Annotated in this window: 56 protein-coding genes, 2 tRNA genes and 4 pseudogenes (1 of these 62 running past the window's edge); 33 read left to right on the forward strand and 29 right to left on the reverse strand. The window is 71.4% G+C overall.

Annotated features, from left to right (window positions below):
• Positions 1-168: 168 nt before the first annotated feature.
• The 3 genes from AB0F62_RS28920 to AB0F62_RS28930 all read left to right on the forward strand — a co-directional run bounded on the left by AB0F62_RS28920 (position 169) and on the right by AB0F62_RS28930 (position 2,590).
• Positions 169-660: a MarR family transcriptional regulator gene (locus tag AB0F62_RS28920; protein WP_361805441.1), complete on the forward strand. Its 492-nt coding sequence runs from the start codon at positions 169-171 to the stop codon at positions 658-660.
• 221 nt (positions 661-881) lie between these two features.
• Positions 882-1,535 (forward strand): RNA polymerase sigma factor, encoded by a 654-nt coding sequence (locus AB0F62_RS28925; protein ID WP_361805444.1) that lies wholly within the window; start codon positions 882-884, stop codon positions 1,533-1,535.
• Positions 1,532-2,590 carry a CU044_5270 family protein gene (locus tag AB0F62_RS28930; protein WP_361805447.1) on the forward strand — a complete coding sequence of 353 codons (1,059 nt, stop codon included), beginning with the start codon at positions 1,532-1,534 and terminating at the stop codon, positions 2,588-2,590. Before AB0F62_RS28925 ends, AB0F62_RS28930 begins: the two co-directional genes overlap by 4 nt.
• Before the next feature lie 691 nt (positions 2,591-3,281).
• Here AB0F62_RS28930 and AB0F62_RS28935 read toward each other — a convergent pair.
• The 7 genes from AB0F62_RS28935 to AB0F62_RS28965 all read right to left on the reverse strand — a co-directional run bounded on the left by AB0F62_RS28935 (position 3,282) and on the right by AB0F62_RS28965 (position 8,307).
• Positions 3,282-3,355 (reverse strand) — tRNA-Ala (locus AB0F62_RS28935).
• Positions 3,356-3,419: 64 nt separating this feature from the next.
• Entirely contained in the window at positions 3,420-4,274 is an 855-nt protein-coding gene (locus AB0F62_RS28940; RefSeq protein ID WP_361805450.1) for a hypothetical protein, read from the reverse strand.
• 140 nt (positions 4,275-4,414) lie between these two features.
• Positions 4,415-5,035, reverse strand: coding sequence for a GNAT family protein (locus tag AB0F62_RS28945; protein ID WP_361805615.1), 621 nt, complete (start codon positions 5,033-5,035; stop codon positions 4,415-4,417).
• Positions 5,032-5,520 (reverse strand): MogA/MoaB family molybdenum cofactor biosynthesis protein, encoded by a 489-nt coding sequence (locus AB0F62_RS28950; RefSeq protein WP_361805453.1) that lies wholly within the window; start codon positions 5,518-5,520, stop codon positions 5,032-5,034. The genes AB0F62_RS28945 and AB0F62_RS28950 overlap by 4 nt, the downstream gene beginning before the upstream one ends.
• Complete coding sequence (gene moaC / locus AB0F62_RS28955) at positions 5,517-5,999, reverse strand: cyclic pyranopterin monophosphate synthase MoaC (RefSeq protein ID WP_361805456.1); 483 nt, start codon at positions 5,997-5,999, stop codon at positions 5,517-5,519. The genes AB0F62_RS28950 and moaC overlap by 4 nt, the downstream gene beginning before the upstream one ends.
• Positions 6,000-6,055: 56 nt before the next feature.
• Positions 6,056-7,402 (reverse strand): gephyrin-like molybdotransferase Glp, encoded by a 1,347-nt coding sequence (gene glp, locus AB0F62_RS28960; RefSeq protein WP_361805459.1) that lies wholly within the window; start codon positions 7,400-7,402, stop codon positions 6,056-6,058.
• Positions 7,399-8,307: a UTP--glucose-1-phosphate uridylyltransferase gene (locus AB0F62_RS28965; RefSeq protein WP_361805462.1), complete on the reverse strand. Its 909-nt coding sequence runs from the start codon at positions 8,305-8,307 to the stop codon at positions 7,399-7,401. Before AB0F62_RS28965 ends, glp begins: the two co-directional genes overlap by 4 nt.
• Positions 8,308-8,387: 80 nt before the next feature.
• On the opposite strand from AB0F62_RS28965, the gene AB0F62_RS28970 reads away from it, so the two are divergent.
• Complete coding sequence (locus tag AB0F62_RS28970; protein ID WP_361805465.1) at positions 8,388-9,026, forward strand: 5-formyltetrahydrofolate cyclo-ligase; 639 nt, start codon at positions 8,388-8,390, stop codon at positions 9,024-9,026.
• Between the two features lie 69 nt (positions 9,027-9,095).
• Here AB0F62_RS28970 and AB0F62_RS28975 read toward each other — a convergent pair whose 3' ends face one another.
• A complete protein-coding gene (locus AB0F62_RS28975; RefSeq protein WP_361805468.1) occupies positions 9,096-11,951 on the reverse strand; it encodes a penicillin acylase family protein in 2,856 nt (951 codons plus the stop codon).
• A 126-nt stretch (positions 11,952-12,077) separates the two neighbouring features.
• Between AB0F62_RS28975 and AB0F62_RS28980 the strand changes: the two genes are divergently transcribed.
• The 5 genes from AB0F62_RS28980 (at position 12,078) to AB0F62_RS29000 (ending at position 17,749) form a co-directional block, all read left to right on the forward strand.
• On the forward strand, positions 12,078-13,616 hold the full coding sequence (locus AB0F62_RS28980; RefSeq protein ID WP_361805618.1) for a potassium/proton antiporter: 1,539 nt from the start codon (positions 12,078-12,080) through the stop codon (positions 13,614-13,616).
• Positions 13,617-13,891: 275 nt separating this feature from the next.
• Entirely contained in the window at positions 13,892-15,145 is a 1,254-nt protein-coding gene (locus tag AB0F62_RS28985; protein ID WP_361805621.1) for an MFS transporter, read from the forward strand.
• Positions 15,146-15,211: 66 nt separating this feature from the next.
• A complete protein-coding gene (locus AB0F62_RS28990) occupies positions 15,212-15,535 on the forward strand; it encodes an FmdB family zinc ribbon protein (RefSeq protein WP_361805471.1) in 324 nt (107 codons plus the stop codon).
• A gap of 180 nt (positions 15,536-15,715) precedes the next feature.
• A complete protein-coding gene (locus tag AB0F62_RS28995; protein ID WP_361805474.1) occupies positions 15,716-16,729 on the forward strand; it encodes a zinc-dependent alcohol dehydrogenase family protein in 1,014 nt (337 codons plus the stop codon).
• Positions 16,730-16,888: 159 nt separating this feature from the next.
• A complete protein-coding gene (locus AB0F62_RS29000) occupies positions 16,889-17,749 on the forward strand; it encodes a universal stress protein (RefSeq protein WP_361805477.1) in 861 nt (286 codons plus the stop codon).
• Positions 17,750-17,773: 24 nt separating this feature from the next.
• Here the strand turns inward: AB0F62_RS29000 and AB0F62_RS29005 are convergent, their stop codons facing one another.
• On the reverse strand, positions 17,774-18,463 hold the full coding sequence (locus AB0F62_RS29005) for a pyridoxamine 5'-phosphate oxidase family protein (RefSeq protein WP_361805480.1): 690 nt from the start codon (positions 18,461-18,463) through the stop codon (positions 17,774-17,776).
• 203 nt (positions 18,464-18,666) lie between these two features.
• Between AB0F62_RS29005 and AB0F62_RS29010 the strand changes: the two genes are divergently transcribed.
• Positions 18,667-19,290, forward strand: coding sequence for a hypothetical protein (locus AB0F62_RS29010; RefSeq protein ID WP_361805483.1), 624 nt, complete (start codon positions 18,667-18,669; stop codon positions 19,288-19,290).
• 186 nt (positions 19,291-19,476) lie between these two features.
• Positions 19,477-19,956 (forward strand): large conductance mechanosensitive channel protein MscL, encoded by a 480-nt coding sequence (mscL, locus tag AB0F62_RS29015; protein ID WP_361805486.1) that lies wholly within the window; start codon positions 19,477-19,479, stop codon positions 19,954-19,956.
• A 13-nt stretch (positions 19,957-19,969) separates the two neighbouring features.
• Here mscL and AB0F62_RS29020 read toward each other — a convergent pair whose 3' ends face one another.
• On the reverse strand, positions 19,970-20,179 hold the full coding sequence (locus tag AB0F62_RS29020) for a hypothetical protein (protein ID WP_361805489.1): 210 nt from the start codon (positions 20,177-20,179) through the stop codon (positions 19,970-19,972).
• A 279-nt stretch (positions 20,180-20,458) separates the two neighbouring features.
• Positions 20,459-21,445, reverse strand: a complete 987-nt coding sequence (locus AB0F62_RS29025) for a sigma-70 family RNA polymerase sigma factor (RefSeq protein ID WP_361805492.1) — start codon at positions 21,443-21,445, stop codon at positions 20,459-20,461.
• A 189-nt stretch (positions 21,446-21,634) separates the two neighbouring features.
• Between AB0F62_RS29025 and AB0F62_RS29030 the strand changes: the two genes are divergently transcribed.
• Positions 21,635-22,228, forward strand: coding sequence for an N-acetyltransferase family protein (locus tag AB0F62_RS29030; RefSeq protein ID WP_361805495.1), 594 nt, complete (start codon positions 21,635-21,637; stop codon positions 22,226-22,228).
• Here AB0F62_RS29030 and AB0F62_RS29035 read toward each other — a convergent pair.
• Positions 22,167-22,670, reverse strand: coding sequence for a MarR family transcriptional regulator (locus AB0F62_RS29035; RefSeq protein WP_361805498.1), 504 nt, complete (start codon positions 22,668-22,670; stop codon positions 22,167-22,169). The two genes, AB0F62_RS29030 and AB0F62_RS29035, sit on opposite strands and share 62 nt — an antisense overlap.
• Before the next feature lie 103 nt (positions 22,671-22,773).
• Here AB0F62_RS29035 and ribA point away from each other — a divergent pair, with 103 nt between their 5' ends.
• Positions 22,774-23,424, forward strand: a complete 651-nt coding sequence (gene ribA, locus AB0F62_RS29040; protein WP_361805501.1) for a GTP cyclohydrolase II — start codon at positions 22,774-22,776, stop codon at positions 23,422-23,424.
• Positions 23,425-23,434: 10 nt separating this feature from the next.
• Positions 23,435-24,202, forward strand: a complete 768-nt coding sequence (locus AB0F62_RS29045) for a class III extradiol ring-cleavage dioxygenase (RefSeq protein ID WP_361805504.1) — start codon at positions 23,435-23,437, stop codon at positions 24,200-24,202.
• 93 nt (positions 24,203-24,295) lie between these two features.
• Here the strand turns inward: AB0F62_RS29045 and AB0F62_RS29050 are convergent, their stop codons facing one another.
• From AB0F62_RS29050 to AB0F62_RS29060, 3 genes are all read right to left on the reverse strand, one after another.
• On the reverse strand, positions 24,296-25,813 hold the full coding sequence (locus AB0F62_RS29050) for an MFS transporter (protein ID WP_361805507.1): 1,518 nt from the start codon (positions 25,811-25,813) through the stop codon (positions 24,296-24,298).
• 121 nt (positions 25,814-25,934) lie between these two features.
• Positions 25,935-26,564 carry a TetR/AcrR family transcriptional regulator gene (locus tag AB0F62_RS29055; protein ID WP_361805510.1) on the reverse strand — a complete coding sequence of 210 codons (630 nt, stop codon included), beginning with the start codon at positions 26,562-26,564 and terminating at the stop codon, positions 25,935-25,937.
• 382 nt (positions 26,565-26,946) lie between these two features.
• Positions 26,947-27,357 (reverse strand): organic hydroperoxide resistance protein, encoded by a 411-nt coding sequence (locus AB0F62_RS29060; RefSeq protein ID WP_361805513.1) that lies wholly within the window; start codon positions 27,355-27,357, stop codon positions 26,947-26,949.
• 104 nt (positions 27,358-27,461) lie between these two features.
• On the opposite strand from AB0F62_RS29060, the gene AB0F62_RS29065 reads away from it, so the two are divergent.
• Complete coding sequence (locus tag AB0F62_RS29065) at positions 27,462-27,944, forward strand: MarR family transcriptional regulator (protein WP_361805516.1); 483 nt, start codon at positions 27,462-27,464, stop codon at positions 27,942-27,944.
• Positions 27,945-28,244: 300 nt separating this feature from the next.
• Positions 28,245-28,317 (forward strand) — tRNA-Arg (locus AB0F62_RS29070).
• A gap of 91 nt (positions 28,318-28,408) precedes the next feature.
• Here the strand turns inward: AB0F62_RS29070 and AB0F62_RS29075 are convergent.
• On the reverse strand, positions 28,409-28,993 hold the full coding sequence (locus tag AB0F62_RS29075) for a site-specific integrase (protein WP_361805519.1): 585 nt from the start codon (positions 28,991-28,993) through the stop codon (positions 28,409-28,411).
• A gap of 239 nt (positions 28,994-29,232) precedes the next feature.
• On the opposite strand from AB0F62_RS29075, the gene AB0F62_RS29080 reads away from it, so the two are divergent.
• Positions 29,233-29,802: a DUF3592 domain-containing protein gene (locus AB0F62_RS29080; protein WP_361805522.1), complete on the forward strand. Its 570-nt coding sequence runs from the start codon at positions 29,233-29,235 to the stop codon at positions 29,800-29,802.
• 570 nt (positions 29,803-30,372) lie between these two features.
• On the forward strand, positions 30,373-30,663 hold the full coding sequence (locus AB0F62_RS29085) for a hypothetical protein (RefSeq protein WP_361805525.1): 291 nt from the start codon (positions 30,373-30,375) through the stop codon (positions 30,661-30,663).
• Positions 30,664-30,961: 298 nt separating this feature from the next.
• Here AB0F62_RS29085 and AB0F62_RS29090 read toward each other — a convergent pair.
• Positions 30,962-31,150 (reverse strand): annotated as a pseudogene (locus AB0F62_RS29090) (tyrosine-type recombinase/integrase); the annotation flags it as partial.
• A gap of 276 nt (positions 31,151-31,426) precedes the next feature.
• Between AB0F62_RS29090 and AB0F62_RS29095 the strand changes: the two are divergent.
• The 4 genes and pseudogenes from AB0F62_RS29095 to AB0F62_RS29110 all read left to right on the forward strand — a co-directional run bounded on the left by AB0F62_RS29095 (position 31,427) and on the right by AB0F62_RS29110 (position 33,594).
• Positions 31,427-32,029 (forward strand): hypothetical protein, encoded by a 603-nt coding sequence (locus AB0F62_RS29095; protein ID WP_361805528.1) that lies wholly within the window; start codon positions 31,427-31,429, stop codon positions 32,027-32,029.
• A gap of 323 nt (positions 32,030-32,352) precedes the next feature.
• A pseudogene (locus AB0F62_RS29100) lies at positions 32,353-32,478 on the forward strand (NUDIX hydrolase); the annotation flags it as partial.
• Positions 32,475-32,849 carry a hypothetical protein gene (locus tag AB0F62_RS29105; RefSeq protein WP_361805531.1) on the forward strand — a complete coding sequence of 125 codons (375 nt, stop codon included), beginning with the start codon at positions 32,475-32,477 and terminating at the stop codon, positions 32,847-32,849. The pseudogene AB0F62_RS29100 and the gene AB0F62_RS29105, both read left to right, overlap by 4 nt.
• A gap of 301 nt (positions 32,850-33,150) precedes the next feature.
• Positions 33,151-33,594 carry a hypothetical protein gene (locus AB0F62_RS29110; protein WP_361805534.1) on the forward strand — a complete coding sequence of 148 codons (444 nt, stop codon included), beginning with the start codon at positions 33,151-33,153 and terminating at the stop codon, positions 33,592-33,594.
• A 114-nt stretch (positions 33,595-33,708) separates the two neighbouring features.
• On the opposite strand, the gene AB0F62_RS29115 is transcribed toward AB0F62_RS29110, so the two are convergent.
• Positions 33,709-34,686 (reverse strand): helix-turn-helix transcriptional regulator, encoded by a 978-nt coding sequence (locus AB0F62_RS29115; protein WP_361805537.1) that lies wholly within the window; start codon positions 34,684-34,686, stop codon positions 33,709-33,711.
• 201 nt (positions 34,687-34,887) lie between these two features.
• Here AB0F62_RS29115 and AB0F62_RS29120 point away from each other — a divergent pair, with 201 nt between their 5' ends.
• Positions 34,888-35,193, forward strand: coding sequence for a hypothetical protein (locus AB0F62_RS29120; protein WP_361805540.1), 306 nt, complete (start codon positions 34,888-34,890; stop codon positions 35,191-35,193).
• 709 nt (positions 35,194-35,902) lie between these two features.
• A complete protein-coding gene (locus AB0F62_RS29125) occupies positions 35,903-36,160 on the forward strand; it encodes a LuxR C-terminal-related transcriptional regulator (protein WP_361805543.1) in 258 nt (85 codons plus the stop codon).
• Between the two features lie 364 nt (positions 36,161-36,524).
• On the opposite strand, the gene AB0F62_RS29130 is transcribed toward AB0F62_RS29125, so the two are convergent.
• Both AB0F62_RS29130 and AB0F62_RS29135 read right to left on the reverse strand, forming a co-directional pair.
• Positions 36,525-36,677 (reverse strand): hypothetical protein, encoded by a 153-nt coding sequence (locus AB0F62_RS29130; RefSeq protein WP_361805546.1) that lies wholly within the window; start codon positions 36,675-36,677, stop codon positions 36,525-36,527.
• A 235-nt stretch (positions 36,678-36,912) separates the two neighbouring features.
• Positions 36,913-37,353: a VOC family protein gene (locus tag AB0F62_RS29135; RefSeq protein ID WP_361805549.1), complete on the reverse strand. Its 441-nt coding sequence runs from the start codon at positions 37,351-37,353 to the stop codon at positions 36,913-36,915.
• Positions 37,354-37,603: 250 nt separating this feature from the next.
• Between AB0F62_RS29135 and AB0F62_RS29140 the strand changes: the two genes are divergently transcribed.
• Both AB0F62_RS29140 and AB0F62_RS29145 read left to right on the forward strand, forming a co-directional pair.
• Complete coding sequence (locus AB0F62_RS29140) at positions 37,604-38,215, forward strand: hypothetical protein (RefSeq protein ID WP_361805552.1); 612 nt, start codon at positions 37,604-37,606, stop codon at positions 38,213-38,215.
• 345 nt (positions 38,216-38,560) lie between these two features.
• Positions 38,561-39,301, forward strand: a pseudogene (locus AB0F62_RS29145) (class I SAM-dependent methyltransferase); the annotation flags it as partial.
• A gap of 26 nt (positions 39,302-39,327) precedes the next feature.
• Here AB0F62_RS29145 and AB0F62_RS29150 read toward each other — a convergent pair.
• Positions 39,328-39,516: pseudogene (locus AB0F62_RS29150) on the reverse strand (aldo/keto reductase); the annotation flags it as partial.
• A gap of 127 nt (positions 39,517-39,643) precedes the next feature.
• Positions 39,644-41,707, reverse strand: a complete 2,064-nt coding sequence (locus tag AB0F62_RS29155; RefSeq protein ID WP_361805555.1) for a cell wall-binding repeat-containing protein — start codon at positions 41,705-41,707, stop codon at positions 39,644-39,646.
• Positions 41,708-42,340: 633 nt separating this feature from the next.
• Between AB0F62_RS29155 and AB0F62_RS29160 the strand changes: the two genes are divergently transcribed.
• Positions 42,341-42,658 carry a hypothetical protein gene (locus AB0F62_RS29160; protein WP_361805558.1) on the forward strand — a complete coding sequence of 106 codons (318 nt, stop codon included), beginning with the start codon at positions 42,341-42,343 and terminating at the stop codon, positions 42,656-42,658.
• 60 nt (positions 42,659-42,718) lie between these two features.
• On the opposite strand, the gene AB0F62_RS29165 is transcribed toward AB0F62_RS29160, so the two are convergent.
• The 3 genes from AB0F62_RS29165 to AB0F62_RS29175 all read right to left on the reverse strand — a co-directional run bounded on the left by AB0F62_RS29165 (position 42,719) and on the right by AB0F62_RS29175 (position 44,523).
• Positions 42,719-43,453 (reverse strand): hypothetical protein, encoded by a 735-nt coding sequence (locus tag AB0F62_RS29165; protein ID WP_361805561.1) that lies wholly within the window; start codon positions 43,451-43,453, stop codon positions 42,719-42,721.
• Between the two features lie 3 nt (positions 43,454-43,456).
• Complete coding sequence (locus AB0F62_RS29170) at positions 43,457-44,008, reverse strand: sigma-70 family RNA polymerase sigma factor (RefSeq protein ID WP_361805624.1); 552 nt, start codon at positions 44,006-44,008, stop codon at positions 43,457-43,459.
• A 95-nt stretch (positions 44,009-44,103) separates the two neighbouring features.
• Positions 44,104-44,523 carry a hypothetical protein gene (locus AB0F62_RS29175; protein WP_361805564.1) on the reverse strand — a complete coding sequence of 140 codons (420 nt, stop codon included), beginning with the start codon at positions 44,521-44,523 and terminating at the stop codon, positions 44,104-44,106.
• A gap of 136 nt (positions 44,524-44,659) precedes the next feature.
• Here AB0F62_RS29175 and AB0F62_RS29180 point away from each other — a divergent pair, with 136 nt between their 5' ends.
• On the forward strand, positions 44,660-44,881 hold the full coding sequence (locus AB0F62_RS29180) for a cold shock domain-containing protein (protein WP_361805567.1): 222 nt from the start codon (positions 44,660-44,662) through the stop codon (positions 44,879-44,881).
• 13 nt (positions 44,882-44,894) lie between these two features.
• On the opposite strand, the gene AB0F62_RS29185 is transcribed toward AB0F62_RS29180, so the two are convergent.
• Together AB0F62_RS29185 and AB0F62_RS29190 are read right to left on the reverse strand one after the other, a co-directional pair.
• Complete coding sequence (locus tag AB0F62_RS29185) at positions 44,895-45,335, reverse strand: Lrp/AsnC family transcriptional regulator (RefSeq protein WP_361805570.1); 441 nt, start codon at positions 45,333-45,335, stop codon at positions 44,895-44,897.
• Between the two features lie 5 nt (positions 45,336-45,340).
• The gene (locus AB0F62_RS29190; protein WP_361805573.1) at positions 45,341-46,699 is read right to left on the reverse strand and encodes a transaminase; all 1,359 of its coding nucleotides are present in this window, start codon (positions 46,697-46,699) and stop codon (positions 45,341-45,343) included.
• 240 nt (positions 46,700-46,939) lie between these two features.
• On the opposite strand from AB0F62_RS29190, the gene AB0F62_RS29195 reads away from it, so the two are divergent.
• From AB0F62_RS29195 to AB0F62_RS29210, 4 genes are all read left to right on the forward strand, one after another.
• Positions 46,940-47,335: a nuclear transport factor 2 family protein gene (locus AB0F62_RS29195; protein ID WP_361805627.1), complete on the forward strand. Its 396-nt coding sequence runs from the start codon at positions 46,940-46,942 to the stop codon at positions 47,333-47,335.
• Positions 47,336-47,410: 75 nt separating this feature from the next.
• A complete protein-coding gene (locus AB0F62_RS29200) occupies positions 47,411-47,566 on the forward strand; it encodes a hypothetical protein (protein ID WP_361805576.1) in 156 nt (51 codons plus the stop codon).
• A gap of 397 nt (positions 47,567-47,963) precedes the next feature.
• Positions 47,964-48,173: a heavy metal-associated domain-containing protein gene (locus AB0F62_RS29205; RefSeq protein WP_361805579.1), complete on the forward strand. Its 210-nt coding sequence runs from the start codon at positions 47,964-47,966 to the stop codon at positions 48,171-48,173.
• Entirely contained in the window at positions 48,170-50,461 is a 2,292-nt protein-coding gene (locus tag AB0F62_RS29210; RefSeq protein WP_361805582.1) for a heavy metal translocating P-type ATPase, read from the forward strand. The genes AB0F62_RS29205 and AB0F62_RS29210 overlap by 4 nt, the downstream gene beginning before the upstream one ends.
• 64 nt (positions 50,462-50,525) lie before the next feature.
• Here AB0F62_RS29210 and AB0F62_RS29215 read toward each other — a convergent pair whose 3' ends face one another.
• A complete protein-coding gene (locus AB0F62_RS29215) occupies positions 50,526-50,948 on the reverse strand; it encodes an SsgA family sporulation/cell division regulator (protein ID WP_361805585.1) in 423 nt (140 codons plus the stop codon).
• Positions 50,949-51,278: 330 nt separating this feature from the next.
• Between AB0F62_RS29215 and AB0F62_RS29220 the strand changes: the two genes are divergently transcribed.
• Positions 51,279-51,467 carry a hypothetical protein gene (locus AB0F62_RS29220; protein ID WP_361805588.1) on the forward strand — a complete coding sequence of 63 codons (189 nt, stop codon included), beginning with the start codon at positions 51,279-51,281 and terminating at the stop codon, positions 51,465-51,467.
• 57 nt (positions 51,468-51,524) lie between these two features.
• Here AB0F62_RS29220 and AB0F62_RS29225 read toward each other — a convergent pair whose 3' ends face one another.
• Positions 51,525-53,690: the 3' portion of a D-alanyl-D-alanine carboxypeptidase gene (locus tag AB0F62_RS29225; RefSeq protein WP_361805591.1), read on the reverse strand. 273 nt of this gene lie beyond the right edge of the window; 2,166 of the gene's 2,439 nt are visible here — the last part of the coding sequence; its start codon lies off the right edge, out of view; the stop codon is at positions 51,525-51,527.

Consider the following 53,690-nt stretch of genomic DNA (forward strand, 5'->3'; position numbering starts at 1 on the left):
GACCTTCTCGCCGTTCCGGCCGGGGCGGGTGCTACCGAGGATGATGCCGATCCTGGTCATGAGGCGTGATTCCCGATCTGTGCGGTGCGGGGGGGGTATGGATTGAAGCTTCAAGTGAAGATTAGCAGATTGACTTGAAGCTTCAACCCTTCCTCTAGGCTGAGCCCCATGACGAGGAACGTGGCACGACTGGCGGCGACCACGCCCGAGCCGCGCTGGCTGAGCAACGAAGAGCTCGCGGCGTGGATGTCGATGGCGCGAGTACTGGCCCTGCTCCCCTCCGAGCTGGAACGACAGCTTCGGGGCACTTGCCTGAACTGGATGGGCTACCACGTCCTGGCCAGCCTCTCCGAGCAGGATCGGCACACGATGAGGATGAGCACGCTGGCCGACTCCGCGAACTCGTCGCTGTCGCGGCTGTCGCACGTGGTGCGGCGCCTCGAGGACCAGGGTTTCGTCCGCCGCAAGCCCGACCCCGGGGACCCCCGCTACACCCTGGCGATCCTCACGCCCGACGGCCACGACAAGTTGGCGGCCACCGCGCCCGCGCACGTCGAGGCGGTGCGCCGGATGGTCCTGGACCCGCTGGACCCGGGCGAGCTCGAGAGCCTCAGATCCGTCTTCGACCGCATCTACGTCGCCCTCGGCCGTGGCCGCTGACGGGAGAGGCGGCACGGCGGACGTCTTCCCGGGGAGGAGTCGCGGCCTTCGAGGGGACTGCCGGCTTCCCGGCGGCGCGCGGCACATGCCTCGCGGCCCGGAGGCGGCCTGCGGCCCGGAGGCCGGATCCGCCCGCCGGCGTGTGCTTCCATGACCTTCGCGCCTCCCCGACAGCTGTGTGACAGCGGACACAGGAACTCGACCGGGGCGGCGGAGGGTTAATGAATGTGACGCAAAGAGAACCAGCAGAGCCGTCGCGCGGGCGTATACGTGCAGGAGACCGCTCCGCGTTCGCCGACCTGTACGAGCAGAACGCGCGAGCGGTCTACAGCCACGCACTGCGGTTGACCGGGAGCTGGTCGGAGGCCGAGGACGTCATGTCCGAGACGTTCCTCGCCGCCTGGCGCTCGCGGGAGTCCGTGGAGCCCGAGGGCGGCTCCCTCACCCCGTGGCTGCTGGGCATCGCCACGTACAAGGCTCACAACGCCAACCGCGGACTGCGGCGCAAGCTCGCCTTCCTGGCACGCAGCCCGGAGCCCCGTCCCGTCGAGGACTTCGCGGACGAGACGGCCGGCCGGGTCGACGACGCCCGCCGCCTGGCGGCCGTCCACGACACACTGCGCCGGCTGCGCCGTCAGGACAGGGAAGTGATCGCCCTGTGCGTGGCGGCCGGGCTCGACTACCAGCAGGCCGCCGAAGCCCTGAACATCCCGGTCGGCACCGTGCGCTCGCGGCTCTCGCGCGCCCGGAACCGACTGGCCGAACTGAGTGCCGCACCAGCGCGCGACACGAGGGTGGAACCGGACGACGCTCGCGGAGGGATAGAGGGTGAGGCCGCGTTCGCGGCGCTCTTTCTGCAGGAGGAAACCCCATGAACGCCGACGATCCGCACGGCCCCGACGCCGCCCGGAGTGACGCGGAAGAACTGCTGGCGGGCTCGCCCGCCTGGGACCTCTCGCCGAGCCGTCATCTCCACCACAAGGAAGTCCTGATGCGTCAGATCGACCGCGACACCATCTCCGACACCCGGAAGCCGACGGCGCGGCCCCGCCGTCGACTGCTCCGCCCGGCGATGGCGCTGCCCGTGGCAGCCGCGCTGACCGGCGTGCTGGTGGTCACCGCTTCCGGCGGCGACCACACCTCCGCTCCGCGTCGGTCCTCCGCCGCCGAGCCGGCGAAGGCCCACGTCGCGTCCGTCACCCTCGACCGGATCGCCGCCGCCGCCATGTCACGGGACGTGAAGCCGGTGAGGGACGACCAGTTCGTGTATGTCGCGTCCCTGGGCCGCGAGAACAAGGGCGCCCTGGGCGGCCCGGTCCGGCTCGGGGCGCTGGGCAAGCACGAGGTGTGGACCGCCCAGGGCTCCGGCCCCACCACCAGGACGGGCTGGATCCGCGACACGGGCAAGGACGCGGCCATGCCCGGCGAACTGGGCCCCATCGTCACCACCTCGCCCGTGCGCGCCGGCCTGGACCACCCCACCTACAAGTGGCTGGCCACGCTGCCCACGGACCCCGAGGCCCTGCGCACACTGCTCTACGCCCAGACCAAGCCGTGGGGCGACCTGTCGCAGGACGAGACCGTCTTCAGGAACATCGGTGAGCTGCTGCGCTCGACGATCATGCCGCCCGCCACCGCCTCCGCGCTGTACAAGGTCGTCGAGGGGATCCCCGGAGTCACCGTGGTACCCGACGCCGTCGACGCGGCAGGCCGTCACGGCATCGGCATCACGCGCAAGGACCCCTCGTCCGCCACCCGTGACGAGTGGATCTTCAACAAGAAGACCCTTGCCTATCTCGGCTCGCGGTCCTACATGACCGCGGACAAGGGCACCGGCGGCCCCGCCGACACGCTGTACGGCATCGACGCCGTCATGGTGAGCGGCGTCGTCGACAGCCCCGGTGAGGTTACCGCCGACACGGAGGGCTGACCCCCCGGCAGTGCCCGGCAGACTCCCCGCTCTCCTGAGCGGGGAGTCCGGCCAGGAGTCGGCGTTCCCCGGTTGGACAGGGTGACCCGCCGAACGGACCTCGCCGCGGTGCAGCGCCGCCGGCCGCCTCTGCCGACAAGTCCCGGCCCACCGAACCGTCCGCGACGCTCGCGACGTGTTGTGGTCGGCGCCGACCAACCGCCATGGCGGAGGAGCTGATCTCGAAGCACGTGGCTGCCCTGGTCAAGGTCCGGTCGGGTCGGGTCGGGTCGGGTCGGGTCGGAAGACATGGCGTGATCCGTGTGCTTCCGGCGTGGCGAAGTCCTGGGCCCCACACGGGAGAACGTGAACCTGGATACCGGGGAGATCGCGGTGCGGCTCCAACTCCAGGACATCCGGCGCCGCTTGGCGCACGCCGAGGTCAAGCCCGAGGCGTCCGGCGCATCCGTCCCCACGACACGCGCCACACCTGCGGGTCACTCCCCCGAATCGCCACGCAGATCCTCCGGCACAGCAAGATCGCGGTGACGACGGAGATCTACACGCATGCCCCGTCCGAGGCGACACGCAAGGCCCTGCGCAGGCTCGGCAGGCGCCTCGACAAGCAAGATCGACCGCAGTTGCCGGACTTCACTGCCGTACGGCACGACAAAGCCCCTGGCGGATTTCCCCGCCAGGGGCTGTGCTGTTGTGGACCTGAGGGGATTCGAACCCCTGACCCCCTCGATGCGAACGAGGTGCGCTACCGGACTGCGCCACAGGCCCTTGCAACGAGGAAAACTCTAGCATCCCGACGGGGGTGCTCCGCTCACCGCGGTGAGCGGACGGTTCACTCGTTGGCGGCCCGGGGGCGGTCGCGGTCGGCGTTCTGGTCGAACAGGGGGGTGCGGGAGCGGTCGCGGGAGCGGCGCGGGGTGACGGGGGCGGTGGAGAAGCTGGGCCGCGGGGCCGGGACTTCCCACGTGTCCTCGACGGCGATGCGCTGCTGGTCGACCCATTCGGCGTGGTCGGTCTGCTCGACGAGGGCGCGCCGGTCGGCCGTGGCCGGCTCCTCGGCGGGCGGTGTGGGCTCGGCCACGTCGGGCACCTCGGGCGCGGGCTCGCGGGTCGTACGGGCCTCGCGCAGGCGCTTGGCGGCGTCGGCCGCGCGACGCTGGTCCAGCTTGACCACGAAGCGGCGGCGCTCCTGGACGCGCAGATAGGCGATGTAGAAGGTGAGCAGCAACGCGGGGGCGGCAGGGGCCCAGAGGAAGCCGAGACCGCCGACGGCGGCGACGATCATGCCCGCGGTGAAGGCCAGGAAGAGCAGCGTGATGGTCCGGCGGCGGGCGGCGAGCACCTTGGCCCGCGGATTGGGCTTCTTCGACTTCCCCGGAGCGCTCTGGACTCCCCGGCCGCCCGGCTTCCCCTTCTGGGGGGCCTTCGGCTTCACCTCCGTCGCGGGTACGGCGAGGGCCCGGACGTCGACCGCGGGCTCCGCCTCGGCCTCCGCTTCCGGGTCGTCCGCCGTCTTGGCGTACCTGCGCTCCAGTGCCGCGCGTCCGGACAGCAGCCGGATGGCGGTGCTGAAGCGTTCCGTCGGGCGCGCTTCGTTGAGCTCGTCCTGCCTACGGAGCCACATCGGCACCAAGTAGGCAGCCCAGGCCCCGACGATGACTGCGTAGATGAGGCCGCTGCTGCTCACGCATCACACGGTAGGGGGGTTCACGACAGGGCATACGCAATTTGGCGCGGTGTGTCGCACGATCTGGCTGATACTCCGAAATTTTTTTCTGATTGCGTTCATGTCGGAGTCGGATCGAGGATCTTTTTCGAACAGATATTTTATTTGTGAGCCGTACCAGGTCGGGCCTGGTGCCAGCGGTGCAGCATTCCCTCCGGCACCTCCTCCGCCGTCAACGCGAAGACCAGATGGTCACGCCAGGCTCCGTCGATATGGAGATAGCGGGGGCGCAGCCCTTCCTCGCGGAAGCCGAGTTTCTCCACCACCCGCCGGCTCGGCATGTTCTCCGGCCGGATGCAGATCTCGACGCGGTGCAGTCCCACCGCGCGGAAGCAGTGGTCGACGGAGAGCGCGACGGCGGTCGGCATGACCCCGCGGCCGGCGACGGCCTCGTCCACCCAGTAGCCGATGTGGGCGCTGCACATGGAGCCCCAGGTGATGCCGGCGACGGTGAGCTGTCCGGCGAGCCTCCCCTGGTACTCGACGACGAACGGCATCATGCGGCCGGCCGCGGCCTCGTGGCGCAGATGGCGGACCATCTGCCGGTAGGTGGGCCGCTGGGTGAGGTGCCCCGGTGGCGCGGGGGGCACGGTGGCCTCCCACGGCCGCAGCCATTCGCGGTTGCGCCGGTTCACCTCGCGCCAGGCACGCTGGTCGCGCATCCTTATCGGGCGGAGGAGGACGTCCCCGTCCGCCAGCTCGGCCGGCCAGGACCCGTTCAGCTCGGTCTCCCAGACGTGGGGTGGTCGCCGCCGCGGATCTGTTCGACGGCATGGACGAGGATCGGGGCCAGCACGGCCAGGCCGTCCTTGACGCCGCCGGTGGACCCGGGGAGGTTCACCACCAGGGTGCGCCCGGCGACCCCGCAGACGCCACGGGAGAGCGCCGCCGTGGGCACCTTCTCGCGGCCCGCCGCCCGGATGGCCTCGGCGACGCCGGGGACCTCGTAGTCCAGGACGGCGCGGGTGACCTCCGGGGTGCGGTCGGTGGGCGAGATGCCGGTGCCTCCGGTGGTGACGACGACGTCGTACCCCTCGGCGACCGCCTCCCGCAGCGCGCCGCCGACGGGCTCGCCGTCCGGGACGACGCGCGGGCCGTCGACCGTGAAGCCCATGTCGCGCAGCCCGGCGACGATCAGCGGGCCGCCCCGGTCCTCGTAGACCCCGGCGGCCGCGCGGTTGGACGCGGTGATCGCGAGTGCCCTCATCGGCCGCGGCTCCAGTCCCCGGACTTCCCGCCGGTCTTCTGCTCGACCCGTACGTCCGTGATGACCGCGCCCTTGTCGACGGCCTTGACCATGTCGACGACCGTGAGCGCGGCGACGGTGACCGCCGTGAGGGCCTCCATCTCGACGCCCGTGCGGTCGGTCGTCTTCACCGTGGCGGTGATGTCCACGGAGGAGTCGCCCACGGCGAGGTCGACCTTCACCCCGGAGACCGCCAGCGGGTGGCAGAGCGGGATGAGGTCGGGCGTGCGCTTGGCGCCCATGATCCCGGCGATACGCGCGGTGGCGAGGGCGTCGCCCTTGGGCACGCCCTCACCCCGCAGCAGCTCGATGACGCGCGGCGACACCAGGACCCGGCCGGTGGCACGGGCGGTGCGGGCGGTGACGTCCTTCTCCGAGACGTCGACCATGCGGGCCGCCCCCGCGTCGTCGATGTGCGTCAGATGCTGCTGTTCTGTCATCGGTACGGCACTCCCACTGCTCGCCGCGTGCTCGCGTGGGCAGTAACGGTACCCGCTCAGTCGAGCAGCACGACGTCGACCTCCGAGCCCGCCGCGACCTCCGTCGTGTCCTCGGGCACCACGATCAGCGCGTTCGCGTGTGCGAGCGCCTTGACCAGGTGCGATCCGGCGCCGCCCACAGGGGTGACCCGGCCGGAGGAGGGGTCGAAGCGGCCGCGCAGAAACTGCCGCCGGCCCTTGGGCGAGGAGACCACCTCGCTCTCGCACACGGCCCGCAGAGTGGTCCGGAAGACCGGCTCCACTCCCATGAGGGTGCGGATCGCGGGCCGTACGAACAGCTCGAAGGAGACATAGGCGCTGACCGGGTTGCCGGGCAGGGCGACCAGCGGGGTGCGCTCGGGCTCCGGCGGGGCCGTCTCTCCGTCCTCGCCGCCCTCCGTCTCGCCGACCCGGGCGCCCGCGTCGATGAAACCGAAGCCCTGCGGCTTGCCGGGCTGCATGGCCAGCTTGCGGAACTCGATCTCGTCGCCGAGGGCTTCCTTCACCACGTCGTACGCGCCGACGCTGACGCCGCCGCTGGTGACCACGAGGTCCGCTCGGATCAGCTGGTCCTCGACGGTGGCCCGGAAGGTCTCCGCGTCGTCCGCGACCGCGCCCACCCGGTACGACTGGGCGCCGGCGTCGCGGGCGGCGGCGGTGAGCATGTAGCTGTTGGAGTCGTGGATGCGGCCGGGGCCCAGTTCCTCTCCGGGCGGGACCAGCTCGCTGCCGGTGGACACCACGACCACCCGCGGCCGCGGGCGCACCCGTACGGCGGCCCGGCCGACCGCGGCGAGAAGGGCGATCTGCGGCGGGCCCAGCACCGTGCCGGCGCTCAGCGCCAGCTCGCCCGCGGCGACGTCGCTGCCCCGGGCGCGGACATGGGCGCCCGGCTCGACGTGCCGGTAGACCCGGACCTCGCCGCCCGCCGCGTCGGGGCTCCGACTCGCGGCGGGCATGCCGACGACCGGTGCGCTGCCGCCGGTGCCGCCGTCCGTCCACTCGACGGGGACGACGGCCTCGGCACCGGGCGGCAGCGGGGCACCTGTCATGATCCGGGCGGCCTGCCCGGGGCCCACGGTGGGCAGTTCGCCGCTGCCGGCCGCCACGTCACCGATGACGGTGAGCACGGCCGGATGCGATTCCTCGGCGCCCCGGGTGTCGGTGGTGCGTACCGCGTAGCCGTCCATCGAGCTGTTCTCGAAGGGCGGCAGCGCCACGGGCACCATGACGTCCTCGACGAGGACGCACCCCTGTGCGTCGAGGAGTTGCAGCTCGATCGGTTCCAGCGGCTTCAGCTGCCGCAGGATGTTGTCGAGATGCTCCGAGACGGACCAGACGCGGTCGGCCGTGCCACTGCTCAATCTTGCATCTCCTCGCTGACATACGTGCGCAGCCAGGACCGGAAGTCCGGCCCCAGGTCTTCACGTTCGCATGCCAGTCGGACAATCGCACGCAGGTAGTCGCCACGGTCTCCGGTGTCGTAGCGCCGGCCGGTGAAGATGACGCCGTGCACGGGCCCGTCCGGACCGTCCTCCCGGGCCAGTTCGCGCAGCGCGTCGGTCAGCTGGATCTCTCCGCCGCGGCCGGGCTGGGTCTTGCCCAGCACCGCGAAGATCGACGGGTCCAGCACATAGCGCCCGATGACCGCGTACGTGGACGGGGCCTCGCCCGCGGCGGGCTTCTCGACGAGATCGGTCACGCGGACCACGTCGTCCTCGCCGGTGGGGACTATGGCGGCGCTGCCGTAGAGGTGGATCTGGCTCGGGTCGACCTCCATCAGCGCGACCACGCTGCCGCCGTGCCGCTCCTGCACGTCGATCATGCGGCTCAGCAGCGGGTCGCGGGGGTCGATCAGGTCGTCGCCGAGCAGCACCGCGAAGGGCTGGTCGCCGACGTGCGGCTCGGCGCACAGCACGGCGTGGCCCAGGCCGCGCGGGTCGCCCTGCCGGACGTAGTGCAGGGTGGCGAGGTCGCTGGATTCCTGGACCCGCGCCAGGCGGGCCTCGTCGCCCTTGGCGGTCAGCGCGGACTCGAGCTCGTAGTTGCGGTCGAAGTGGTCCTCGAGCGGCCGCTTGTTCCGGCCGGTGACCATGAGGACGTCGGAGAGGTTCGCGGCGACGGCCTCTTCGACCACGTACTGGATCGCGGGCTTGTCGACGACCGGCAGCATTTCCTTGGGTGTGGCCTTGGTGGCGGGCAGGAAACGGGTGCCGAGACCGGCAGCGGGGATGACAGCCTTGCTGATCCGGGTACGCGCATGAGTCATGAACCAACGATAACCGCTGTATATGAGGTGAAGATGAAGTTCCGGTTGATTGATGACGATAGGCGATGATTGCGCGTCAAATGAGTAACAACAAGGTTAGCAAGAGTGCATTGCGGGAGCGTCTCCTCCAGGTGAGGCGCGGGTTGACGGCGGATGACCGCGCGGCGGCCGAGCGCGCCGTCGCGCAACACGCCCTCGATCTGACGGAATTGTCCGATGCGCGCACGGTCGCGGCCTATGTCTCGATGGGCGGTGAGCCCGGGACCCGCGCCCTGCTGGACGTGCTGCGCGAACGCGGGGAGCGGGTGCTGCTGCCGGTCCTGCTCCCGGACAACGATCTGGACTGGGCTCTCTACGAGGGCCCCGAGGGCCTGGTGCGGACCGCCCGCGGGCTGTACGAGCCGACCGGTCCCCGGCTCGGCCCCGCCGCGGTGACCAGGGCGGACGCGGTCCTGCTGCCGGGCCTGGCGGTCGACGGCCGGGGCCTGCGACTGGGGCGCGGCGGGGGCTCGTACGACCGCGTGCTGGCCCGGCTGGACGCGGCCGGGGCAAGCCCCGCGCTGGTGGTGCTGCTCTACGCGCACGAGGTGCTGGAGCGGGTGCCCGCCGAGCCCCACGACCGGCCGGTGGACGCCGTGGTCACCCCGGAGGGCGTACGGCGCTTCGGGAAACGCCGAGGGGGCGGGCCCGAAGGCCCGCCCCCTCTCGGCCGCCGGTGACGGCCGCGGTGTCGGTCGCGGTGTCGGTGTCGGCTGCCGTGATGGCTGCGGCTGAGGCTGCCGCGGCCGCTACGGCGTCAGCGCGAGGGTGTTCTCGGTGGCCGAGTCGACCGGTTGCCGGGTGAAGGCCCAGGGCAGCAACTCGCCCTTGGCCCACTTGGTGGTCTGGTCGCTGTAGTGGGCGCTGTAGGCGTGGCCGGAGGCGCCCGTCAGGTTGATCCACCGGGACTTGTCGAAGTCGTCCAGGGAGACCACCATCCGCATCGACGGCACCCAGACGACCTCATAGCCGCCGGCCGCGTTCCAGCCGGTCGCGTTGACCGCCGCCTCGCCGCCGCCGAGCTGCCACGGGCCGCGGTTGAGCATCCACCGCACGACGGCCGGGCCGCCGGTGCCCAGCGTCTGGTTGCGCAGCTCCAGCGTGTGGAGGCGGCCCCAGCTCCAGGTGTCGATGTTCTTGCCGAGCTTCGCCGTCAGCTCGTAGCGGGCGTCCTTCATGGCCTGGGCGAACAGCTCGTCGCGGGTGGTGCGCGGCTTGCCGCTGTCCTTGTCGAAGAAGGCCGTGGGGGACGCGGTCCACCACTGGTTGTCCTCGTCCTTCAGGATCGAGCGCACGACCTCGAACCAGCGGTCGCCGCCGTCCGGCTGCGCCTGGTCCGCGGCACGCCGGCCGCACTCGCGCACCAGCTTGGACGTGCCGTCGAGGTCGTCCACCGGGCCCGACCGGTCGGCGGCCGGGACGGTCAGGCACTGCCCCTCGGGGCGCAGTTCCTTGGGCAGCTTGTTGCCGAAGGCCAGCTTGAGGATGTTGCGCCAGACGGCGTTGAAGTAGGCCGCGGGGGCGGAGTCGGAGTCCTGGTTGTAGTCCCAGCCCTCCAGCAGCTTCTGGGCGTTGCGGACGTAGTCGTCCTTGTCGTCCTTGATGTCGATCTTCAGCAGGTACGGCACGAGAAGCTTGGCGATCTCGCTGCTGCTGTCGCCCTGCATCTCCTGCATGTCGTCCATGGAGATCAGGCCGTTGTCCTTGATCTTGGACTGGATCAGGTCGTTGATCCGCTGGCTGCGGGTGCCGTAGCTCCAGTCCTCGGTCAGCAGGTACGGGTAAGCCTTCTGGTCGACCACGGCCTGGTTGGCGGTGACGATGTAGCCGCGCTCGGGGTCGTGTTCGTACGGCATCGCCGAGGAGGGGATCCAGCCCTTCCACCGGTACTGGGGGTCCCAGCCCGGGGCCGGGCGCGTGCCGTCGTAGCCCTTGGCGCGGACCGGGATCCGGCCGGGGGCCTGGTAGCCGATGTGGCCCTTCGGGCCCTTGTTGTCGGCGTAGATCAGGTTCTGGGACGGGACGGCGAAGTCCTCGGCCGCGGCACGGAACTGCTCCCAGTCGGTCGCCGAGTCGAGTTCGAAGACGGCGTCCATGGTGTTGGACGGGAGGAGGGCGGTCCACTTGAGGGAGACCGCGTAGCCGTCCCCGCGGTCCGGCGCGGAGTTCGGCACCGGGGCCTGGTCGCCCACCGTGCGCAGCTCGCCGCTCCGGTCGGAGATGACCGGGCGGCCGTCCTGGGTGCTCCGCACGGTGATCGTGCGGTCGCCGCCGCCGGCGACCTTGATCGTCTCCTTGCGGGTGACGAAGCGCTGCTGCTTTCCGTCGTAGAGGTAGGTGTCGGCAGCGGTGACCTTCTCCAGGTAGAGGTCGGTCACATCGGCACCGAGATTGGTCATGCCCCAGGCGATCGACTGGTTGTGGCCGATTATCACACCGGGCATGCCGGAGAAGGTGTAGCCGGCGACGTCGAAGGGGCAAGCCTTGCCGACGCTGTTGCAGTGCAGGCCCATCTGGTACCAGAGCGAGGGCATCTGCGGGGCGAGGTGGGGGTCGTTGGCCAGCAGCGGCTTGCCGGTGGTGGTGTGCTCGCCGGAGACGACCCACGAGTTGGAGCCGATGCCGTTGCCGTTGGGGCCGAGCAGTGCGGGGATCTCGTCCAGGGTGTCGGAGAGCGACGACAGCTGGGACTGGACGTTCGACGTCGCCTCGGAGGTGGAGGTGCCCTCGGTGCCGGTGCCGGTGCCTGTGCCTGTGCCTGTGCCTGTGCCTGTGCCTGTGCCTGTGCCTGTGCCGTCGGTTCCGGTGCCCGTTCCGGTGCCGGTGCCCGTTCCGGTTTCCGTGTCCGGGGCGGTTCCGGGCGGTTGGTAGGTGTTCGTGACGCTGTCGACCGTTCCGGCCTCGACGATCGGCTTGTTCCGGTCGAACGGGTACGCGGGATAGAGGTCGGAGATCTGCCCCGGGCTCAGTCGGCTCGACAGCAGCGACCGGTCGATCTCGTCCTGCATGTTGCCGCGCAGATCCCAGGCCATGGCCTTGAGCCAGGCCACCGAGTCGACCGGTGTCCACTTCTGCGGCACATAGTCGTTGCTGAACTTCAGCGCGGCGTACTCGACGGACAGGTCGGCGCCGGAGTGGCCGTCCAAGTAGGCGTTGACGCCGTCGGAGTAGGCCTGGAGGTACTTCTTGGTGGCGGGCGACAGCTTGGTGTCGTACTCCTTCTGCGCGACCCGGCGCCAGCCGAGCGTGCGCAGGAAGGCGTCGGTCTCGACCTGGCCGCTGCCGAACATCTCCGACAGCCGGCCGGCGGTCAGGTGCCGGCGCACGTCCATCTCGTAGAACCGGTCCTGGGCCTGGACGTACCCCTGGGCCCGGAACAGGTCCTCGGGGGTGTCGGCGTAGATCTGCGGGATGCCGTTGCCGTCCCGCTTCACCTGGACAGGCCCGGACAGGCCGCTGAGCTGCAGTGTTCCAGTCGTCTGCGGGAGGGAGGCGCGGACGGTCGCGACGCTCCAGTACGACCCGTAGACGATGCCCGCCACGAGCACGAGCACGACCCCGATCACGATGAGGCGCGTGCGGCGGGACTTCTTCTTGGCGGGCATCGATGTCCTTCGAGGGCAGGGTGGACCGATTGCTAGGGGCCACCTTAGGCGTACCGACCCGTAGCTCCCCAGGCGGTGTCCTGACCTGTGGACGGTGATCGCCAGAACCTCAAGCGCAGGTAAAATATTAGGCTGGGCAATGAACTTCGTTGGAAGGACCGGCTCCTGACTGTCGACCGCCTCAATGAACTCCTGCTGGTGTGCGCCCTTGTGCTGCTCATAGCGGTGGTCGCCGTGCGCCTCTCCTCGCGCAGCGGCCTGCCGAGCCTGCTCCTCTACCTGGGCATCGGGGTCGCGATAGGGCAGGACGGACTGGGAGTCGCCTTCGACAACGCCGAATTGACCCAAGTGTTGGGATATGCCGCACTTGTGGTGATTCTGGCGGAGGGTGGTCTCGGGACCCAGTGGCGGGAGATCAAACCGGCGGTTCCCGCGGCGGCGGTGCTGGCGACCCTCGGCATCGCGGTCAGCGTCGGCATCACGGCGACGGCCGGGCACTACCTGGTCGGGCTCGACTGGCGGCAGTCGCTCCTCATCGGCGCCGTCGTCTCGTCCACGGATGCGGCGGCGGTCTTCTCCGTGCTGCGCAGGGTGCCGCTGCCGAGCAGGGTGACCGGCGTACTCGAGGCGGAGTCCGGGTTCAACGACGCCCCGGTGGTCATCCTGGTCGTCGCCTTCTCCCAGCACTGGCCGGTGCACAACTGGGGCCTGCTGCTGGGCGAGATCGCCCTGGAACTGGCCATCGGCGCCGCGATCGGCCTGGCCGTCGGCATGCTCGGCGCGTTCGCGATGCGCCGCGTCGCGCTGCCCGCCTCCGGCCTGTACCCGATCGCGGTCCTGGCGATCGCGGTCCTCGCCTACGCGGGCGGGGCGCTCGCGCACGGCTCGGGCTTCCTCGCCGTGTACGTCGCCTCCGTCGTGCTGGGCAACGCCAAGCTCCCGCACCGCCCGGCCACCCGGGGCTTCGCCGAAGGCCTGGCCTGGCTGGCGCAGATCGGCCTGTTCGTGCTGCTGGGCCTGCTGGTGACCCCGCACGAACTGGGCGACGACATCGTGCCGGCGCTCGTGGTCGGCCTGGTCCTGACGGTGGTGGCGCGGCCGGTGTCGGTGACGGCCAGCCTGCTGCCGTTCCGCACACCCTTCCGCGACCAGGTGCTGCTGTCCTGGGCGGGACTGCGCGGGGCGGTGCCCATCGTGCTGGCCACCATTCCGATGGTGGCGGGCGTCCGGCAGAGCGAGCGCATCTTCAACATCGTCTTCGTCCTGGTGATCGTCTACACCCTCGTGCAGGGCCCGACGCTCCCCTGGGTGGCCAGAAGGCTGCGGCTCGGGGACCCGGGGGCGGCGGAGGACCTGGGGATCGAGTCGGCGCCGCTGGAGCGGCTGCGCGGGCATCTGCTGTCGGTGCGGATCCCGCCGCGCTCCCGTATGCACGGCGTGGAGGTCAGCGAACTGCGCCTGCCGCCGGGCGCCGCGGTCACGCTGGTCGTCCGCGAGGGCAGGAGCTTCGTACCGCTGCCGACGACGGTGCTGCGGCACGGTGACGAACTTCTCGTCGTCGCGACCGACCCCGTGCGGGACAAGGCGGAGGCGCGACTGCGGGCGGTCGGACGCGGCGGCAAGCTGGCCGGATGGCTGGAATCGGGCGGTGGTACCAGCCGTTAGCATGGGCGACGACAGTCAACACCAACTCTGTCTGATGCAGAGCTGGCGCGACCGCCCGGCGGCCGGACAGACCCGGTATCTACCTCGGTCATGCGCGAGAGGACAGCTCTCGGCGCACAGGAACGCGACCAAGGCGTCCAGGGTGCGCTACCAGGCGGCGGAAAGGCCCGGCCGTGGCGTCCACGGTCACTCGTACGTCCCGTTCGTCCCGCTCGTCCCGGCCTCCGGGGTCTTCACGTTCCGCACGGCCCTCGGCACGCCCGGGGTACGGGCGGCTGCTCCGCACGCCGGGTGCGTGGACCTTCCTGCTGCCCGGGTTCGCCGCGCGGCAGCCCTTCGCGATGCTGACCATCGGCATCGTGCTGCTGGTGCAGCACACCACCGGCTCCTACGGGACCGCCGGAGCCGTGTCCGCCCTCACCGGCGTCTCCATGGCCCTCTTCGCCCCGCTGAGCGGCAAGCTCTCCGACCGCCTCGGCCAGGGCGTGGTCCTGCTCCCGGGGGTGATCGTCCACTCGGCGTCGGGGACGCTGCTCGCCGCGCTGGCGCTGGCGCACGCGCCGCTGTGGGCGCTGCTGGCCGTGGCGGTGCCCACCGGCGCCTCGGTGCCGCAGGTCGGCCCCATGGTGCGGGCCCGCTGGGCGGCCACGCTGCCCGCTGAGTCGCCGCTGCTGCAGACCGCGGCGGCCTTCGAGTCGGTAACCGACGAGTTCACCTTCGTCATCGGGCCGGTGCTGGCCACGGCGCTGGCCACCGGGGTGCACCCGGCGGCGGGCCTGCTGTCCGAGGCCGTGCTGACGCTGGTCGGCGGCCTGCTCTTCGCCGCGCAGCGGCGGACCGCGCCCGCCCCGTCCCGGGCGGTCCCGGGGGCTCGGGAGCGCCGGTCCTCGGCACTGGCTGTGCCGGGCGTGCGGGTGCTGGCGTTGGCCTTCCTCGGGATCGGGGCCGTCTTCGGCGGCATGCAGGTCTCCATGACGGCCTTCACCGAGGAGATCGGGCGGCCCGGCATCAACGGCCTGCTCTACGGCACCTTCGCGGCCGGGAACATGCTCGCCGGCATCGCGTGCGGCGCGATCGCCTGGAAGTCCGGGCCCAAGCGGCGCATGGTCGTCGGCTACACGGCGCTGACCCTGGCCACCTCGATGCTGTGGGCGGCGCACGCCGTGCCGCTGCTGGGCGCGCTCGGTCTGCTGGTCGGGCTCACCATCGCGCCGACGCTGATCACCGGCTACACCCTGGTCGAGTCGCTGGTGCCGGCCGGGATCCGCACGGAGGCGTTCACCTGGCTGACCGGCGCGGTGGCGCTGGGGCAGGCGGCCGCCGCCACGGCCGCGGGACGGCTGGCCGACGGGGTAGGGGCGAGCGCCGGATTCACGGTGCCGCTGGTGGGCACCGCGCTGGCGCTGATCACGTTGGTGGCACTGCGCGGACGGCTCGCGCCGAGGCCGACGGGGGTGGTCGCGGCACGCGGCGAGGCGACCGGTCCCGGCAGTGGCGTCGGTCACCGCGAGCCGGTCACAGTGGACTGACGCCGCGGAATGCTGCACTATTGACCGTCGTTAGCACTCAATGAGTCAGAGTGCCAGGAGGAGCAAGTGCCGACGTACCAGTACCAGTGCACCGCCTGCGGCGAGGGCCTCGAGGCGGTGCAGAAGTTCACGGACGACCCGCTGACCGAGTGCCCGGCCTGCAGCGGCCGGCTGCGCAAGGTCTTCTCCGCGGTCGGCGTCGTCTTCAAGGGGTCCGGTTTCTACCGGACCGACAGCCGCGGCTCGTCGTCCAGCAGCACGCCGGCCGCCAAGAGCGGCAGCGGCTCGGAGTCGAAGTCCTCTTCGGCCGCCACGAGCAGCTCCTCGAGCAGCTCCTCCGCCGGTTCCTCGAGCAGCTCCTCCGGCTCGGCGAGCACGTCGGCCGCCTGAGCGAAGCCGGTCATCCGGCAGCCTGCCCGGTGGAAGCCCGCTGAAGCCCGGCATGCCCATGCCCGGTAAAGCCCGGTGAGAGGCCCCCGTCACGGATGACGGGGGCCTTTCACATGCCCGCGGGCGGGCGTGCCCGGTTTCGTGGTGCAGCGGCGAGGCCTCCGGCCGCAGACTGGAGACATGCTGAGTGGTTGGGTCGTCGACCGGCCCGGGCCCATGATCACGGAGCCACTGGTACGCGTCGGGCGCCCCAAGCCGGTGCCCGGCCCACATGAACTGCTGCTCCGCGTGGAGGCGTGCGGCGTGTGCCGTACCGATCTCCATCTGGCCGAGGGGGACCTGCCGCCGCACCGCCGGGAGACCGTTCCCGGGCATGAGGTGGTGGGGCGGGTGATCGGCACGGGCGAACTGGTCGGCCGCTTCGCCGAGGGCGACCGGGTGGGCGTCGCCTGGCTGCGCGGCACGTGCGGGACCTGCGCGTACTGCCTGAGCGGCCGGGAGAACCTGTGCCCGCACTCGACCTACACCGGTTGGGACGCCGACGGCGGCTTCGCGGACTTCACCTCCGTGCCCGAGGACTACGCCTACGCCCTGCCCGAGGACGCCGACGGCCGGGACGCCGTGCACCTGGCACCCCTGCTGTGCGCGGGCATCATCGGCTACCGCGCCCTGCGCCGCAGCGACCTGCCGTCCGGCGGGCGGCTGGGCATCTACGGCTTCGGTGCCTCCGCGCACATCGCCGCCCAGGTCGCACTGGCCGAGGGCGCGACCGTGCATGTGCTGACCCGGTCGGGACGGGCGCGCGAACTCGCGCTGGAACTGGGTGCCGCCTCCGCCGGGGCGGCGGCGGACCGGCCCCCGGAGCCCCTGGACGCCGCCATCCTCTTCGCGCCGGTGGGAGATCTCGTGCCGCCGGCGCTGGAGGCACTGGACCGGGGTGGGACGCTGGCGATCGCCGGCATCCACCTCAGCGACATCCCGGCACTGAACTACCAGCGGCATCTGTTCCAGGAACGGAATCTGCGCAGCGTCACCTCCAACACTCGGCAGGACGGGGAGGAGTTCCTGGCCCTGGCCGCCAGAATCGGGATCCGGGTGACCGCCACCCGGTATCCCCTGGACCACGCGGACCGGGCCCTCTCCGACCTGGCCGCCGACCGTGTCAACGGGGCCGCGGTGCTGGTGCCGGGCTGAGGAGGCCGGGCACGAGGCCAGGCTGACGAGGTCCGGCACGAGGTCCGGCCCGGACAGGGCGCCGTCTCGGTGCCGTGCGACGGCCGGAGCGGGACGGGACGGAATGAATCGGGGTGGGGAACGGAGCCGAGCCGAGCGAGGCGACAAGGAGGCACCCCGATGGACACCACCCACGGACCGGTCGTGGTCGGCACGGACGGCTCGCCCCGGGCCACGGCCGCAGTGATGTGGGCCGCCGGCGAGGCCGTACTGCGCGATCGCCCGCTGCACATCCTGCACGCGACCGGCCTCGACACCCGCTCCGGCAGCCACCTGTCCCCCGAGACCGCGCGACTCGTCCTCGACGGAGGCCGCGCGCTGCTGGACGAAGCGGCGGCCTCGGCCACCGCCCGCTACCCGGACCTGTCGGTCTCCACCTCGCTCGGCAAGGGCAAGCCCGCCGACAGCCTGCTGGAGCAGGCCGGGACCGACGGGCTGGCCGTGGTCGGCTGCCGTGGAAGTGGTGGCTTCCACGCACTGCTGCTGGGCTCGGTCGGGCTACGCGTGGCCGCGCATGCCCGAGGACCCGTGGTCGTCGTGCGGGGCAGCGAACAACCGTCCACCGGTGTCGTCCTGGTCGGGGTCCGGGACAGGACCGACCTGGCCACCGTGCGCTTCGCCGCCGAGGAGGCGCGGCTGCGGAAGGCGACGTTGCGCCTTCTGACCGCGTGGAGCCTGATCGGCGCGATGGGCCAGATGGTGCCGGGGCTGGACGACGCCACCTCGGTCGGTGACCGGGAGGCCGCGGCCGAGCAGCACGTCGCCGACACGGTCCGCGAGGAGTTCCCCGATCTGACCGTGACCGTGGACCTGGTCAAGGCGGCCTCCGCGAGCGCTGCGCTGGTGGATGCCTCGGCCCATGCCGACCTGCTCGTCGTGAGTGCCAGGCGGCATCAGCGCGCCACCGGCCGGCTGGCCCATGTGAGCCATGCCGTGCTGCACCACGCTCACTGCCCTGTTGCGGTCGTCCACGGAAAGTGACCGGTGGGCTCCGTCCTCCGCGCGCTACCCGGCGCGTATGAGGCTGCCCGTGACATGGGTGGGGACGATGCGTATCCACAGATCGTCCTCACCCCCTGACCATGGGCCGGGCTGGGCCTCTCCCGCCAGCGCGCGCACATCCTCGGGGTCGGTGACATGCTCGGCCACCCCGATGACCAGCACGCTCCATCCCGCGCTGAGGCAGGCGTCGAGCTGATCGACCTCGAAGGCGACCTCGCTGTCCTCGGCAGGGGACGGGGGCGCGTCCGCCGCCGTGCGATAGACGATGGCCCGATCGACGACCGCGTAGTTCACCGGGACGACCGCGGGGTGGCCGCCGCCGGTGGTGAGCGCGACCCTGCCGACGTCATGACCGGAGAGCCGGGTCCAGCAGTCCTCGGGGCGCAGCTCCTCCAGCACCGGTGGGCCCAGGGTCTCCGTCTCTCCGGGGACGTGCTCGGCGTCGCCCCCGAGCAGATGGCTGGCCGTGGTCCGCAACGCTCCCGCCAGCCGGAGCAGGGCGTTGGTCCCGATCGTGTGGTGGCACTGCTCCTCCACATACCGCACATAGCTCGGCGTCATACCGGCGCGCGCGGCCACCTCCTCGCGGCTGAGCCCCAGTTGCTCCCGCCGCTGCGCGACACGGCGGCTGACGTCCCCCGGATGGGCTCTCGACCTTTCGGACGGGCCGTCGCGCAATGTCTGCCTGGGCACGTCGACCACCTCCCACTCTCGGGCTCGGACGCTTCGATTCGCTATCAGCAAGCACACCACCGCGGACGTCCCGCCGCCAGGCCCCTCCCTCCCGTCCCCTCGAACGAGTGACCGAGTTATCCACAACCGGCCAGTACTCCACAGTGCGCCGAAGGGCTGGCGCGAGATGCGCGATGGTGGTTCCCACCAGGCCGGATGCGCCGGTGGACGAGGGACCGATGACGGGGGTGGTCGAGATGGTGGACAACGGTGGTGCCGCGCTGTGGACGGACGGCGGAGGCGGTCCGGTGCCGCCGGCCGGCGTGGGGGCGGGAGCGCCCGCCCCGTGCGCGGTCCCGCTCTTCGCGCCAATCAGGGCGGGTGGCGGGCGGCATCGGCTGGGCCGGGCGCTCCGCCGGCGGCGGCGGATGCTGGCCGCCGGCCTGGCGATGACCGCCGCGGCGCTGGCCGCCGCCGCGCCGCGGACGGATCACCCGCAGTCCGGCCGCTGCGGACGGGAGGGTCCCGCTCCCGCGCCCGCAGCGACGGCGCGGGAAATGGTGCGGGCGCCGGTCCGGATCGCGGACGCGGCGGCGGCCGGGCTGGTGCGGCCCGGAGACCGGGTGGACATCCTGGCGGCGGCGCGCGTCGTCGCCCGCGCGGCGCCCGTGCTGTCCGTCCCTTCCCTCCCCTCCGCCACCTCCGATACCGCGGCCCTGTCGGCGACCGGTGTGGACGGGGGCGGAGTCGGGGGCGGCGCGCTGATCGTGCTGTCGGTACCGCGCCGGACCGCGGCCGCGCTGTCCGGCGCGGCGGCCGCCTCGCCCCTGGCGGTGGCGCTGCGGTAGCGCGGGGCGGCGGGAAAGGCAACCGACCGAAGGGCGTGTGGCGATGACCCCTTACCCTCGGAGGCCGAACCGCTCGCCCACCTCCGTCACCGCCGGCCCGTCGCCGGCTGTGCCCGGCGGACACCATCAGGCCCCACGGGTCCCCGGGCCGAACTGCACGGTCGTTCTTCGAAAGGAAATCGTCCCTTGAAGGGCTTCAAAGCCTTCCTGCTGCGCGGCAATGTCGTCGAGCTCGCCGTGGCCGTCGTCGTCGGCGCCGCGTTCAGCAAGATCGTCGACGCGTTCGTGAAGGGCCTCATCAATCCGGTGATCGGTGCCATCGGCACCAAGAACCTCGACGGCTACGTCCTGTGCGTCGAACCCCCCTGCACCACCGTCAACGGCGAACTCACGAAGGGTGTGGGCCTCCTGTGGGGCTCCGTCGCCGGCGCCGCCCTCACCTTCCTGATCACGGCCGCGGTCGTGTACTTCCTGCTGATCCTGCCGATGAACAAGCTCAACGAGCGGCGCAAGACGGGCAAGGAGGAGGCCGTGGCCGGGCCGACGGAGCTGGAGCTGCTGACCGAGATACGCGACCTGCTGGCCCGCCAGCAGCAGGGCAACGGCGGCGCCCCGGGCATCCCGTCCCCCTACGATCACGGCGGCGCCAACCGGTCGCGTCCGTAAGGACCGGCCCGCCTCAGATGTGGTGCGGGGGCTTCTCGTCGAGGAAGCGCGCGAGATCCCCCGCACCGCCCTGGCCGGCGCGCTCGCCCCAGCCGGTGTCGGTGTCGTCGGACGACTGCCGGTCCAGCGGGTCGTCGAAGACCAGCGCGGGCGCGGGGTCGCGCGGTGTACGCGGGGCGGGGGCCTCGGCGGGCCCGGAAGCAGGATCGGGGGCGCTGCTCATACCGTCCAGGGTACGGGGGTGGCCCACGGCGCCCGATCACGGCGAGGGGCCGGGCAGACGCAGGTGAGCGGCGCACGACCTGGCCCGCTCACCGCCGGCCGTCACCCGGCGACCGTCGTTCCCTTCCCGGCGCCGGCGGGGTGGCCAGGATCGGTCACCGGGCGTCGCGGCCTCCGCGCGGGCCCGGCTCCGGGCAAGGGTCGAGCCCCGGCACAGGGGGGTGGCACCGGGGCTCGAGTCTGTGGTGGAGCGGGCGCCGTCGCCGGCGCCCGCCGGATGTCAGGCCGCCTCGATGGACAGCCCCGTCGCACGCGCCATGCGCTTGAGGTCCGCCAGCGCGTGCTTCTCGATCTGCCGGATCCGCTCACGCGTCAGCCCGTGCTGCTTGCCGACCTCGGTCAGCGTGCGCTCGCGGCCGTCCACGATGCCGTACCGCGCCCGGATGATGGACGCCGTCCGGTCGTCGAGCCGGTCGATGAGATCCTCCAGTTCCTCACGCCGCAGCATGACGAGTACGGAGTCCTCCGGCGAGGCCGCCGAAGTGTCCTCGACGAGATCGCCGAACTGGGTCTCGCCCTCGTCGTCCACCGACATGTTCAGGCTCACGGGGTCGCGCGCCCAGTCCAGGACGTCGGAGATCCGTTCCGGTGTGGAGCCGAGCTCGGCCGCGATCTCCGCGGGCTCCGGGTCACGCCCGTGCTCGCGGTTGAACTCGCGCTGCACCCGGCGTACACGGCCCAGCTCCTCCACCAGGTGGACGGGGAGCCGGATCGTGCGCGACTGGTCCGCGATGGACCGGGTGATCGCCTGGCGGATCCACCACGTCGCGTACGTGGAGAACTTGAAGCCCTTGGTGTAATCGAACTTCTCGACGGCGCGTACCAGGCCTGCGTTGCCTTCCTGGATCAGGTCGAGCAGCGGAAGACCGCTGCGCGGATAGCGTCGCGCGACGGCGACGACCAGGCGCAGGTTGGAACGGATGAAGACGTCCTTGGCCCGCGCACCCGCGGCGGCTATCGCCTCCAGTTCCTCTCGGCCTGCGTCCGCTCCCTGACCCAGCTCCTCGCTCGCGAGGAGCTGCTCGGCGTAGACGCCGGCCTCGATCGCCCTGGAAAGCTCGACTTCCTGCGCGGCGTCGAGCAGCGGCGTGCGCGCGATCTCGTCGAGGTACATGCCGACGAGGTCACGGTCGGCCATCTCGCCGTGGCCAGCGCGAGCGCTGCTGTTCCCGCCTCTGGTGCTGCGGGCGACGGCACGGGTTGCCATGCGTGCTCCCTTGCGAAGGTTCGGTCGGGTGTCGGATCGAATGAGCTGCCCCTCCAGCAGCTTCACGCGTGCCTTTCGGCTGCCCACTCGAAAAGGGATAACGACTGGAATCCGGACACAATTCCCATGCACGGCCCCGTTTTTTACGATCTTGCAGTACCCTGTCCGGCCACAGCCGGAGGTGGATCATTGTCCGAGTCCGTCGAAGTGCAGGTCAGGCCCGGTGGGGGAGAGGATCTGCAGGCCCTCACCGACCTCTACAACCACTACGTCCGTGAGACGCCGATCACGTTCGACCTGGAGCCGCTGTCCCTGGAACAGCGCCGCCATTGGCTGCTCTCCCACCCGGAAGACGGACCACACCGCCTTTTGGTTGCCCACGGGCGGAAACCGAACGGCACGAACGGGCTGCTCGGATACGCCACCAGCAGCGCCTTCCGCCCGAAGGCGGCGTACGCCACCTCGGTGGAGACCTCCGTGTACTGCGCCCCGGAGGCGGCAGGCCGCGGCGTCGGCACCCTCCTCTACACGGCGCTCTTCGACGCCCTGCGGGGCGAGGACCTCCATCGCGCCTACGCCGGCATCGCACAGCCCAACGAGCCGTCCGTCCGCCTGCACACCCGCTTCGGCTTCCGGCCGCTGGGCGTCTACCGCGAGGTCGGCCGGAAGTTCGGCCGCTACTGGGACGTCGCCTGGTACGAGAAGGAGCTGAGCCCGCGGCTCAGCGCAGCCACGGAAGATCCACCGCGGGGCCGGCCTTCGGCTGCAGCCCCTCGGCGATGACCCGGCAGATGTCGCCGAGCTGGCGCACCTGCTCCTCCGAGAGCCGGTCGAAGATCGCCCCGCGCACCGCCTCCACATGGCCCGGCGCCGCCGCCGCGAGCGCGGCGAAGCCCTCGTCCGTCAGGACCGCGAGCTGGCCGCGCCGGTCCGAGGGGCAGTTCTCGCGCCGGACCCAGCCGTTCTCCTCCAGCCGGGAGATGGCATGGGAGAGCCGGCTGCGCGTAATCTTCGAGCGTTCCGCCAGCTCCGTCATGCGCATCCGGCGGTCGGGGGTCTCCGAGAGCCACACCAGCAGCGAGTAGTACGCGTGGGGCATGTGGGCGTCCCGCTGGAGCTGCCGGTCGAGCGTGTCCGAGACCAGCTGGGTGGACGCCATGTACGCGCGCCAGGCGCGCTGCTCCTGCTCGCTGAGCCAGCGAGGTTCGGGGCCTCTCGTGGTCATGGTCCCACTCTACGAAGTCGACCTTGAACTTTCAAGCAATCGGCAGTAGGTTCCGGACGTCGGCTTGAAACTTCAAGGAACTCTTCCAGCAAGGGGACTCCGCATGACGACCGACCCGACCGCACCGGACGCAGCGCCCGCCCCGCCGCGGGCGGCCGTCCGCACCCAGGTACGGATCCCCCTGCGCTTCCCCGACGGCTGGACCACCGCCGCCGACGTCTTCACCTTCACCGGCCTCACCGACGGCAAGGAGCACATCGCGCTCGGCCTCGGCGCGTACCAGGACTCGCCGTCGCCGCTGGTCCGGCCCCACTCCGAATGCCTGACGGGAGACGTCTTCGGCTCCGAGCGCTGCGACTGCGGGCCCCAGCTGCGCGAGGCCGCGCAGCGGATCGCCGAGGCGGGCGGCTACCTGCTCTACCTGCGCCAGGAAGGCCGCGGCATCGGCCTGTACGCCAAGCTCGACGCGTACGCGCTCCAGGACGGCGGCCTGGACACCTACGCCGCCAACCGCGCCCTCGGCCGCCTCGACGACGAGCGCGACTACACCGCCGCCGCCCAGATGCTGGGCGCGCTCGGCGTGGACGCGATCCGCCTGCTCAGCAACAACCCCGACAAGGCCGAGCAGCTGGCCGCGCTCGGCGTCACGGTCGGCGAACGCGTGCCGACCGGAGTCCACCTGACCCGGGACAACGTGCGGTACCTGCGCGCCAAGGCCGAGCACACCCACCACACCCTCGACCTCCCGGCCTGAGGAGGCTCCCATGCGCATGCCCGCCCTCTACCTCTCGCACGGCGCCCCTCCGCTGGCCGACGATCCGGCGTGGCCCGGTGAACTGGCCGCCTGGTCGGCCGGCATCCCGCGCCCCACCGCGATCCTGATGGTCTCGGCGCACTGGGAGGAGGCCCCGCTCGCGCTCGGCGCGACCACCACGGTCCCGCTCGTCTACGACTTCTGGGGCTTCCCCCGGCACTACTACGAGGTGCGGTACGCGGCGCCCGGCGCGCCCGCCCTGGCCGACTCCGTGCGCAAGCTGCTGCGCGGCACGGGCAACCCCGTCCAGGACATCCCGGACCGCGGCCTGGACCACGGGGCGTACGTCCCCCTCGTCGAGATGTACCCGGACGCCGACATCCCCGTACTCCAGGTCTCGATGCCCACCCTCGACCCGCAGAAGCTGATGGACCTCGGCCGGCGGCTCGCCCCGCTGCGCGACGAGGGCGTGCTGATCGTCGGCAGCGGCTTCTTCACCCACAACCTCGCCGCGCTGCGGCACGCCGGCGGCGTCCCCGGCTGGTCGGCGGAGTTCGACGACTGGGGCCACCGCGCCCTGGACGGCCAGGACGTGGACGCCCTGCTGGACTTCGAGCACAAGTCCCCCGCCGGGCGGCTCGCCCACCCCCGGACCGAGCACTTCGCGCCGCTCTTCGTCACGATGGGCGCGGCAGAGGGCGACCTCGGCACGCAGCGCAGCGTCATCGACGGCTTCTGGATGGGGCTGGCCAAGCGGTCCGTGCAGTTCGGCGGATAGGCTCGGCGCGCCGAAGGGCCCCGCCTCCTCGCATGAGGCGGGGCCCTTCGTCGTGCTCGCCGTCGTCCGACGTGCCGTCGTCTCGGACGTCCGTCAGTGAGCGATCACCGGGACGGCCAGGTCCGCGTCCTCGGCGGAGTCGCCGTCCTTGCCGCCCGACGCCGCGACCGCGCCGCCGCCGTTGCCCGCGTTCACGAAGGTGAAGGCGATGACCGCGGAGAGCGCCAGGATGCCGGCCGCCCACCAGATGGCGGTGGAGTAGCCGTGCACGGCCGCGGCGTTGATGAAGCCCTGCTTGCCGAGCGTGCGGGCCTCGGTGGCGTGCGAGGCGATCCACGAGGTGGTCGCGCTGGCCGCGATGGTGTTCAGCAGCGCCGTACCGATGGCACCGCCCACCTGCTGCGAGGTGTTGACCATCGCGGAGGCGACGCCCGCGTCACGCGGCTCGACGCCGTGCGTGGCCAGGCTCATGGCCGGCATGAACGCCGTACCCATGCCGAGGCCGAGCAGGATCTCGGCCGGGAGGATCAGACCCGCGTAGGAGCTGCCGACCTCGAGCTGGGTCAGGATCAGCATGCCCACCGCCGCCAGCAGGAAGCCCGGGGTCATCAGCAGCCGCGGCCGGACGCGGTTCATCAGGCGCGCGCCGATCTGCGTCGAGCCGGTGATCATGCCCGCGATCATCGGGAGGAAGGCGAAGCCGGTCTTGAGGGCGGTGTAGCCCTGCACGACCTGCAGGTAGTAGCCGAGGAAGAGGAAGAGGCCGAACATCGCGATGATGGCCAGACCGAGCGACAGGTACACACCACCGCGGTTGCGGTCGGTCACCACGCGCAGCGGCAGCAGCGGCGCCTTCACCCGGCTCTCGAGCACCAGGAAGGCGGCCAGCAGCACGACCGCGGCGACGAACAGGCCGATGGTCACGCCCGCACCCCAGCCGTCGGACTCGGCGCGGGTGAAGCCGTAGACCAGCGAGACCAGGCCGAGCGTGGCCAGCAGCGCACCGGGAACGTCGAGACTGCTGCTGTTGCGGCTGCCGGCGGGCTCGTGGATGACCCGCATGGCACCGAACACGGCGACGGCGGCGAAGGGGATGTTCACGAAGAACGTCCAGCGCCAGTCCAGGTACTCGGTGAGCACACCACCGAGGATCAGGCCGACGGCACCGCCACCACCGGCGATGGCACCGAAGATGCCGAACGCCTTGGCGCGCTCCTTGGCCTCGGTGAACATCACCGCGAGAAGCGACAGCGCGGCCGGCGCGAGCAGCGCGCCGAAGGCACCCTGCAGGGCACGGGCACCGAAGAGCACCGCCTCGTTGGCGGCGGCGCCACCGAGCGCCGAGGCGACGGCGAAGCCGATGAGGCCGGTGACGAAGGTGCGGCGGCGGCCCCACATGTCCGCGATGCGTCCGCCGAAGAGCAGCAGACCACCGAAGACCAGCGCGTAGGCGGTGATGACCCACTGCTTGTTCGCGTCGGAGATGCCCAGGTCGGTCTGGGCGGAGGGAAGGGCGATGTTCACGATGGTGCCGTCGAGGACGACCATCAGCTGGGCTATCGCGATGAAGGCCAGCGCTTTCCAGCGCTGGGCATGTGCCGTATCAGGCATGGGTGAACTCACTAACGGTACGAAGAGATGACGACAGTGAAGACGAAGAGGACTTACGGTACGTAAAGGAAATGTTGTGGACGAGTGAATTACGCGGGGGCGCCGGTTCGGCGGGCGGAGCTCAGCGACATTGCCGCAGGTCCTCGAACGTGGTGCCGTTCCCCGGGAGTTCGGAGCGCGCCGGCGCCTCCAGACCGTCCACGAACAGCTGCAGATGACGGCGGATGAAGCGCTCCATGTTGCCGCAGTGATGTCCGGGCAGCGGTCGTGTGAGTTGGCTCACCGCGACCATCACGTCGCCGACGTCGATGTCGGCGCGGAGCCGTCCGGACCGTCGCCCGGCGGCCATCAGTTCCTCGATCGCGTGCTGCAGGCGTACGCGGCGCTCCTCGAGCCGCGGGTCCCCCTTGCCGAAGCCGGTGGCGAGCATCGGGCACAGCGCACCCACACGCTCGTCGGCCGCCTCGTGCACGAAGCGGCGCAGCGCGTCGAAGGCGTCCGGCTCCTGTGCCAGCGCCGCCTCGGCCCGCTCGGTGATCCGGTCCATCACCGACAGGGCCACCTGGAGCGCGAGCTCCTGGCGGTCGGCGAAGTGCCGGTAGACGGTGGCGTTGCCCACGCCGGCCCGCTTGGCGATCTCGTCCAGCGGGGCGTCGACACCGTGCTCGAGGAGCGCCTCACGCGCGGCGGCGATGATCCGCTCGCGATTGCGCGTGGCGTCCGCGCGAAGCTTCACTGCGGCGACTGCCATGGCGGCCACTCCTCTCTGTCCCTTGCGGTACCGGGTTCCGGGGAGCGAGTCCCCGTTTGTGCGACGTAGCTGTAAACGGGGAGGTGGTCCCCGGATATTTCGAGTGCCGCTTGTGAGCTGAGTCACAATCAGCGCGCGGAGTTCGCAGGGACGTTTGAAGGCCCCGGCCACGGTACGCGGAGGCCGCGCGGGGGCGCCGCGCACGGACGCCGGGCACCGCATGCCGGGCACCACATGCCGGGCACGGACGCCGGGCACATCGGACGGAAGGCCGACCACACGGCACCGGGAACGCGGGAAGGGCCCCGGGCGCTGTCGCGCGCCCGGGGCCCTTCCTCACTCTGCCGCTGCCACCGCGCTCCCGCGCGGTGCCGGTGGCTCGTTACTCCACGACGAGCTCGACCGGGATGTTGCCGCGGGTCGCCTTGGAGTAGGGGCACACCTGGTGGGCCTGCTCGATCAGGGTGCGGCCGGCCTCGTTGTCCAGCTCCGACGGCAGCTCGGCGCGGAGCACGACCGCGAGGCCGAAGCTCGTCTCGTCCTTGCCGATGGTCACCTCGGCGGTCACCGAGATCTCGCTGGTGTCCACCTTCGCCTGCCGCCCGACCAGGGCCAGGGCGCTGGCGAAGCACGCGGCGTAACCGGCGGCAAAGAGCTGCTCGGGGTTGGTGCCCTGACCGTTGCCGCCGAGCGCCGGGGGCATTGCCAGCGCCAGGTCGAGCTGGCCGTCGGAGCTGACGGCGCGACCATCGCGGCCGTTGGCGGTGGCGACAGCGGTGTACAGCGCGTCCATGGGAACGTCCTCTTTCGATCGGTTGCGATCTCGTTGACCATAAGTAGAGCACACAATTCAGTTGCGCACAACTCAAACGTGGACCGCCGAGCTACCCTGGTCCCATGACCGCCACCGCGCCCGCCCGCGCCGAGGACTCCCTCCGGCTCGAGAACCAGATCTGCTTCTCCCTGCACGCCGCCTCACGCGCCTTCGGCGGCGTCTACCGGGTCGTGCTCAAGGACCTGGGCCTCACCTACCCCCAGTACCTGGTGATGCTCGTGCTCTGGGAGCACGGCGCCCTGCCGGTCAAGAAGATCGGCGAGCATCTGCGGCTCGACTCCGGCACCCTCTCGCCGCTCCTCAAGCGCCTCGAGGCCGCGGATCTCGTACGCCGCGAGCGCTCCGCCGACGACGAGCGCTCCGTCACCGTCCGCCTCACCACCGCCGGCACCGCGCTGCACGAGAAGGCCCTGCAGGTGCCCCGCCGCATCTCCGCGGCCACCGGCCTCGACCTGGAGGAGATCAACGACCTGCGCACCCGCGTCGACCGCCTCACCGCCGCCCTCGCCGCGGCCGACCTGGACGACGGCCCGCCCTGCGGCTGACGCCCGCCGGGGGTGGCGGGTTCACGCCGCGGCCTCCGCGGCATCGCGCGCCGGGAAGCACGGCGGGGTGCGGGCCCGCGCCGACGACTCGGACGCCGCGAGCCGGACGGCGCCGGGCCGCCGCTGATCCGTACGCCCCGGGGGCGTCCGCGCCGCCGGACCACGCACGGCGCCGAACCACCCCGCCGCACCCCGGCACCTCCCGCGCCCGGGCGGCAGGCCCGACCCTCCGGACCCCCGGGCACGGAGCAATCGCCGACCCACCCCTGAGCTGCATCCGCTAGGCTGTCCCACGCCTTCGCCTCAGTAGCTCAGGGGATAGAGCACCGCTCTCCTAAAGCGGGTGTCGCAGGTTCGAATCCTGCCTGGGGCACATAGTGAAGGGGCAGTTCAGGGGCTTGATGCCCTCGAACTGGCCCTTTCTCGTGGTCACGGCCGTGCCACTTCCGTGCCACAACGTGCCGCTACGAGTCCACGTCGCCCCGCGCCTCACGGATCATCGAGCCGAGCCGATCGGCGATCTCGCGGTCACGGCCGTTGACCATGTGCTGATAGATCAGCGCCGCACGCGGCGTGCTGTGCCCCATCCTGGTCATCAGCTCCCGCAGGCTCGCGCCGGAGGCGGCGAGGGTGTTCCCCGTGTGCCGGAGATCGTGGAAGTGCACGTCTGCCGTGATGCCCGCCTTGGTCCGCGCGCGGATCCAGTCGTCCCGGAAGTTGCTCCGCCGCAGCTGCCCGCCCTGGGGGCCGAGAAAGACGTGACCGTCACGGCCAGGCCCGGCATAGGTGTCGAGGTGGCGCTCAACATCCGGCAGGAGTTCGCTCGGGAAAGCCACCGGCCGGATACCGGCGTCGGACTTCGGTGACTTGTCGAAGAGGGCTCCGGTCTGCATCTCTGCCTGCGAGCGCCGGACCATAAGCACGGCGTTGGCCGTGTCCACGTCCCGCCGGCGGAGCGACGCCAGCTCCCCGAAGCGCAGCCCGGTGAAGGCCGCCAGGAGAACCAGCAGTCGGTAGCGCGGGCCCATCGCCTCCGCAACGGCGTACACCTCCGTCACGGTGAGGACCGGCCGCTCCGGCACGTCGTACCAGGTCCACAGACCGCCCGAGTCGCCGCAAGCTTACGGGCCCCGATCTCTCGCCCCATGGCAGCTCCAGCCCAAAGCCTCTACGCGCCAGCAGTATCCGTCGCTGCGGCTCGGAGTTGCCAAAGTGCACGACTGGCAGCACCTGTTCGCATACGGGTGAGGGCCTACCGACGACGTGACCCCCAGCGTACGGTTCTGCCATGCAATCCGGCGACGCTGCTAGAGGTCGTGCTCAGGCTGGTGTGCGCTGGGATCCGTCGAAGTTCCCGAAGAGTGGCCGCGACGACAGCGATTGGCTCTGGAGCAATCCGGCCGCCCTGCTCGTGATCGCGTTGCTGATCCTGGTTGGGGGGACGTGGATCGCGGCCATAACGGCGCCCATCGCGGTCGAACTTCGAAACGGGACCCACGCCACAGCTGCTGCACATGACCGCGGGACGCGCGAGGACCCTAAGTGGTGGGTCACTTTCGAGGTTGCCGACAGGACCGAGACTCACCGTCTCTTGCCAGAGAACGTCAACCAGAGAGGGCTCCACGACGGCGATCGGATCAAGATCGTCTATAACCCGGCTAACCCATCGCACGTTGCCCAAGAAAGTGACACCGGGGTGCGAAGCCTGATCCTGTCCTCGGCAACGCTGTTGGTTGGGGTGATCCTCTTGGCGACCTCTGGTGTCGTCTGGTTCCGCCGGCGTCATGCTGTACAGCAACGCAGTACAGCAACCTCGGCACTCACGGATGACCGTCACCGGCTCCCGGGGACCGACTGACGCGCCCGGCAGACCTCAGCGACCGTCGTGCCCATAGTTCGCATCGAGGGGCGCCGAACCGGCGGGTTGCCTCAGCCATTGAGACTCCACACCGACCGCGCGGCAAGGTGCAGCATGTACCATCCGCCTGTGCATGACAGGCAGGCGGGCGTACGGAGTGCAGTCGGCTGGATTGCGGGTTGGGTCGCAGCAACAGCCGTGTGGTGGCTGGTAGGCCGACTTATGGACCCTCCGTGGAGTTTGGCCAGGTGCGCATTTCAAGGCGCAGTGCCCATCGCGGCAGTGGCGCTCGGAAGTCACCTCCACCGAAAGTGACCTGGGCCGTGTGCCACAGCCGTGCCACGTGAAGTGGTGCCGAGCGGGGAGCCACGGGGAACAACGGTGACTGGAAGGTGTTGCCGCAGTTCAGCGTCCGCCCAGGTGAGGCGTAGTCCGGAGCCTCAGTCTTCCAAACTGGCGCTCCACGATCCGAGTACGGCGGGGCCTGACCGAGTCATTGAAACTCCACACCGACCGTATGCGTCCGCCTGCGCGATACAGCTAAGATCCTCCAATCCACAGGGGGGGTAGATGCACAGCTGCAACAGCAACGAGACCTGGCAAAACGGTCAGTGCGTAGCGCGCGACTGGTCGCCGGTTCAGTCCCTTCCGTTCATAGTCCTCGGTATCGGCGCGATCGTGGCGGGAGTCCTGCTTTGGAGACAGGGCAAGCGGGCTGTACCTCAGCCGGAACCCAAAGCGAGAGATAAGCACGGTCGCCAGATGGTCCAGCGGATCACTGACAAGGTGGCGCCGTATTTCCTGATGGCCTGGGGGGCGCTGTTCCTGCTCGGCGGAGTCGTGACGATGATCCCGCAATAACGGACTGACGCCCCTGGCTGACCCAAGCAACCGCCACGCCGTTGCCCACGCCGAGGTGCAGGCGCGTGCCACAACCGTGCCACGTCGGGCGGGGAGTCAGGGGGAATCGCGGTGTGCAGGGGGACGCACCGCCCACTCCGTCCAAGGCGGGGAATCTGCAGGTCAGGCCGGTGATCGCCCCACCTCGCTCCTAAAGCGGGTGTCGCAGGTTCGAATCCTGCCTGGGGCACAAGGGAAAAGGCCCGCACCGATCATGGTGCGGGCCTTTTTGACGGCAGGGTTTGACGGCAACCGGTTCTCAGGCGCCCGGCAGTCGGCGCTTGAGCAGGCGGTCCATGTGGCTGATGGCTTCCCGCTCGGTGTCGTGCGCGACGTGGGTGTACACATCCATCGTGATGCTGATCTGGCTGTGCCCCAGGATCTCCATGATGACCCGGGACGCGACGCCGGCCGCAGTCAGCAGCGTGGCGCAGCCATGCCGAGCATCGAGCCACCGCCCCTGCCGACAGCCCCTCAACCTGGCACATCCGGCGAATCTCAGCCCAGTCCACTTCTACGGCCCGATGCTGCAGCCGTCTCAGTTTCCGTCTCATTCCCCAGCGTCCGGGGCCGTACCCCGCTGTGCGGCAGCAGCGTCTGACCGGATCGGCCGAACGGGCTCAGACACAGGTGAACGGTCATGTATGGGTAGCGACAAGGGCCAACAGACTTGGAAGGCGTGCACGCCGACCGGGCCCTCTTCGCCCTGACCCGTGGATGCCCGATGAACCTCTCGATACTCTGCGTCTCGCTGCCGGGGGAGGTCCCGTTGGAAACGTCGAATCAGGTTGCGCTGCTGGCCGCTGGCGTGGCGGCACTGGTGACAGTCCTGGGCTACTTGGCCAACCAGTACGCCAGCCGACGAACTCAGCGGCGCGACCTTTTCGCAAGCGCTCTAGCGGCAGTTCGGGCCTACCAAGATCTTCCGTACCGGATACGGTGGCGCGCCCGCAGTGACGAGGAGACGCGGGCAGCTCTCGGGGAACTGACATACACGACGCTGGAGCACATGCAGAACTTCCGTGCCCTGCTGGAATTGGAATCCCGGATCGTAGCCATGGCGTACACGGATCTCGTACGTGAGACCCGCAGACTGGGCGGACCGTTCCGCCAGAGCGCCTGGCGGACCCCTCCAGCACAGGGCGATGAAGCGTTCGACCAGGAAGACCCCGGGTACCGCTATGAAAACCAACCAGAGCTAGAACTCTGCCTCATGGCCATGCAACGGGAGCTCCGGCCCTACGGTCCCCTCCTTCGGCGCGCCACTCGTCGTCGTATCCTGTCCCATCGCCGGCGGCGGGCGGTCAGTTCGCGGACCAGTTCGTAAGCCCGTGCCCGATCAGTTGGTGAGCCTCGGCCAATCGGATTCGTCGGCGAGTTCAACCGCTCTGTGCAGGATGCGGTCACGTAGCGGGTCACAACCAGTCTCAGACAAGTCAGAATCGGTGATTCCCAAGCTCAGCGTTCACCGTCACTGGAGGGAATCCGACTCGGCGCTGCGTTGTCGGGGTGCTGCGCAGGATCCTGACGGCAGAACCCGTACCCCTCGCGTACCCTACGTGACTGGTGGTCAGGTACGGCCGGACAGTGCGCGTGGTCGGCGAATCCGCCCCCGGCCGTTGTTGCTGTTCAAGGGCTGTTCTCCTGCGGCTCACACCTGAAGAGATCGCAGAGTGAATGTCCGAGGCCTGCGCGATCCGGCTCTTGGACGCACTGGACGGGGACGGCCCCCACGTCCGCAGTCACGACGGCAAGCAGCTGAAGGAGTCCGCATGACGCAGGCTGAGCAGGACAACCGCCGGCCACGGCGACTCGACGAACTTGAGGACGTCTACGACTACCTCGACGAGGTGCGCCTACGGCCGGGCATCTATGTGCGAGGCAGTTCCATCTTCCACCTCGCCTCGATCCTGTACGGGTACCACGTCGCATGCGAGATCAACGGGATACCGTCGACAACAGACTTCGAACCCGGGGGACCGTTCAACAAGTGGCTCGGTCCGCGGCTCGGCTTGGGCTACGAGAGCTCCCTGGGCTGGTCGAGGGAGATCGAACGGGCAGCGGAAGCCGCGGGCACTCCGCCCCTCGACCTGTTCTTCAGCCTCCTGGACGAGTTCCGAGCCGAGCACGATCAAGCGGCGCGGTAGGACTTCCCCACTTCGTCAAAGCACCCGTCGGCACCCGGCGGCGCCCGAGCGCGTGTCTCCGCCCCGCTCGGCACCGCCAGCAGTGGCCCCGCGGGGGCGCTGCGCGACGCCATCATGGACCGGTTCCCGTCCCAGAAGGACGAGGGGCTGTTCGCGGCCTCGGCACGCGAAGGATGACAGCCAGTCCCGGCGTGCGCGCAAACTACAGGGACAGCCGCGGCACATGGCAGGGTTGGCGCATCGCTTCCAGAATTGCCGGTCGCCCGGGTCGAGGGCCGGCAGTGAGCCCTAGCCTCAGACCATGAGTGACGCAGTCGAGGCGGGGGATGTATTCAAGAACCGCTGCCTGAGAGCCGGCCACATGCTGGCGCCATGCGCGAGCTACTCCGTCGAACGGGTCTCGTTCGGGGCCGTGGAGGACGGTGACTGTGTGGATGTCTTCCTCAGGGAGGGGCCGCACAAGCCGGACGTCGTCATCTCGCTCACCTATCTGCACCGCGTCGAGACAGGAGATCCGGTCGCGGTCCGGAACTCCTTCATTGACGAGATCCTGCTGGACCATCTCCCGCGGCTGCCGCACCCCTGGCCTGCCGATGCCATCGGTCTCATCGACCGTTCTGCCGACCTCCCCGAGTTGGTTCGGCTCCGGATCGTAGGACCCTCGGAGGTCGACGTCGTCGCATCCTGCCTCACCGTCTACACCGCGATGAGTGACGATGAAACGAGCCTGCCGCTCCATGGATGAGCAGGGGACGGCGGCACCAGATGCGCCGCCCCCTACGTCGACTCCCGATCCGAGCAACGCGGGGGTGATCTCCTGCCCCGGAGAGCACTCGGCTGTGCGGCTACTGAGGACGTCTCATTGGTGGGGGTGGAGCCACCCGCGTGCGGCGGCTCTGAGGCCGGCCTGGAAGCGGCTGCGCGCGTCGAGTTTTTCCATGAGGACTGCCGCGATACGGCGTGCGGTGCGATGAGAGATCCCAAGTCGAACGGCGATCGCCTGGTCGGTGAGCCCTTGGCCGAGGAGGTTGAGGAACTCCCTCTCCTGAGGCGTCAGGCCTTGGTCGTCCAGCTGTCGGGGAGCGCCCAGCGCTGTTCCCGCTTCCCAGAAAGCCTCGAACAGGGCGCACAAGGCGGCCGTGATCCCCGGACTGTGGACCACCACCGCGCCGATGGTGGCGTCGTCCGTGCTTGCCGGGAGGATGGCGCACTCGCGGTCCATGATGATCATCCGCACCGGGAGGCTGGGTACGGTGCGTACTTGTCCGTCAAGGGAGTGGAGCCACTGGGCGTACTCCAGCGTGGGAACGTCGTTGCGGATGCTGTTCAGCCACAGCGTGCGCATCCTGACCCCACGTTCGAGCATCGGCCGATCAACGCTCCGGGCCTCCATCAGGTCCTCGGGGCGCTGCGCCCCGCCCGGGGCGAAGGTCATGATCTCCTTGCCGAGCCGGCCGGTGAGTTCGGCGATGCGCGAGCGGATCGCCGCGATGCCGACCAGGCGCTCGGTTCCCGCGGTGTTCCCGCTTCGGACGAGGTCGGCGCATTCGGCCATGAGCTGGGCGGTGGTGGCGCGGGAGGTCTCGATCCTCTGCTGCAACGCGGCGAGCTGCGCCTGCTGACGGACCAGGAGCCGTTCCATACTGGTCTCGGGCGAGACGGCACTCGCGGGACCGGCTTCCTCCTGGTGCATGAGCGCGAAGCCGCTCAGTCGGTCGAGCGCGGCCCCGACGGCTTCCTCGGTCTCCCCTAGCAAGGTGGCGAGTTCGGCGCGAGTGACCGTGGGGCGGGTCAGCATCTCCCGGTAGACCGCTTCTGCCTGCCTGTCGAGTGCCATGCCTTTGCCCACGTCCCCTCGTTGCCTTCACGCGTGCCGGTAACGTCCCCCGTTTGCCTCCCCTTTACCGTTGATCATTCCGCATGTTGTTTGACTTGACAATATTTCACCTCCAAAGGAACGAGGCCCCTTGCGTCCATGGACGTAAAAGGCCTCCGGGCGGCACTAGGCGAACCGGAGGTGGCCGGGCAGGGTTGCGCCATGTACCTCATTCACGCCCATCTGCTGGGACCGGGGGAGATCCCGTTGCCCGCAGGCATCCGAGACCGGATCCGTGCGCGGCCGACCGGTTCCGCGAGCATCGAGCACGTCACCCCTCACCTGGAACACCCGGGGGCACCGGTCCTCGGGCTCTTCGTCGCCGCCGAAACCCTCGAGGAGGCCGAACAGGCCGCCGAGACGGCCTGTCTGGACGCGCTCGGCTCGGAGAGCAGTCTCGCCGGTTACGCCCTCGTCCGATGCAGCGCCGCCTTCGTCCGGGCCTTCTACGAAGCGGGGTTGCGGTGAGCCCTTCCAACCGGGCCGGGTGACGTCCGATGGGACTGCAGGGGCACAATCCGGCAGCAGGCTCGTGTCCTGTTCAGTCGACCCCGGACGCACGGTCCGCAGCTGTGGCGTCACGTCGGTCGGCACGGGCCGGAATCCTGCCGGGCCGGTGCTTCGGCCCGGCGCCGGGCAGGCGTGCCGGCTGTATCACCGCCATGGCACTGCCACTCGGCCCATGACTCGCCCGGAGTGGCCGGGTGTCATCGTGGACCCTTTGGGCCAGGGCCTCTTGAGTCCAGCGGCGAATCCTTCCGTGGATGCCGCAGATCGGCAAGGCTGGCCGGCGGCACCCGAGGCTGGGTGGCCGGAGAGGGAACGCCGCACGTTGCTCTCAGGGCACATGGCGTTTCGCAGAGCACTCACGGAGGACCCACCCATGATCGGTACTCGTCTCGCGAACTCCATCGCGGTCACCGGTGCAGTCGTGGCCTTGACGGCTGCGGTAATGATCGACTCCGGAATGACCACCGGTGATTCCCGACCGCGTTTTGCGACTCTGGCCACGGAACATTCGGCCATCGGACCCGAGGATGCCGAAAGCAACAGCGGACTCTGGGGACCGCGCGCTCCCCATACTCCCTGACAACCGATTCGAGCACCGCGCTCAGGCCGTTCCGAACGATTGCGAACATTCATGTCAGGTCATATCGCACCAGCAGGTGCGAACCCATTGCAGGATCTCCCCCACCTGCGGTCGGCCATCAGCCGGATCGGCCAATTGTCGGAGCGCGAGCACCAGGTCATGGTGCTCCTCGCGACCGGCGAGACCAACCATTCGATCGCTCGCCGACTGGGCGTATCCGAAGGTACGACCAAGGCGCATGTCGGGCGCATCCTTCTGAAATTGGGACTGGAGAGCCGTACCGCGGCAGCCGTCGCCGCACTCGCCTATCTCCACCCGTGCATGTGGGGCGGCTCGCAGCAGTAGTCGGACGAACCGATCCGAGTACGACAGCTGGGTTGGCGCCTGGAGCCTGGCATCCCCCGGCCGCGAGGTACGAAATTCATGGCTGCGAACCGTCGTGCGGGCGGCGACCCGCCTAACCGCGCGACGTCGCCTGCCGGCTGCCGTCGAACGCCGGCACGGCTGATCCCGCTGCTGAACGAGTGGTGTCACGCAAGCCCCACGCCGCCCCCGTGCCGTATCCGCTCCGCTCGGCAGAGGGCTCCGGCCGCCCGCGTTCCGTGAAACGACGGGAGGACCCGACCGGAATGAATCCGATCAGGCCGCTCGTCGTTTTCGATGCCATCCCAGCGCGAAGCGACTCGTCGGCAACACGTCCGGGAGGGATTTACGGGACGTAGCACATGCCGCAAATGGTGCCCGGGGGAATGATGCGGTCCGCGAGCACTGCCGAGTCCGATCCGGTGCCGACAACAGCAATACCGGCCATGACGGTCCCCGCCAGAAAAGCGGCGACCAGAGTCTTCTTGATGCGAGTCATTTCCTGTCCCCTCACGCCTGACAACCGACCTCGATCGCCCGGCGGGCGACTCGGTCGGAATCTGATGCACTCATGTTGAGTTCCGAATCAAATGGCCCGCAATTGGACCTTCGATATAGGCCGATGGGTGCGTCGAGCCGGCGGCGGTGTCGGCATCGAAGTGCCGCTGGAACAGGTGGCTCATCGCCTCCGTGTTCGGAAAGAGCCCCGCACCGAGCATGGTGCGGGGTCCCTCTCAGCGCAGCTGCTCGGCGAGTCCGACGATGATGCCCTCGGGGCCGCGGATGTAGCAGAGCAGATGGCTGTCCTCGAACCGGGCGATCTCGCCGACGAGTTCGGCGCCGTGAGGGCGCAGGCGGGCAACGGTGTCCTCGATGTCGTCGACGGCGAACATGACGCGGTGCGTGCCCAGGATGTTGTGCGGCCGATTGCGCGGCCCGGCGCTGATCGCCGCGGGGCTGCGGTACTTCGCCAGCTCGAGCCGGCTGTGACCGTCCGGGGTCCGGACCATCGCGATGTCACATCGAACGCCCTCGAGTCCGGTGCACTGGTCGGCGAAGAGGCCCTCGACCTCCGCCCTGCCTTCCAGCTCCATACCGAGTTCCACGAAGAAAGCGATGGCGGCATCCATGTCCTCGACGACGATGCCGACGTTGTCCATCCGCTGAATCGCCACGCTGGTCTCTCCTTCTTCCTCGTGCGGCCCGTGATGGCCGCTGGTGCCCCTGGGACGGAGCCGGTGGCACGTTCTCGACATCCCCGGACCGCCGGCACGATGAGAATGGCTCCCACGAGGGCCCACACGGTGGTTGCCGCGCTGTGCGGGGTGGCGATCAGGGCAGCGGCGTGGCCGCAGGCTCCCGAGGGTCCGGGAACGGACATCCCGGGTCCGGCGGCAGTGTCGGATCAGCGCGGTACCGTCGGCCATGACGTGTGACGACGAGGCGGCCAGACGGTTTCGGCCCAGGGACGCGGGCGATGATCCGTGGCGGGGTGATGAGCGTCATCGCGTGATGGCCGAGGCGCTGCACCGCTACGGGTTGTGGGATCACCTGTCGGCGGAGCTGCGCGAGTCGGCCGTGGCCGAGGTCGCGACCGGCTGCTATCCGCTGCATTCCGACTTTCTCTCCGCGCGGATCCTGTTCTTCGCGGACGGAGAGGAACTGGCCGAGGGCGGGGTCGAGAGGTTCCTCCGAGCGCTGGCGCCGGCCCTGGTGCGATGCGGAGTGGTGCTGGAGGTCGAGACGGTCTCGGATGCCGACGACTACATGGTGTCGATCAATGGGATCCGTTGCGTGGTGTGGAGGCCCGAGGACTGGGAGGGCGGGGATCCGTGGGCTTTGTCGACCGTCCGGCCCCTGGCGGTCGTCAACCGGCTGCTCGCGGCGGCCGGGCACAGCGCGCTGCGTGCTCACACCCTCTACGCGGGTGGCAATGAGGGACTCGTCCTCCTGATGGACCCGCGAGCCGCCGAGGCGATGCGAGCCTGCGGCTTGTTCCCCGAACATGAAGTGCCGGCGCTGGCCGAGGGGGAGTGAGGGCCCAACCGCCACAACGGCGCCGGTCCGCTGGGTGACCGACGCCCCGGCGCCGGTTCGGGCCCGGCGGCGTGCGGACAGTCGGAGAGGCTGGTGACGCCGTCGTCCGTGCCGTCATCCCGCTGAACATCCTGTATCGCCGCACTCGGTTCTCGATCGCTGGACGACACCGTGGTCCCGGCCTGTCGGGGACTTCCCGTCTTCGGACCCCAGACCGTGCATCACGGTGCGATCAGGCGATAGTCCGAATAGGGTCTTTGATCCTGGTCGCCGCGGCACGAAGGTGGGGGTCGGCCCCGTGCGCCGCGTGGGGCCGGCGACGGCCAGGGAGGCGGCGACATGTCCGGCGGGCAGTTGTACGACACCATCGGGGCCACGTACACCGTGACGCGGCGCACCGAGCCGCGGATCGCCGCAAGGGTGTGGGCTGCGCTCGGCGACGCGCGGACGGTGGTGAACGTCGGGGCCGGCACCGGCTCCTACGAGCCCCCCGACCGCGAGGTCACGGCGGTGGAGCCGTCGGCGCTCATGCGTGCGCAGCGTCCCGCGGGCGCGGCACGGTGCGTGGCCGCCGTCGCGGAGAGCCTTCCGTTCCGGGACCGGTCCTTCGACGCCGCGATGGCCTTCGCCAGCATCCATCACTGGCAGGATCCGATCGCGGGCCTGCGCGAGATGCGGCGTGTGGCCCGCCGGGTGGTGGTCTTCACACACGACACCAGTGACGCCGGGTGGCTTGGCCGGTTCTGGCTCACCCGCGACTACCTTCCCGAAGTCGCCGGCCTCCTTGCCGGCCGGCCCTCGCTGACCGAGCTGGCCGACGCGATCGGTGCCCGCGTGGAATCCGTGCTCATCCCGTGGGACTGCGTCGACGGCTTCTTCGAGGCGTACTGGCGCCGGCCCGAGGCCTACCTGGACGAGAACGTGCGTCGCGGTGTGTCGGTCTGGTCCAGAGTCGGGCCGGACGCCGAGCGGCGCGCCGTGCGGAGCCTCCGCGACGATCTCGCCTCCGGCCGGTGGGCGGAACGCAACCGCGGCCTCGCCGATCTCGACGCGGCGGAACTCGGCCTGCGCCTGCTGATCGTCTGAACCCGCCGCGGCCGGGGGGCGGCGAAGTCGACCGGGGACAGCCGGGCGTGTGCGGCGCCCGCGTTGTCGGTGAGGTACTTCGGGGTCTTGGTGCCGGGGATGGGGACGCCGTACGGCCCCTGGGCGAGGAGCCAGGCGAGGGCGACCTGCGCGGGAGTGGCGGCGACCCGGTCGGCGGCCTCGCGGACCTTGGCCGCGAGGTCGGTGTTCCGCCGTCGCCCCTGTGCCCGCCTCGCGGCAGGGCACGTCACAGCGCGCTGCCCCTGAGCCGCGCCGGGAACCGGCGGGGCCCGGTGGTCCGCCGGTTGCGGCGGGCCACCGGGCCCCTGGGTACGTCCCGGGTCAGCGGGCGCTGCGCCCCTGCGGGGCGGGCAGGTGCCGGTCGGTCCCCGGTGTGGGACCGGCCACGGGCCGCCCCTCGTCGCCGGTGGCCGGGGCGGTGCCCCGGGCGGAGCGCGCCGTGGCGGAGGCCGTGGCCGGCAGCTCACCGGCCGCCGCCCAGATGGTGGACGTCCAGGCGCTGCTCGCGGCGATCGAGGAACCGATCGCCGTGCGGTTGGCGGGCGAGTACGAGGCGTTGCCGCCGAAGGTCTGGACGTACGAGATGCTCGCGGCGCGCTGGCTCAGGTAGTACGCCGTGGGCGACGAGAGCGTGCCCTGGGTGGACCAGAGCATCGGTCCGTACTCGGCGGTGGCGGCGCCGCCGACGACGGCGTTCTGCCAGCTCCAGGTGTCCTCGACGGTGGCACCCGTCGGCGCCGACCACCAGAAGCGGGCCAGGTTGGCGGCCACGTCCTCGTGGGTCTTCCCACCGATGCTCCAGTAGCTCCAGACCTTGTTGAGGGTCAAGTGCCCTATCGCATAGTTGGCGTTGTAGCCGACCGTCACCAGGTTGGTCCTGCTCGGGTTCAGGCTGTTCAGGAAGGACTTGACGGAGGCGGGGACGGTCTTGCCCCTCGTCAGCAGCACCACACCCGTGCCGCGGTACCCCAGCGCGCCCGCGGCCGTGGCGGCCGCGATCGGGTCGTGGTACTCGTCGCCGTCGGCGACGAAGATCCAGCTCGGGGCCGAGCTGATCTGCTTGGCGACCCGCACGGACAGCGACGCCAGGTCGGGGGCGTCGAGCCGCAGCGGCTTGTAGCCGAGGGCCTGCACCTGGCTGGCCACCTTGGCGGACAGGATGCGGGTGCTGCCGGGCAGGTAGACGGTGCTGCCCTTGGGGAGCGAACGCTTGAGCTCCGTGGCGGCGGCCGTGTCCAGACCGCTGCCGGAGGTCATCAGGACCGGGCCCTGCTTCTCGGCGGCCAGCGCGATGGCCGGGGCCGAGTAGGTGGAGTTGCCCTTGTTGACCAGTACCGCGGACTTGGCGGTGAGCAGGCCCGGCACGTGCGGCGCGCCCACCTTGTCGAAGGTCCAGCGGGAGGCGGCCCCGTCGATGCCGATGGAGCCGGTGCCGTAGACCCGGTACAGGTTGTTCGTCCGCAGCGGCTGCCAGGCGGGCCTGGCACCCTTCCCGGCACCGGTGAGCTCGGTGGAGTTCCCGGTCGCCAGGTCGAGGATGCGCACCGTCTGGACGTCGTTCGACCAGCCGGCGTGCGAGGTGTGGGCGTCGTAGGCGATCCGGCCGCCGGCGGGATCCCAGGACGGCGACAGGTGGTCGGTCGGGTCCGAGGTCACCTGCCGGACGTCGGAGCCGTCCGCGTTCGCCGTGAACAGCTGCGCCCAGTCGTCCACCAGACGCACGAAGACCAGTTTGCCGCCGTCCGCCGAGAACACCGGGGAGGTTCCGGAAGCGATGATCTTCTTGAGGGCCTTGGTGTCCGGATCGTAGGTCCAGATGCCCTGGCTGTCGTCGCAGCCGTAGTTGGTGCGCCGCTCGAAGGCCAGTGTGCCCACCGGGCTCGCCGTGGGGTGCACATCGCACACCGTCGAGGGTTCCTGCGCCGCGGTCAGCAGCGGCTCCGGCTCCCAGGAGCCGTCCGAGGGACCGTAGACCAGCTGACCACCGGTGCTGAACACCACGTACTGGCCGCCCAGCCAGAAGGTCGGGTCCTCGTAGACCGCGCTGGAACGGACCTTGGTCGTCGGCGGGAGGGCGGTAAGCGACGTCGTACCGGAAACCCTGCCCGTGGACAGCTGCTGGCCCGCCCCGGCCACCACCTTGCTGCCGTCGGGTGCCCAGTTCGGCGTGAGGCCGCTGTTCGGGATATTGGGAACGGAACGCAGGCCCGTACCGTTCGAGTTGACGATCGCGACGCCGTTCGAGCCTCCGTACAGCGCGATCTGACCGGGCGCGACGTCATTCGGCGCGGCCTGTGCGCCCGGCGCCGCGGCACCGAGCAGGCCGGCCGCCAGCGAGGCGGCCGACGTGACTGCCGCGAGGGTGCGGCGAGAACGAGGATTCAACAAAAGCCCCCCAACGAAGAGTGCTGTACTACCTGCCGCCGAGAACCTCGGCCCGGCGCATCCCAGGGTGTGCGGAGGAAGGCATGCGAATGCGTGGTCGCCCCTGCGACGTCGTCGCCCGCGCCCTGCGGAGCGCTCCCGGCCTCGGTGATCGCTCGCCAGCGGATGGACACTACGTGATGCGCGGCGGCCTGCCGGAACGCGAGTTCGAACATCCGGTGAACAAACGCTCCGCGGGGTGCCATCTCCGCAGCGGACGCCGCCCGTTGCGGGTCCGGCCCGCCGGACCCGGCCGCCGGCTTCCGCGGGCCTGGGATACGGGAAGGGGACGGGAACCGGCCGGAGGGAGCCTGGTCCCGGGAGCGCCACCCGGGCGGCCACGTCGGCGGCCTTGGACGGGAACCGCTTCCTTGGGGCGGATGGGGGCATTCCACCGCGTTCCCCGCCCCCGCGCGATCCAGCGGCCCACCCCCGGGGCGCGGGTGTTGACCTCCGTTGCGGATCATCACAAGATGACCGCGTACGGCACTCTGCCGAGATCGCCGGCCGGGCCACCGCCGGCCGTTCGCCCGCCGGCACGGGCAGGCAGATGTGCGGTCCGGCGCGTCCGGAATCCTGGAAGGTCACGCGTTCATGCAGAGCTACGCCTCGGCGCAATTGGCATCACCCGGTACGTACTTCCAGACGGCGGCCTTCTGCTGCCTCGTGGCGGTCGTCCTCATACGGGCGGGCCGCGTGTGGCGCCGCCCGGCCCGGGGCCTGCTCGCCCCCGACGAACCGGTGCGCGTGGAATCCGCGCCGGTGCCGGCCCCCGCGTCGGTGCCGGCCCCCGCGTCCGCCCCGGTCCCGCGCGACCGGACCGCGGGGCGCGTCTATCTCTGCTTCGGCTGGTTCCTGGTACTCGGGACCGTCGTCAATCTGGTCAACGGCGTCCGCTCGGCCTGGGGCTGACGGGCCGCCCCCGTCCGTGGAGCGGGGGCGGCGGCGGCCGGGGGCGGTCGGACGGCCCCGTCACCTGCGGCGGCCGCCCTCCGCGGGCTCCGGACGGACCGGCGGCGTGGTCTCGGGGGACCCGATGAGCCCGGCGCAGTAGGCGGACACCGCGGCGGTTCCGCCGGCCGCCCGCTCCAGCCGGGCCAGGGTCGCGGCGTTCACGCCCTTGTGGTGCTCGGAGGCCTTGGCGTACGTCTGGCACAGCCCCTTCAGCCCGGCGTCCGCGGGCGCGGCGAGCGGGGGCACCGAATCCCGCGGGCCGCGCGGAACCGCGGGCGCGGCCGGGGGCGTGGCGGTGGAGCCCTGGGGTCCGCGCGGGGCGGCGGTGCGGGTGCCGACGGGGCCGGCGGGCGCGGAGGACGGGGGCGACACCGGCCGGGGTCCGGCCGCGCCGGGGCGGAAGGGGCCCGGGAGCGTGCCGGACTGCGCGGCCACGGCCACGCCGCCGAGCACGAAGACCGCGACCAGCCCCCCGAGCACCGTCCGGGTACGCCGGGCGCCGCGGGCCCGCCGTACGCGGCGGCCGTCATGGGTGGCGCCCCGGGCCGCCCGGAAGGCGGCCAGCGCGGCGCGTTCGCGTTCGGGGTCGCCCGGCAGCGGCGCCGCGGCGGCCGTGAGGAGCCGTACGAGAGCCTCCGTCCGCCCGTCGCCGTCCGCGGCCGGGTCTGCGGGATCCGCAGTGAGGTCCACCGCGAGCAGGCGCTCGGCGAGGGCCGCGTCGATCCGGTCGTCGTGTGCTCGGCTGTCCCTCATCGGTCATTTCTCCATGGCGCCGTCGAGGCGCTCGGCCAGGCGTTTCAGGCCCCGGTGGGCGGCGGTCCGCACCGCGCCGGGGCGTTTGCCGAGGACCTTCGCCGCGGCGGGTGCCCTGAGCCCGACCACCACGCGCAGCAGCACGGCCTCGGCCTGGTCCTGCGGCAGCGCCGCGATCAGTTCCAGCGCGCGCCGCGTGGACAGGTTCTCCAGGGCGGTTCCCCCCGCGTCCTGGAAGGTCACCGGCTCGACGGTGCGCTCCTCCAGGGGCGTGGTGCGCGGCCGGGCCTTGATCCGGCGCAGGTGGTCGAGGGCGCGGTGCCGGGCGATGGCCGCGGCCCAGCCCCGGAAGGCCTGGCCGTCGCCGCGGAATCCCCGCAGGTCCCGGACGACGTCGTGCCATGTCTCGGAGGCCACGTCCTCGGCGTCGTCGCCGACCAGGCCGTGCAGATAGCCCAGAAGCATCGGATGGACCTCCCGGTAGACGGCGCCGAACGCGGTCTCGTCCCCGGCGCGGGCGCGCCGGACCGCGTCGCCCAGTTCCTCCTCGCCCATCCGGCCGCGCCGACGGAGCTCCGCCTCGCCCACTGCGTCCTCTTCGCGCTCGTCGGCCCCGTACCGCCGGCCGCCCTGCCGCGGCGGGGCGGTCGTCACACCTCGGCCCGGCCCACCACGGAGAGGCAGAAGAGGCGCAGGCTGTCCGCCGAGCCGTTCTCGTACCGCTTCACCGCCTTGCCCAGCGGGTTCCAGATCCGCCCGTCGGGCGTCCGGATACCGAACGGCCGGCCGAATGTATCGCGCTGTTCGGCGTCGAAGTCCACCCAGGTGGCCCCGGCGGCGCGGACCAGCACCTGGCCGGTGTAGGCGCCGAAGCCGAGGAGCGTGGGGGTGACTGCCTGGAGGGGCGGCTGCTCGCCGCGGATGGCCTCGATGATGCGGTCGACCAGGCCGAGGCTGGCCGGCGAGTAGTCGAGCCGGATCCGGGAGCCCTCCCTGGCCATGGACACGACATCCGCGGCGAGCCGAGGACCCAGAACCGTCGCCGGTGGGCTGCTCACGTCCTGCTTCATCGTGCCCCTTCGCTCGTCGTCCCCGTCCGCATGTGACGCCTGTGGCTACTGAGTAAGGCGCGGCGAGGCGCGAAAGCGTTACACGGGCGGCGGAGACGACGAAGCCCCGGAGCGCGGGCGCGCTTAGGCTGCGGGCATGGCGAACGCGACCGTACGCGAGTGGTACGAGGAAGAGGGCTGGGGCGTGCTGGACTGCCCCGAGACGCCCGGGGGGTGCTTCGCCCACTACAGCGACATTGAGATGAACGGCTTCCGCACCCTGTCCGCCGGCCAGCCGGTGGCCCTGGAGTGGGAGGCGCCGGGCTTCGCGCAGGACGGGTACGAGTACCGCGCCCTGCGCGTCGTGCCGAAGGGCTGACCGGGACCGCGGGTCAGCCCACGTCCCACAGGAAACGGTGGGTGTGGATGCCGAAGTACGGGAAGGTGTCCACGCCCGCGACGCCGTCGGTGGTCCGGACGACGTCGTTGACGAAGTCCAGCAGGTCGGGCGGGCCCGGGCAGACGACCTCGGCGAACAGGGCGTAGGGCCCGGCGGTGAGGACCGCGTAGACGACCTCGTCGCGCGCGGAGAGCGTGTCCGCGACCGCGCGCGGGTCGCCGTCCACGCGGACGCCGAGCAGCGCCATCGCCTGACCGCCCATGGCCATGGGGTCGGTGACGCCCACGACCTGGACGACCTTGCCGTCGATGAGCCGCTGCAGGCGCTGCCGGGCGGCGGACGGGGAGAGCCCGACCTTGGGGCCGAGGTCCGCGTACGGGATGCGGCCGTCGGTCTGCAGTTCGCGGAGGATGGCGCGGTCGATGTCGTCCACGGGACTCAGCCTGCCAGTTCGGCCAGGGCCTCGGCGAAGAGGGCGCTGTGGGTGTCGACATCGGCCTCGGTGGTGGCCGGGCACATCAGGGCCATGTTGTGGAACGGCGTCATGAGGATGCCCCGGTTGGCCAGCCACAGGTGCAGGAAGTCCTCCAGTTCCGGGTCGGAGACCGCCGCCGACTCGGTGCCGTTGCGCGGCGCGGGCGCGGCGAAGCGGTACTCGGTGCGGGCGCCGAGGCGGCTGACGGACCAGGGCAGGCCGTGTTTGGCGACGGCGTCCGCGACACCGCGCTCGAAGCGGGCGGCGAGGGCGGACATGGCGGTGAACGCGTCGTCGGTGAGGACGTGTTCGAGGGTGGCGCGCATGGCGGCGACGGACAGGGCGTTGCCGGCCAGGGTGCCGCCGACGCCGCCCATGTCGACCAGGTCGAGGTCGGCGCGGCCGAGGAGGCGGTCGGCGAGGTCGGCGGAGAGGCCGTAGGCGCCGGCCGGGACGCCGCCGGCGATGGCCTTGCCGATGGTCAGGACGTCGGGCTCGAGATCCCACGCGGCCGTGGCGCCGCCCGGGCCGGCGGAGAAGGTGTGGGTCTCGTCGTTGATCAGCAGCACGCCGTGCCTGCGGGTGATCTCCCGGACGCCCTCCAGGTAGCCGGGCTCGGGCAGCACGATGCCGATGTTGGTGAGGGCGGGCTCCATCAGGACGGCGGCGACGTCGCCGTGGGCGAGCTCGCGCTCCAGGCCCTCCAGGTCGTTGAACTCCGCGACGCGGCTGGTCAGCGTGACGTCGCAGGGAGCTCCGACGTTGCCCGGGCGGGAGACGCCGCCGCGGCCGCCGGGGCCGGTGACGATCAGGGACTCGTCGACGCTGCCGTGGTAGCAGTGGCTGTTGAAGAGGATCTTCCGCCGTCCGGTGACGGCGCGGGCGAGGCGGATGGCCCAGCGGTTGGCGTCGGTCGCGGTCAGCGCGAACGACCAGCGGGGCAGGCCGAAGCGGCGGGCCAGTTCGGCACCGACCCACTCGGCGTCCTCGGTGGGGAGCATCGCCGTGGCGCCGCCCTGCTCGCGGTAGCGGCGCTCGATCGCCTCGGCGACGGGCTCCGGGGAGTGCCCGGCCATGGCGCCGGTGTCGCCGAGGCAGAAGTCGATGTACTCGTGGCCGTCGATGTCGGCGACCCGCGCGCCGCGGGCCCCGGCGAGGTAGCGGGGGAAGGCGCCCGCGTTCTTGTTCATCCAGGTCATCGGCACCCGGCCGAAGAGGTGGTCGGCCGCCTCGTACGCGGCGCGGGACTTCGGATTCGCGGCGGTGGCGTCGGCGGCCTCCCGGGCGAGCAGTTCCTTCAGACGGGTGCGGTCGACGGACATCGATGCCCTCCTCGGCGACGGAGGCTCTGACCATACGCTCGATTCCACTGCTGATCCACCATTAGGCGCTGGATTCGTTCGTCCACTCGATCGAATCTAGATCCTCCGGAACATGTGATCTCCCTGGCGCCGGCGGGCCCCACGCACCCGAGGCCGCAGCGGGTGCGCCCGCGGGAGACGGGTGCCAGGGTGGCTTGTGTCGGCCGGCGGACGCGATCGCAGGGAGAGGTGGCGATGGCCATGGCGGAACACCCGCACGCCGTACTGGTCCACAGGGTGTACGCGGCGTTCACCCGGGGCGACATGGACGCGCTGGCCGGCCTGCTCGCCGGGGACGCGGCCCACCACTCCCCCGGCGACCATCCGCTCGCCGGCCACTACAAGGGCCGGGACGAGATCATCGGCTACTACCGCCGCCTGGCCGAGGAGACCGACCGCAGCATGCGGATCCAGCTGCGGCAGGTGCTCGTCGACGGCCGCGGCCACGTCATGGCCCTGCACCACCTCACGGCCCAGCGCCAGGGCAGGTACCTCGACGAGCCCGGCGGCATCGTCTTCCGGATCATCGGCGACCGGATCACGGACCTGGACGAGTGCGTGGGCGACCTCGACGCCACCAACACGTTCTGGAGCTGAGCCCGGCGGCCCCGCCCGCCGGGGGGCCTCCGGGGCCGCACCCGGACCCGCCCCCACCCGGACGAGGACCGTGTCGTGACCGGAAACGTCCGCGCGCTGCCGCCGAGCCTCGACGGCGGCGCTTCCGGCTCCCCGGGGGCCGCGACCGCCCGCAGGCCCGCGAAGCGGGCGGACGGCGCGGGCAGCGCGCGCTCCGCCTCCAGCCGCACCGGCGGGGCGCCGAGGCAGTAGTGCGGCCCGCGCCGGGCGGCCGTGCCTGACCGTGCGCGCACCCGGCGGCGGATCCGGCAAAGAATCCGACAGCAGTCCCCGCGGCAGATCGTGACGCGTGACCGCGCGGGCGAACCGCCGGGGGCTCCGCACACACGACCGGGCCGGGGCGCGCACGCGGCGTTCTCGCCGTGCCGGCCATGGGCGATCGGGTCAAGGCGCGGGGGCGCGGGCCGAGTTGTCGTGGACGGCATCGCGACGCGCGCGGTGGGCGTGGGAAACCCCGCGCCACACCGGCCCCCGCACCCCCGGCCTCCCCTTCCTCGATACCCCTAGGGGGTATAGTGTGATAGCGGGTGGACGGCAGGGTGCCCGACGCCGCGCACCGGAACACGCACAGAACGCACGAGGAGAACCCATGTCTGTCAGCTACAGCGTCTCCGGCATGAGCTGCGGCCACTGCGAATCCGCGGTCGGCAAGGAGGTCTCGGCCCTCCCCGGCGTGACCGGCATCACGGTGGACGCCAAGACCGGCCTGCTCACCATCGACTCCGAGGCGCCGGTGGACGAGGAGGCGCTCCGCGCCGCCGTCGACGAGGCGGGCTACGAACTGGTCGGCAGGGCATGACCGTCCCGGATCAGCAGCAGGTCACCCCGCGGATCGCCGCCCAGGCCGCCCCTGCGGGCGTCACCGAGCTCGAACTCGCGATCGGCGGGATGACCTGCGCCTCCTGCGCGGCCCGGATCGAGAAGAAGCTCAACCGGATGGACGGTGTCACCGCCACCGTCAACTACGCCACCGAGAAGGCCAAGGTGGCGTTCGGGGACGGCATCGGCGTCGGCGACCTGATCGCCACCGTCGAGGCCACCGGCTACACCGCCGCGCTGCCCGCCCCGCCGGCCGCCGCCACGCCGCAGGAGCAGGCGGAGGAGGCCGAGCCCCGCGAACTCACGGCGCTGCGCCAGAGGCTGCTGACCGCAGCCGTGCTCGCCGTGCCCGTCATCGCGATGGCCATGGTCCCGGCCCTGCAGTTCCGCAACTGGCAGTGGCTGTCGCTGACCCTGGCCGCACCCGTCGTGACCTACGCGGCCTGGCCCTTCCACCGCGCGGCGTGGACCAATCTGCGGCACGGCGCGACCACGATGGACACGCTCATCTCCATGGGCACGCTGGCCGCCTTCGGCTGGTCCGTGTGGGCGCTCTTCTTCGGCGACGCGGGCATGCCCGGCATGAAGCACCCCTTCGAGCTGACCGTCGCCGGCGGCGACGGTTCCGCCAACCTCTACCTGGAGGTCGCCTCCGGCGTCACCGCCTTCATCCTGGCCGGGCGCTGGTTCGAGGCCCGTTCCAAGCGCCGGGCGGGCGCCGCGCTGCGCGCCCTGATGGAGCTGGGCGCCAGGGACGTCGCCGTGCTGCGCGGCGGGCACGAGGTACGCGTCCCCACCGCCGAACTGGCCGTCGGCGACCTGTTCGTGGTGCGGCCGGGCGAGAAGATCGCCACCGACGGCGTCGTACGGGAGGGCACCTCGGCGGTCGACGCCTCGATGCTCACCGGCGAGTCCGTACCGGTCGAGGTCGGACCGGGCAGCGCCGTCACCGGCGCCACCGTGAACGCCGGCGGCCGGCTGGTGGTGGAGGCCACCCGGGTCGGCTCCGACACCCAGCTGGCCCGCATGGCGCGCCTGGTGGAGGACGCGCAGAACGGCAAGGCCGCGGCCCAGCGCCTCGCCGACCGGATCTCCGCGGTGTTCGTCCCCGTCGTCATCGGGCTCGCCCTGGCGACGCTCGGCTTCTGGCTCGGCAACGGCGCGGGCCCGACCGCGGCCTTCACGGCCGCCGTCGCCGTGCTGATCATCGCCTGCCCGTGCGCGCTCGGACTGGCCACGCCCACGGCGCTGCTGGTCGGCACGGGCCGCGGCGCGCAGCTCGGCATCCTCATCAAGGGGCCCGAGGTCCTGGAGACCACCCGCCGGGTCGACACGATCGTCCTCGACAAGACCGGCACGGTCACCACCGGCGCCATGACGCTCACGGGCGTCCATGTCGCCGGCGGCGAACACGAGGACGAGGTCCTACGGCTGGCCGGCGCCCTGGAGCACGCCTCCGAGCACCCCATCGCGCGGGCGATCGCCCGGGCGGCGGAGGAACGCACGGGCCCGCTGCCCGGCGTGACGGAATTCCGCGCGCTGCCCGGACTCGGCGTCCGGGGCACCGTGGACGGTCACCGGGTCACGGTCGGGCGCCAGGAGCTGCCCGAGCCGCTGCCGGAGGAACTCGCCCTCGCCAAGGCGGCGGCCGAGGCCCACGGCAGTACGGTGGTCACGGCCGCCTGGGACGGCCGGGCCCGCGCGGTGCTCGTCGTCGCCGACGCCGTGAAGCCGACCAGCGCCCGGGCCGTGCGCATGCTGCGCGAACTGGGCCTCACCCCGGTGCTGCTCACCGGGGACCACGAGGCGGTGGCCCGGGCGGTGGCCGCCGAGGTCGGCATCGACGCCGCGGATGTGATCGCGGACGTCATGCCGGAGGACAAGGTCGCGGCCGTCGCCCGGCTCCAGGCGCAGGGCAGGTCCGTCGCCATGGTCGGCGACGGGATCAACGACGCGGCCGCGCTGGCCCGCGCCGATCTCGGGCTCGCCATGGGCACGGGGACGGACGCCGCCATCGAGGCGAGCGACCTGACACTGGTCCGGGGCGACCTGCGGGTCGCCGCCGACGCCATCCGGCTCTCCCGGCGCACCCTCGGCACGATCAGGGGCAACCTCTTCTGGGCCTTCGGCTACAACGTGGCGGCCCTCCCGCTCGCCGCCGCCGGACTGCTCAATCCGATGATCGCGGGGGCCGCGATGGCCTTCTCCTCGGTCTTCGTGGTCGGCAACTCGCTGCGCCTGCGCGGGTTCCGGCCGCTCGCGCGCTGAGCTCCCGCGGCCGCACGGCCCCCGGTCGGGGGCGGTGCGGCCGCGGAAGCGCCGGGGCGGGCGGTCACTCCTCGTCGTCCAGGAGGGCGGCGACGACGGCGTCCATGTCCAGATGGCGCAGCTCCTGGCCGGGCGGCACGGCCTCGTAGACCCGCGCGAGGAAGCTCCGCAGGCCGGAGGTGCCCACCTCGACGAGCGCGGTGCCCTCGGGCGTGCGGAACTCGATCGCGGTGTGCTCCGGCCCGCTCGGCCGGATGTGCACGTCCCCCTCTCCCGCGGGTTCGTACAGGCCCGTGGTGAGCAGTCCGCGGGCGAACACCCAGGTCACCTCGGCGCCGTCGAGCGACACCTCGGCGGGGAAGGTGATCCGGGCGGCGAGGGGGTCGTCGCGGCGGTAGCGCAGGGTCGCGACGATCTCGCGGCCCTCCGGCCCCGAGCGCGGGGTGCGCAGACGGGCCCTGACGATGTGGTCGATGTCGGTCAGCATGGCCTTCCTCGGCAGGCGGGCGGTGCGCTCCGGATGCGTTCCGGTCCACCGGGGAGAGAGCGAAAGGCCGCTGTCCTTACGCGACTTCCGACACCGATTGTGTGACGTACGTCACAGGCGCTTCGCAGACCGCCAAGGCCGGCGCCGCACACCGGAACGGGGCGGCCGGTGCAGGCCGGGGCCGCCGGGCCGTCCGGCCGGCGTCCGCGCCACGCCCCGCTGCCGCACCCGCCGGAGCGCGAGCCGCCGGCCTGAAACGCCGTCACCAAGGGTATGCCGCACATGACGCCCGGTGACCGGCCGGGTGTGCACCGGGTGGAGGTGGAACCGATGGAACAGGTGGCCGTGTTCTGCGGCAACTGCGACTGCGGCTGTCCCACGCTGTACGTGGACGAGACGGCGTCGCCCGACCAGCGGGTCGTGCTGACCGACGACTTCGGGCAGCGGGTGCGGATGAGCGCCGACCAGTTCCGCTCGCTGGTCGAGGAGGCGAAGGCAGGCCGGCTGGACCACGTGTAAGGTCCGGCCGGCCCGTCCTAGCGACCGCCCGCGGACCGCGGGCGGGGCCGACCCGGGTCAGGCGACCCGGGTCAGCTTCGAACCGAGGGGCGGCTCGACGAGGGCCTTCTGGAGCAGGACCGGGACCTTGATCGTGCTGTCGCCGTTGCCGACCACGAGCTCGCCGACCTGGTCACCGGCGCTCGCCTTGTGCGGCAGGCCCGCCTTGTCCGGCTCGACCGAGATGTCGACCTTGAGGCCCGCCCAGCCGATCGCGGTGACGTCCTCGCCGGCCACCACCGGCGTGTGACCGCCGAGGCCGTCGTCGACGTAGCCGACGACATCGCCCTTCCGGATGATCGTGTCCGAGGCGAGCGCGTCCCTGGCACCGTCGATCAGGGTGCGGCTGCGGCCGAGCACCGTGTCGATGATCGGCGCCTTCTGCTGGTCGAGCATCGCGCCGATGACGAGCTGCTTGGTGCCGCCGATCTTGCGGTAGGCGGCGAAGAGCAGGTTGCCGCCCGCCTTGGTGCTGGTGCCGGTCTTGATGCCGACGATGCCGTTGTAGCCGGACAGCCGGTTGTAGTTCTTCCAGACCGTGCCGTGGCTGTCGGTGTACTCGATCTTCCCGGCGATCTCCGCGAAGACCGGGTTCTCCATCGCCGCGTGCCCCAGCTTGACCTGGTCGCTCGCGGTGCTGACGGTGGTCGCCTCCAGGCCGCTGGGGTCGGTGTACGTGGTGTCGTCCATGCCGAGTTCCTTCGCGGCGGCGTTCATCTTCTCCACGAACGCCTCCTCCGATCCGGCGTCCCAACGGGCGAGCAGACGGGCGATGTTGTTGGCCGAGGGCAGCATGACCGCCTCCAGCGCCTCGTACACGCTGAGCTTCTGCCCGGCGTCGACGGAGACCACGGACTCGTTCTCCGCGCTGCCGCTGTGGAACTGGTCCTCGGCCTTCTGGTCGACCTTGAGGGTCTCGCCCTCCGACCCCTTCTTGATCGGGTGGTCGCGGAGGATGACGTAGGTCGTCATCACCTTGGCGACGCTCGCGATCGGGGTCGGCTTCTGCTCGCCGAACTCGCCCATCCGGCCGAGACCCTCGGCCTCCATGACGGCCTGGCCCTCGCTGGGCCAGGGGAGGTCGAGGTCCTCGCCCTCGAAGGTGAACGAGGTCTCGGCCGTTGTCACCAGTTCGGGCTCGGGCAGCGGACGCAGCGCCTGCGCCACGCAGAAGGCCACGACCAGCAGCAGGACCAACGGGGTCCAGATCTTGATCCGGCGCACGGTGGTGCGCAGCGGCGTCTCCGGCGGCGGCGGAGTGTTCGTCAGCTCCGCCAGCAGCTTCAGCGCCTCGTCCGGGTCCGGCGGCAGCGGCATCTGCTTCGTCCGCGAGCCGCCGGCCTCCGCGGCCGTCGGGCCCGGGGCGGCCGGGGGCTCGGGGCGCACCGCGGGGCGGTCGTCCGTCCTCAGCGGGACAAACGTTCCGCTTCGCCGGGCGGGCGTGGCGACGGGCGCGGAAGCGGACGGCGCGGGGGCCGTGGGGGCGACGGGCGCGGGAGCCGAAGGCGCGGAAGCGGACGGCGCGGGAGCCGAAGGCGCCGACGCGGACGGCACGGGGGCCGTGGGGGCGGAGGGCGCGCGCAGGGTCAGCGTGCGGTCCCGGACCGGTGCGGCGGGGGCGTCCGTGCGGGGCGCACGCAGCGTCAGGGTGCCTTCCCCGGCCTTGGGAGCGCCGCGTCCGCCCCCGGGCGCCTCATGCGCTCCGGATCCGCCCTTGACGGCTCCGGGGCCCTCTGAGGGGCCCTCGGTGGCGTCGGTCCCGGGCTCGCCCTCGGTGGCGTCCTCCACGGCATCCTCGGAGGCGTCCTCCGGGGTGCCGTCGACCACGCCGCGGCCGTCGGGGCCGTCGGGGGTGTCGTCGGGCTCGGCCTCGGCGTCCGCCCCGGTGCCTCCCTCGGCCTCCGCGGACGACTCGGACGACTCGTCCTCGCGGCCGGCGTCCCCGGCGGCGGGGGCCTCCTCCCGTTCGCCCTCGGGCTTCCCGGACTCCTCCGGCTCCTCGGCCTCTTGGGCCGACGCCTCCTCGGCGGCGGGCTCCTCGTCGTCCCCGGACGGGTCCCGCGACCCGGCCGCGGAGGCGTCCGCGGTCGTCCCGGACTCCTCCGCGCCGTCGCCGGCGCCGTCCGCGGCTGCGTCGTCCGTACGGGATTCCGCGTCGTCCCCCGCGCCGTCGGCCGGAGGGGC

This window comes from Streptomyces sp. NPDC026673 (genome assembly GCF_040638135.1).
Classification (GTDB): Bacteria; Actinomycetota; Actinomycetes; order Streptomycetales; family Streptomycetaceae; genus Actinacidiphila.

What these genes read in the sequence shown, in the direction of transcription:
- AB0F62_RS28920 (WP_361805441.1), top strand. Translation starts at nt 169, where the DNA reads ATGACGAGGAACGTGGCACGACTGGCGGCGACCACGCCCGAGCCGCGC.
- AB0F62_RS28925 (WP_361805444.1), top strand. Translation starts at nt 882, where the DNA reads ATGAATGTGACGCAAAGAGAACCAGCAGAGCCGTCGCGCGGGCGTATA.
- AB0F62_RS28930 (WP_361805447.1), top strand. Translation starts at nt 1,532, where the DNA reads ATGAACGCCGACGATCCGCACGGCCCCGACGCCGCCCGGAGTGACGCG.
- AB0F62_RS28950 (WP_361805453.1), bottom strand. Translation starts at nt 5,520, where the DNA reads ATGAGGGCACTCGCGATCACCGCGTCCAACCGCGCGGCCGCCGGGGTC.
- moaC (WP_361805456.1), bottom strand. Translation starts at nt 5,999, where the DNA reads ATGACAGAACAGCAGCATCTGACGCACATCGACGACGCGGGGGCGGCC.
- AB0F62_RS28965 (WP_361805462.1), bottom strand. Translation starts at nt 8,307, where the DNA reads ATGACTCATGCGCGTACCCGGATCAGCAAGGCTGTCATCCCCGCTGCC.
- AB0F62_RS28970 (WP_361805465.1), top strand. Translation starts at nt 8,388, where the DNA reads ATGAGTAACAACAAGGTTAGCAAGAGTGCATTGCGGGAGCGTCTCCTC.
- AB0F62_RS28975 (WP_361805468.1), bottom strand. Translation starts at nt 11,951, where the DNA reads ATGCCCGCCAAGAAGAAGTCCCGCCGCACGCGCCTCATCGTGATCGGG.
- AB0F62_RS28995 (WP_361805474.1), top strand. Translation starts at nt 15,716, where the DNA reads ATGCTGAGTGGTTGGGTCGTCGACCGGCCCGGGCCCATGATCACGGAG.
- AB0F62_RS29000 (WP_361805477.1), top strand. Translation starts at nt 16,889, where the DNA reads ATGGACACCACCCACGGACCGGTCGTGGTCGGCACGGACGGCTCGCCC.
- AB0F62_RS29020 (WP_361805489.1), bottom strand. Translation starts at nt 20,179, where the DNA reads ATGAGCAGCGCCCCCGATCCTGCTTCCGGGCCCGCCGAGGCCCCCGCC.
- AB0F62_RS29025 (WP_361805492.1), bottom strand. Translation starts at nt 21,445, where the DNA reads ATGGCAACCCGTGCCGTCGCCCGCAGCACCAGAGGCGGGAACAGCAGC.
- AB0F62_RS29035 (WP_361805498.1), bottom strand. Translation starts at nt 22,670, where the DNA reads ATGACCACGAGAGGCCCCGAACCTCGCTGGCTCAGCGAGCAGGAGCAG.
- ribA (WP_361805501.1), top strand. Translation starts at nt 22,774, where the DNA reads ATGACGACCGACCCGACCGCACCGGACGCAGCGCCCGCCCCGCCGCGG.
- AB0F62_RS29045 (WP_361805504.1), top strand. Translation starts at nt 23,435, where the DNA reads ATGCGCATGCCCGCCCTCTACCTCTCGCACGGCGCCCCTCCGCTGGCC.
- AB0F62_RS29050 (WP_361805507.1), bottom strand. Translation starts at nt 25,813, where the DNA reads ATGCCTGATACGGCACATGCCCAGCGCTGGAAAGCGCTGGCCTTCATC.
- AB0F62_RS29055 (WP_361805510.1), bottom strand. Translation starts at nt 26,564, where the DNA reads ATGGCAGTCGCCGCAGTGAAGCTTCGCGCGGACGCCACGCGCAATCGC.
- AB0F62_RS29060 (WP_361805513.1), bottom strand. Translation starts at nt 27,357, where the DNA reads ATGGACGCGCTGTACACCGCTGTCGCCACCGCCAACGGCCGCGATGGT.
- AB0F62_RS29065 (WP_361805516.1), top strand. Translation starts at nt 27,462, where the DNA reads ATGACCGCCACCGCGCCCGCCCGCGCCGAGGACTCCCTCCGGCTCGAG.
- AB0F62_RS29080 (WP_361805522.1), top strand. Translation starts at nt 29,233, where the DNA reads ATGCAATCCGGCGACGCTGCTAGAGGTCGTGCTCAGGCTGGTGTGCGC.
- AB0F62_RS29085 (WP_361805525.1), top strand. Translation starts at nt 30,373, where the DNA reads ATGCACAGCTGCAACAGCAACGAGACCTGGCAAAACGGTCAGTGCGTA.
- AB0F62_RS29095 (WP_361805528.1), top strand. Translation starts at nt 31,427, where the DNA reads ATGAACCTCTCGATACTCTGCGTCTCGCTGCCGGGGGAGGTCCCGTTG.
- AB0F62_RS29105 (WP_361805531.1), top strand. Translation starts at nt 32,475, where the DNA reads ATGACGCAGGCTGAGCAGGACAACCGCCGGCCACGGCGACTCGACGAA.
- AB0F62_RS29110 (WP_361805534.1), top strand. Translation starts at nt 33,151, where the DNA reads ATGAGTGACGCAGTCGAGGCGGGGGATGTATTCAAGAACCGCTGCCTG.
- AB0F62_RS29115 (WP_361805537.1), bottom strand. Translation starts at nt 34,686, where the DNA reads ATGGCACTCGACAGGCAGGCAGAAGCGGTCTACCGGGAGATGCTGACC.
- AB0F62_RS29120 (WP_361805540.1), top strand. Translation starts at nt 34,888, where the DNA reads ATGTACCTCATTCACGCCCATCTGCTGGGACCGGGGGAGATCCCGTTG.
- AB0F62_RS29130 (WP_361805546.1), bottom strand. Translation starts at nt 36,677, where the DNA reads ATGACTCGCATCAAGAAGACTCTGGTCGCCGCTTTTCTGGCGGGGACC.
- AB0F62_RS29140 (WP_361805552.1), top strand. Translation starts at nt 37,604, where the DNA reads ATGACGTGTGACGACGAGGCGGCCAGACGGTTTCGGCCCAGGGACGCG.
- AB0F62_RS29160 (WP_361805558.1), top strand. Translation starts at nt 42,341, where the DNA reads ATGCAGAGCTACGCCTCGGCGCAATTGGCATCACCCGGTACGTACTTC.
- AB0F62_RS29165 (WP_361805561.1), bottom strand. Translation starts at nt 43,453, where the DNA reads ATGAGGGACAGCCGAGCACACGACGACCGGATCGACGCGGCCCTCGCC.
- AB0F62_RS29170 (WP_361805624.1), bottom strand. Translation starts at nt 44,008, where the DNA reads ATGGGCGAGGAGGAACTGGGCGACGCGGTCCGGCGCGCCCGCGCCGGG.
- AB0F62_RS29175 (WP_361805564.1), bottom strand. Translation starts at nt 44,523, where the DNA reads ATGAAGCAGGACGTGAGCAGCCCACCGGCGACGGTTCTGGGTCCTCGG.
- AB0F62_RS29180 (WP_361805567.1), top strand. Translation starts at nt 44,660, where the DNA reads ATGGCGAACGCGACCGTACGCGAGTGGTACGAGGAAGAGGGCTGGGGC.
- AB0F62_RS29190 (WP_361805573.1), bottom strand. Translation starts at nt 46,699, where the DNA reads ATGTCCGTCGACCGCACCCGTCTGAAGGAACTGCTCGCCCGGGAGGCC.
- AB0F62_RS29195 (WP_361805627.1), top strand. Translation starts at nt 46,940, where the DNA reads ATGGCGGAACACCCGCACGCCGTACTGGTCCACAGGGTGTACGCGGCG.
- AB0F62_RS29205 (WP_361805579.1), top strand. Translation starts at nt 47,964, where the DNA reads ATGTCTGTCAGCTACAGCGTCTCCGGCATGAGCTGCGGCCACTGCGAA.
- AB0F62_RS29210 (WP_361805582.1), top strand. Translation starts at nt 48,170, where the DNA reads ATGACCGTCCCGGATCAGCAGCAGGTCACCCCGCGGATCGCCGCCCAG.
- AB0F62_RS29215 (WP_361805585.1), bottom strand. Translation starts at nt 50,948, where the DNA reads ATGCTGACCGACATCGACCACATCGTCAGGGCCCGTCTGCGCACCCCG.
- AB0F62_RS29220 (WP_361805588.1), top strand. Translation starts at nt 51,279, where the DNA reads ATGGAACAGGTGGCCGTGTTCTGCGGCAACTGCGACTGCGGCTGTCCC.